The sequence below is a fragment of the Campylobacter sp. CNRCH_2013_0898h genome, assembly GCF_025772965.1.
Taxonomy (GTDB): Bacteria; Campylobacterota; Campylobacteria; order Campylobacterales; family Campylobacteraceae; genus Campylobacter_D; species Campylobacter_D lari_D.
Genome location: NZ_JAKMTD010000004.1, coordinates 57,330 through 112,742, shown reverse-complemented (window position 1 = coordinate 112,742; position 55,413 = coordinate 57,330). Strand labels below are relative to the sequence as shown.

The following is a 55,413-nucleotide window of genomic DNA, read 5'->3' as shown; positions in this document are numbered from 1 at the left end:
TCGCATCAAGTCTATATAAAGTAAGATTTATTCTATGATCACTAATTCTATTTTGAGGGAAATTATAAGTGCGTATGCGTTCGCTTCTATCGCCACTTCCAACTTGTGATTTTCTTGCTTGGCTTTCTTTAGCTAAGCGTTCTTGTTCTTGCATTTCAAAAAGTCTTGCCTTTAAGACTTTCATGGCACTTTCTTTGTTTTTATGTTGGCTTTTACCATCTTGATTTACTACAACTATACCTGTTGGAATGTGAGTGATTCTTACAGCACTATCTGTGGTATTTACGCTTTGACCACCATGACCGCTACTACGCATTACATCGATTTTTAAATCATTTGGATTGATTTGAATTTCAACATCATCAACTTCAGGCATAATAGCCACTGTAATAGCTGAAGTATGAACTCTACCTTGAGATTCTGTTTCAGGTACTCTTTGAACTCTATGTGTGCCACCTTCGTATTTTAGCCTTGAATAAGCTCCATTTCCTTTGATAAGAATGATGATTTCTTTAAATCCACCTACGCTACCTTCACTTGAACTTACAATTTCATATTTGTAATCACGATTTTCAGCATAGCGTATATAAGCTTTTACTAAATCCCCAACAAATAAAGAAGCTTCATCACCACCTGTGCCTGCACGAATTTCTAAAAAGATATTCTTATCATCGTTTGGATCTTTAGGTAATAAGAGAATTTTTAATTTTTCTTCAAGTTGTGGCTTTAAAACTTCGAGATTTTTAAGTTCTTCTTTTGCAAGTTCACCTAGTTCAGGATCAGATAAAAGAAGTTTATTTTCTTCTATATCATCTAAGGTTTTGAGATATTCTTTTGCTTTTTCTACTATGGGTTCTAAATTTTTTTGCTCTTTAGATAGAGCTGTCATTTTAGAAATATCATTAGAGATATTAACATCACTAAGAAGAGTATTTAACTCATCAAAGCGTGCTAAAAAAGGTTTGAGTTTATCAGCTAACATTAATTATGCTAATTTGTTTACCAATAATGCTAATCTGCTAACACGGCGTGATGCAGTTTGTTTTTTCAAAAATCCGCGACTTACCATAGCGTGAATGCTTTTATTAGCTACTTTTAATGCATTTTGTGCAGCTTCTTTATCGTTATTTGCCGCTGCTTCACGAACCGCTTTTGTAATGTTTTTTAATCTTGTTCTATAAAATCTATTTCTTTCAGTTCTTTTGATAGTTTGTCTTGCTCTTTTTTCAGCAGATTTATGGTTTGCCATAATTTTCCTTTTTTATATAAATTAAATTGCTAATTATACAAAATTAAAATTAAATTTTAATTAATTTAAGTATTTTTAAAGTATTAATTTTAATACCTAATATCATTTATTTTTAAAAAATCGCGCAGTTTTTCATACTCGCCATTTTCCAAATAACGATATTTACCAGCTTTTAACATACCAAGATCTAATGCTCCAAATGCCACTCTTTTAAGATCCATCACTTCTAAATTAAAATGTCCAAAAAAGCGTCTTAGCTCCCTATTTTTACCTTCATTAATGATTACTTTTAGTTTCGTATAGCCTCCGCTTGAACCAAAAATTTCAAAGCCTAAAAATGGAGCAAAACTCATTGAGGTTATTTTAGTTTTGGCGTGAGCCCCTTTTTTTTCATTTTGAATTTCTAAGCCATTTTGCATAGCTTCGATGACATTTTTATCTATATTACCTTTTACTTTTAAGTAATATTCTCTTTCTAAATCACTATGCATAAGTGCATCTGCTATTACAGGTGAATCAGTTAGTAAAAGTAATCCCTCGCTTGCAAAGTCAAGTCTTCCTACGCTAAGCCAAGTGATAAATTGTTTTGGTAAAGTATGATAGATGGTTTTTCTGCCTCTATCATCTTTTTTACTAACTATTTCGCCTTTTTGTTTGTGATAAATGATGACTGAAAATTGTGTTTTTTTATGGAGTTTTTTACCATTGATAAAAACTTTATCCTCAGCATTTACACTATCATTTAGCAAGGCTGTTTTTTTATTGATTTTTACTAAGCCTTGCTTGATTAGCTCATCAGCCTCACGGCGAGAATATTTGCTATTGTGTGAGATGAATTTATTAATTCTCATAATTTTACTTTACATCACAAAAATAGTTGGTACTATGGTTGGATATTTTTTGATTTTTCTAAAAATATGCTTTCTTAGTACTTGTCTAATTTGAGCTTCTAAAACTTTTGGATTATCTAAAATTTCATCTTTTACATTTGGGAAAAATTGACTTAAAATATCACTCATTTCTTTTGAGAATGCTCCATCTTGTTTATCAGCTACCAAGCCATAACTAAATACTCTTGGTTTATTAATTAGTGTTTTACTTGCTTTATCAAGTTGAGCAATAATGACAACTATACCGCTATCTGCTAGTTTTTGTCTATCAATTACCACATCATCTGCGATTTGTTTGTTGATTTGATTATCCACAAAGACTTTTCCTGTTTTAACTGTTTTTACACGTTTGATGTATTTTTGACAAAGCTCTACTTGATCCCCATCACTCATTAAGTAGATGTTTCTTTCAGGTATACCACATTTTAGAGCAGTTTCTTTATGTTTATTGATATGATTATACTCTCCATGCACTGGTAAGAAAAATTTAGGTTTTACTAAAGTTAGCATGAGTTTTTGTTCTTCTATACTAGCATGTCCGCTTACATGAATTTCACTAAATTCTTGATAAGCTACTTTAGCTCCTGCTTTTAAAAGAAAATCAAGTACAGCAGAAACATTTGCTTCATTACCTGGTATTGCTTTAGCTGAAATGATAACTTGATCGCTAGGTTTGATTTTGATAAATTTATGCTCATCAGTTGCCATTCTATATAAAGCACTCATGGTCTCGCCTTGACTTCCTGTAGTGACAATTAGTACTTCGTTGTCTTTGTATTTGCTTACTTCATCAGCGTCAATGAAAATTTTCCTATCAAGTTTGATATAGCCAAGTTCCATAGTAGTATAGAGATTTCTTTCCATAGAACGCCCTATAACACACACTTTTCTGCCGTATTTTAAACCATAACTAATAGCTTGATATACGCGGTGGATATTAGAGCTAAAGGTGCTCATGATTACCCTGCCTTTAGTTTTGGCAAAAATTTGATCAAAAGTAGGTCCTACGGAGCTTTCACTTTTTGTATAACCTTCTTTATATGAGTTTGTACTATCACTTAAAAGACAAAGTACGCCTTCTTCGCCATATTGAGCTAAACGACTTAAATCCGTTGGATAGCCATCAATTGGTGTTTGATCTATTTTAAAATCGCCAGTGTGTATGATGGTTCCTGCTTTAGTTTTAATAGCCAAAGCACAAGCATCGATGATAGAGTGGGTTATGTGAATCCATTCTAAATTAAATTCACCTATTTCATAAATTTGTCTTTTTGTTATAGGTCTAAACCATTTACGCTCAGCCTTTAAACCATGCTCTTCAAATTTATTTGAAATCATACCTAGCGCTAAAGGTGTTGCGTAGATAGGAAATTGAAATTCTTTGAAAAAATATGGCACAGCACCGATGTGATCTTCATGAGCATGAGTGATGATGATAGCACGAATTTTGTTTTTAATCTTTCTTACATAGTCAAAATCAGGTATGATAATATCTACTCCATGCATAGTTCCATCTGGAAAACTCATACCTATATCAATGATAATCGCATCATTATTAGTTTCAAAAACAGTGATATTTCCACCGATTTCCCCAAGCCCGCCCAAAGGTGTAATACGAATTTTATGTTCGCTTGAGTTGTTGTGTTTTAAAGGGTGAAGTCTTAGCTCGTGCATGATTTTATTAGCTTCTATACTTTTGGCAAGTTCTATTTGCCATTCTTCATTACCACTTAATTTAGATGGTAAATTTCTATTTTTTTTCTTTTTCTTTTTTTCTTCGCTAGCTTCAGTTTGAGCATTTTCTACTTTTGTTTCATTTTTAATTTCGCTATTTTGCTCTTGATTTTGTGAATCTTTTTTTCTTTTGTTTCTAAATTTATTAAATCTTTTAGTTTTATTTTGTTCTTGAGTTTTGTTTTCTTCGCTCATAGTCATCCTTTAAATAGTCATAAATTTTAAGGTATGAATCAACGCTAATTTCATGAGCTCTTGAGGTAGAAGAGATGTCTAGTGCTTCAAATGCTTTTAGAATTTTTTCTTTTTTATTTTTAAAATTAGATAAGAGTTGTTTTCTAGGATTTTGAAAACAAGCTCTAAGAAATTCTTTAAAAGCTTCTATATTTTCACATTTTTGCTGATAATGAGTAGTTTTTATTAACTTCATTACAGCTGAAGTAACTTTTGGTGGAGGATTAAAGCTTTGTGGTTGTATATCAAAAAGCATTTGTCTTTGGCATATTAATGCACAAAGCACCCCTAAGGCCGAAAAATTACTTTCTTTTTCATTTGCACAAAATTTCTGTGCCACTTCTTTTTGCACCATTACTATAAGCCCAAGGCAATTTTGATCTTCTAGGGCTTTTAAAATCAAATTTGTAGCAATATAATATGGTAAATTTGCTACTAAAAAGTACTCTTTATCACTTAAACTTCCTTGATCAAAAGCATCACTTGCATTTTGGTGAATAAGCTCAAAATTTCCACCTTCAATCTCATTTTGAAATTTTTTATTTAAAATAGGAATCAAATCTTTATCAATCTCATAAGCTCTAATATGAGCTTGTGGAATTTTCAAAAGTTCTTGCGTTAAATCACCTAAGCCAGGCCCAATCTCAACTATATTTTTAGTATCTTTGGGTATGGCTTGGATGATTTTATCTACCACGCTTTTATCACATAAAAAATTTTGCCCAAAATGTTTTTTTGCTTTTATCATAAATTTATTTTATCTAAAAAATATTAATTATAGCATTATTTTAAGCGCTAATTAGATAAAATTTGAATTATTTTTTATAAAGGTTAATTTTTGAAAAATCTTATAGTGTGTGCAGGAGGAAATGAGGATTTTAAATTTGCACAAAGTATAGGCATAGGTTTAGTTAATTCTGCTTTTTATCTAGGTAAAATTTTAAGTCAAATAAAAGCAGATAGAGTGATTTTTATAGGTACATGTGGAATTTACCAAGAAGGAAAAATTTTAGACATTTATGAAAGTTCTAATGCTGCAAATTTAGAATACGCAGATTTATTTGATAGTTTTTATACACCTATAGCAAATGAGATTAGATTAAATGTTTCACATGAAACTATGATTAATTCTTCAAATTATATTTGCAAAGATGAAAATATTGCCCAAGAATTTTTTAAAAAAGGCGTACATATAGAAAATATGGAGGCATACGCTGTGCTTTCTTGTGCAAAAATGCAAGGAATAGAAGGAATTTGTTATTTATGTGCTACAAATTTTTGTAATGAATTTGCACATGAAGATTTTTTAAAAAATCATCAAGAAGCAAAAGAATTATTAAAAGATTTTTTGTTAGATAAGAAACTTATATAGGAAAAAAATTGAGTGAATTAAAAAATATATTAGATTTTACTAAAGAAGAATTAGAAAATTTAGTCCAGCCAAAATTTAGAGCAAAGCAAATTTTTGAATGGTTATATAAAAAATATGCAGACGATTTTTTACAAATGTCATCTTTACCAAAAGACTTTAGAGTGTATTTACAAGAAAATTTTCATTTTTCACCTTTAAAATGTGTGAAAGATGAAAAAAGCAAAGATGGTAGTATAAAATATCTTTTTGAACTTTTAGATAGTAAAAAAATCGAAGCTGTTTTGCTACCAATGAAAGAAGAGCTTGTAGATGAAAATGGAAAAATCATCAAACATGCAAGATATACTATTTGTGTTTCGTCTCAAGTGGGGTGTAAAAGTGGGTGCAGTTTTTGTCTGACTGCTAAAGGCGGTTTGAAAAGAAATTTGACTGCAGGAGAAATAGTAGGACAAATTTTATGGATTAAAAAACATAACAACATACCTTATGAAAGAAGGGTTAATATAGTCTATATGGGTATGGGAGAGCCTTTGGATAATCTTAAAAATGTTTCTAAGGCAGTTAAAATTTTAGCTGATAATGATGCTTTAGCGATAAGCCCTAGAAGACAAACTATAAGTACAAGTGGTTTAGCAAAGCAAATTAAAGAGCTTGGAGAAATGAATTTAGGTGTGCTTTTGGCTATTTCGCTCCATGCTGTAAATGATGAGCTTAGAAGTGAATTAATGCCTATTAATAAAGCTTATAATATAGCAAGCATTATGGAAGCGGTGAGAAATTTTCCTATAGATCAGCGTAAAAGAGTAATGTTTGAATACCTTTTAATTGATGGTATAAATGATAAAATAGAACATGCAAAAGAACTAGTCAAGCTCTTAAATGGTATAAAAGCCAAAGTGAATTTAATACTTTTTAATCCACACGAAGGAAGTTTATATAAAAGACCAAGTGTTGAAAATGCGGTTAAATTTCAAGATTATTTAAGTGCAAAAGGTGTTACTTGTACGATAAGAGAAAGCAAGGGACTTGATATTTCAGCTGCATGCGGACAGCTTAAAGAAAGGCAGAGTAAGCAATGACTTTTTTAGATATAGCCCAACTTATTTTTATAAGCATAGTAGTGATCATAGGACTTGGTGGGATTATTTATGTATTAAAAAATGAAAATAAAAATGATTAGTTTGGTTATTTTAGTTTTTTATATATTGTTCTATTTTAATTACAGTTTGATTTATTATCTCATTAAAGTTTTTTTCATTTAAATTATCTATAAAAACATAATTTTTATCGTAGGTATACCATAAAATGCTGTCTTTTTTTGTATATAATCCTATGGTTGGAATTTTTAGATTGCTTGCTATATGTATAGTACCTGTTGAAGGGTTTATTAGACATTCTGTTTTTGAAATAATTTCTACTAAATTTAAAAGGTTATCATCGTTTTTAAATATAAAAATTTTATTTAAAAGTTCTTTATCAAATTTTTGAATTTGAACTATGAAATTTTCATGAACTTTGTCATATGTTGGAACAACTATATTAATGTTTTTAGTATTTAAAATTTTTTTATCATCTTTAAATAAAAAATTATACTATTCTTATTAAATTGACTTATTGCAAAAGGATTTATTGTTATAAATTTTTTTATTTTATATTCTTTTAAAAAATTATTTACTAAATCTTTGTTTGATTGTTTTGTTGTTAAAGTTACATTAAATTGTAAGCTTTTTATTTTTTTGTCAAATATTTCTGGATTAATCTTTCTAGCGTAGTAGAGATTTATATTTTCTATATTTTCATTTTTGATTTTTTTTAATAAACTAATCCATACAACCTTGCATTTTAAGCAACAAAAAATAGTTTTAAATTTAGATTTAATTATAATATTTTTTACATTTGTCTTTTTTAGCATTTTGATCATATGTTTTGTTGAAATGTAACTTATAAGATAGTCTAATTTGTATTTGTTTATCATCTCTATAATGTTTTCTTCATTTATTATTTCTATTTTATCTACAAAATTAAATTCTAAAATATTTTTTAGATAAGGATTTGTAATAAATACTGTAATTTTGGCTTTATAAAGATGTTTTATAGCATAGAGCATTTTAAGAGATAATATATTATCTCCTATTTGAGTGGAACAAAAATATCCTACATTAAAATTTTTATTTTTCATGTTTTTCCTGCATTTTTAAAAATTCATCCTTTATGTTTTTTTGAGATTGTATCAAAAAATTTTGATTTTTATATGTAAATTCTAAGCTAAAAGAGTGTAAAAGCAGTCTTTTAGCACCTGTGATTTGAGCTCTTTCGATATCACTCATTTTTCCATCTAATATTTGCTCTATTTGTGTTTTTTCTAAACCATATAAAGGTTCACCTAAAATTTTATGTTTCACATGAAACAAATGTAGTCTTATTTGGTGTTGTCTGCCTGTTAGAGGTTTAGCTAAAACTAAACTAGCGTCTAAATTTTCAAAATATTCTAAAGTATAAAATTGTGTTAAAGCTTCTTTACCATTTTCACAAATATGCATTCTAGTTTTTACTGCATCGTAGTCTTTAGCTAAATCCATGCTTTTATCTACTATAAATTCTTTTTTAGTTTTTCCTTTTACTAGAACAAGATAGCTTTTTTGCACTAATCTTTTTTCAAACATGGTTTTTAACTCAATTTGTGCATTTTTATGTTTAGCTATGAGTAAAAGTCCGCTTGTTTCTTTATCTAATCTATGAGCCACGCAAGCTTTTTCACCCCATAAATGCCAAATTTCATCACAAAGACTATAAGTACAATTGCGTCCATTAGGATGAGTTAGCACCCCGCTTGGTTTTTCTACTACAGCAAAATCTTCATTTTCATAAACTATTTCTAATCCTTTGGGGTTGTTTTCATATACGATTAATTCTACTAAACCATTTAAAAATTTATTTTTTTCTTCTACCAAATTTCCATCACAAAATAATCTTTTTTTATCAATGAGTTTTTGTGCTTCACACATAGAAATTTTTAACTCTTCCATAAGTAGTCTAAATGCCTTTTTTCCATTATTTGCTAGTTTCTTTTTTATATATGCCATTTAATAACTTTCTTAGGTAATTTATAATAAAATTCAAGCTATTTTTTCATAAAAAATTATATAAAAAAAGGTCTTGAAAATGGTTGAAAGATATAGTAGAGAAATCATGGCTAAAAAATGGGACATGCAAGCAAAATATGAGGCGTGGTTAAAAGTGGAATTAGCTGCTGTGAAAGCATGGAATAAACTTGGTCTTATTAAAGACGATGATTGTGAAAAAATTATAAAAAATGCAAAATTTGATATAGCAAGAATAGATGAAATAGAAAAAACTACCAAACATGATGTTATCGCTTTTTTAACTAGTGTAAGTGAAAGCTTAGGTGAGGAAAGTCGTTTTGTACATTATGCAATGACAAGTTCAGATTGTATTGATACTGCAGTTGCTTTGCAGATTAAAGATAGTTTAGAACTAATCTTGCAAGATTTAGATCAAGTTTTAGCAGCGATTAAAACAAGAGCATATGAGCATAAAAATACCTTAATGGTAGGAAGAAGTCATGGAATTCATGGAGAGCCTATAACTTTTGGTTTAGTTTTGGCTATTTGGTATGATTCGCTAGTTCATGCAAAAGATTTAATTATTCATGCAAAAGAAGTGATTGGCTATGGAAAAATCAGCGGTGCTATGGGAAATTTTGCTCATGCTCCACTTGAATTTGAAGAAGAAGTTTGTAAAAATTTAGATCTTAAACCAGCACCAGTTTCAAACCAAGTTATACAAAGAGATCGTTACGCACAAGTTATCTCGGCTTTAGCTATTTTAGCTTCAAGTTGTGAGCAAATTGCTGTTGCTATCCGCCATTTTCAAAGAACAGAAGTATATGAAGCTGAAGAATATTTTTCTCAAGGACAAAAAGGAAGTTCAGCTATGCCTCATAAAAGAAATCCTGTTTTGAGTGAAAATATTACCGGTCTTTGCAGGATGATAAGAGCTTATGTAACACCTGCTTTAGAAAATGTAGCATTGTGGCATGAAAGAGATATATCACATTCTAGTGTAGAAAGATTTGTATTACCTGATGCTTTTATCACGACTGATTTTATGCTTTCAAGATTATGCGGTGTGATAGAAAAGCTTTTGGTATATCCAGAAAATATGATGAAAAATTTAAATTTAACCGGAGGGCTTGTATTTTCTCAAAGAGTGTTGCTTGAACTTCCATTTAAAGGTATAAGCAGAGAAGAAGCTTATAAAATCGTTCAAAGAAATGCTATGAAAGTTTGGGCTGATTTGCAAAATGGTAAGCCTGCTTTAAATGAAAAAGGCGAGAGTTTGTTTTTGATAGCTTTGTTAGCTGATGAGGATTTGAAAAAGTCTTTAAGTGAAGCAGATATTAGAAATTGCTTTGATTATAACTACTATACAAAAAATGTAGATAAAATTTTTGAAAGAACATTTAAATAATAAACTAGGGGTTGTGAGTGAAAGTATTAAAAAGAAATGGTAGAACTGAAGAGTTAGATGTTTCTAAGATTAAAAAATATACTACCGACGCGGTGGCAAATTTAGAAAATGTAAGTCAAAGTGAGCTTGAAGTAGATGCAAAAATTCAATTTCGTGATGGTATAACAACAGAAGAAATCCAACAAACTCTTATAAAAACAGCAGTAGATAAAATAGATATTGATAGACCTAATTGGACCTTTGTTGCCGCAAGATTATTTTTGTATGATTTATATAAAAAAGTAAGTGGTTATAATGGGTATAAGCATTTAAGAGAATACCTTGAAAAAGGCGAAAAAGAAGGTAGGATTTTAATCGGCCTAAAAGAAAAATATGATTTAGATGATCTTAATGCTTATATCAAGCCAGAGCGTGATTTGCAATTTACTTATCTTGGTATAAAAACTTTGTATGATAGGTATTTGATTAAAGATTCTAAAGGTATGCCTATAGAATTACCACAACAAATGTTTATGGCTATTGCGATGTTTTTAGCACAAAATGAATTAGATTCTCAAACTTGGGCTAAGAAATTTTATGATTTGATCTCAACTTTTGAAGTAATGCTTGCAACCCCAACCCTTTCAAATGCAAGAACTACAAGACACCAATTAAGCTCATGTTATATAGGAAGTACGCCTGATAATATAGAAGGAATTTTTGATTCTTATCAAGAAATGGCACTTTTATCTAAATTTGGTGGCGGTATAGGCTGGGATTGGTCTAAGGTGCGTGCTATGGGTGGAAGCATAGATGGGCATAAAAATGCAGCAGGCGGGATCATACCATTTTTAAAAATTACTAACGATATAGCCGTTGCTGTTGACCAACTTGGTACTAGAAAAGGGGCGATTGCAGTTTATATTGAACCTTGGCATATGGATATTAACGACTTTTTAGATTTGCGTAAAAACTCAGGTGAAGAAAGAAGAAGAGCACATGAACTTTTCCCTGCTTTGTGGATCAATGATTTATTCATGAAAAGAGTAAGAGCAAATGATAAATGGACGCTTTTTGATCCTGCTGATACGGCAAGTTTATGCGATTTATACGGTGAAGAATTTGAGAAAAAATACGAAGAATTTGAAAAAGATGAAAGCATAGCTAAAGAAATTATAGATGCAAAAGAGCTTTGGAAAAAAATACTTTTATCTTATTTTGAAACAGGTATGCCATTTTTATGTTTTAAAGATAGTGCAAACAAAACAAATCCAAATTCTCACGCAGGGATTATAAGAAGTTCAAATTTATGTACAGAAATTTTTCAAAATACAGATCCAAATTATTATCAAATCAAAATCGTATTTGATGATAAAACAGAGCTTCATTTAGATGAGGATGAAGAGCTTGCAATAGATGGAGGATATAAAAAGCTTGCTAAGAAAGTTTCTACTTTAGATAGTATCAATGGTAAAAAAGTCTATATAGTAGAAAAATACAAAAACGAAGGAAAAACCGCAGTTTGTAATCTTGCAAGTATAAATTTAAGTAAAATCAATACTAGAGAAGACATTCAAAGAGTAGTACCAACAGCCATAAGAATGCTTGATAATGTGATTGATTTAAATTTTTATCCTCATGTAAAGGTTAAAAATACCAATCTAAAATCACGCGCTATAGGGCTTGGCGTAATGGGTGAAGCGCAAATGCTAGCTGAAGCTCAAATTTATTGGGGTTCTAATGAGCATTTTGAAAAAATTGACCATATTATGGAGATGATTAGCTATGAGGCTATTTTAGCTAGCTCAAATTTAGCTTTAGAAAAAGGAAGTTATCCTGACTTTGAAGGATCAAACTGGAGTAAAGGTATAGTGCCAATTGATGTAGCAAACGAAAATGCTAAAAAACTTACCGCAAGTGAAGGTTTGTTTGATCAAAGCGAGTGTGATTGGGAAAAATTAAGAGAAAAACTAAAAAGAGATGGTATAAGAAATGGTTATTTAATGGCTATAGCACCAACTTCTTCTATTTCTATTTTAGTGGGTACTACTCAAACAATTGAGCCTGTATATAAAAGAAAATGGTTTGAGCAAAACTTAAGCGGTATGATACCAACTGTGGTGCCAAATCTAAGTGCTAATACTTGGCAGTATTACACTCCTGCTTATGAGCTTGATCAAAAAATCTTAGTAAAAGCAGCAGCGATTCGTGGTAAATGGATTGATCAAGGTCAATCATTAAATATCTTTGTTTCTTTAGATAAAGCAAGCGGTGGATATTTAAATGAAATTTATCAACTTGCTTGGGAATTAGGTGTTAAATCAACTTACTATCTAAGAAGTGAAAGTCCTGATAGTCAAAAAGTAAATGATGATGTGGTTGATAGAACTATAGAATGTGAAGGTTGTCAATAAAAATGGAGAAGCAAAATGCATACAAAAAACTCACTACCGGAGCTTACGCTTAGGGGTATAATACTAGGAAGTATTTTAACGATTATTTTTACCGCCTCAAATGTATATTTGGGGCTCAAAGTTGGTCTTACTTTTTCTACTTCTATTCCTGCTGTTGTGATCGCGATGGCTGTTTTAAAAATCTTTAAAGACTCTAATATTTTAGAAAATAACATGGTTCAAACTCAAGTTTCAGCTGCAGGTACGCTTTCGGCTGTGATTTTTGTTATACCAGGTCTTTTTATGTGTGGATATTGGTTTGAATTTCCACTTTGGCTTACTTTTATGCTCTGTCTTTGTGGGGGTGGATTGGGCGTGCTTTTTACTATACCTTTGCGTAGAGCTATGGTAGTAGAGAGCAAATTAGCTTATCCTGAAGGAAGAGCTGCTGCTGAAATTTTAAAAGTGGCCAATAAAGATCAAGCTGATAAAAAAGGAAAAGTAGGCTTAAAAGAAATCACACTTGGCGTGGCTTTTGCTTCTGTGATAAGTCTTTTTTCAAGCGGTTTTAAACTACTTTCAAGTGGAAGCAGTTTTGCATTCATTTGGCAAAAAATGACTTTTGGTTTTTCTATGGGTTATTCAGTGGCACTTTTGGGTGCTGGATACTTAGTAGGTATAGCCGGAGGTGTTGCATTGCTTGCGGGTATGGTGCTTGCTTGGATGGTTTTTGTGCCATATTTTTCTGCTAAAGAAAGTTTTGATGTGAGTTTAAGTGCGCTTGATATAGCTAATCAAATTTGGGCTCAAAAAGTACGCTTAATAGGTACAGGAGCTATTGCTATAGCAGCATTATGGACTTTAATAGAGCTTGCAAAGCCTGTATATGATGGCATGAAAAATATGCTTAAAAAAACCTCATTAAACCTCTCACAAGATCCTAAAGATATGGATTTATCTTTAAAAGCTATGCTAGGTTTATTTGTACTTATGTGTATAGGTTTGTTTATTTCATTTTATGCTTTTGTGGCTGATTCAAATTTAGCAAGTGGTTATCAAATTCTTTTTGCTTTAATGGGAACTTTAGTAGCTATTTTTATAGGCTTTTTTGTAGCTTCTGCTTGTGGATATATGGCAGGTTTGGTGGGTTCATCATCTTCTCCTATTTCTGGTATAGGACTTATTGGGATTATGATTTCTTCTTTGATTATTTTACTTTTGGGTTATCAAGTAGATTTATTTAGCGATCCTTTAATGTCTAAATTTGCTATTGCTTTTGCTATATTTACTACTAGTGTTATTTTGGCAACTGCTGCTATTTCTAATGATAATTTACAAGATTTAAAAACTGGCTATTTAGTGGGTGCAACTCCTTGGAAACAACAAATTTCTTTGATTATAGGTTGTGTATTTGGAGCTTTAGCTATTGCTCCTGTTTTAAATTTATTATACCAAGCTTATGGTTTTGTGGGTGCAATGCCAAGAGAAGGAATGGATGAGGCAAATGCGCTTGCTGCACCACAAGCAAATTTGATGAGTACTATAGCACAAGGCATTTTTAATGCTAATATCGATTGGAGTTATATTATAGCGGGAGCTTTTGTGGGCGTTGGTATAATCATCGTCGATCGTTTATTAAGAAAGAAAAATATGTCTTTACCACCTTTAGCCGTGGGTATAGGTATATATTTACCACCTGCTGTTAATATGCCTTTATTTGTAGGCGGATTATTAGCGTATTTAATCAAAAAGCGTTTGGAGCAAAGATATGCTAAAAATGCTCATAAAAAAGAACTTATTCAAGAGCATGAGCAAAAAGGAACCTTATTTGCCTCTGGTTTGATAGTGGGTGAGAGTTTATTTGGAGTATTAATAGCTGGTTTAACTGTGCTTTCTATTAGTAGAGGTGGAGCTGAAGATCCACTTGCTATTGCAACTTCATTTAAAGACGATGGGATTATAGGTTTTGTAGTGTTTGTAGCGATCATGCTAATTTTTGCAAGAAGAGTACTTAAAAAATGAATTTAGATTATTATTATGCTTTGATTTTAGGAATTATCGAGGGTTTGACAGAATTTTTACCTGTTTCATCTACAGGACATATGATTTTAGGTGCCGAAATTTTGGGTTTAAATATAGATGATTTTTGGAGAAGTTTTTTCATCATCATTCAGCTTGGTTCTATACTAGCGGTGATTTTTATTTTCAAAGAAAAACTAACTCAAAAACTTGATATTTGGTTAAAACTTGCTGTGGGCTTTTTGCCTGCAGGTGGGGTTGGTTTTATAGCATATAAGTTTTTAAAAGAGATATTTAATGGCTATACCGTGGCTACTATGTTAATCATTGGTGGGATTATTTTTATCATTATAGAACTTAAACATAGAAAAAAAGATTACACAATCCGCTCTTTAGATGAGGTAAGTTATAAACAAGCTTTTTTGATAGGTTTAACTCAAGCTCTTGCTATCATACCAGGTACTTCAAGAAGTGGAGCAAGTATCATAGGTGGCTTATTGCTTGGGCTTGATCGCAAAGTGGCTTCTGAATTTTCATTTTTACTTGCAATTCCTACCATGATTATAGCAACAGCTTATAGCATTTATAAAGAACCACAGGTTCTAAGCAATATGAATAATTTCATTCCTTTAGCCATAGGTTTTATAACAGCTTTTGTAGTGGCTTTTATAGTAATAAAAATATTTTTAAAATTAATCAGCAAGATAAACTTTATACCTTTTGGAATTTATAGGATAATTTTAGGTTTTGTATTTTTATACCTTTTTATGAGTGGTGCTTTAGATATATCAAGAACGGGTGTTTGAAATATAAAAATATCCTTTATTTAAAAAAAGTTTAAGTTTTTCATAGCTAAAATTAGTCTTATATTTTAATTTAAGCTCACAAGGTTAGTGAGTGTTAAGGGTAGAAATGACAAAAGATATAATTGCATATGCAAATAATGAAACTTTGGTAGATACTCAAAGTTTTAACAATGACACAAATTTAACTCCGATTTATTTTGATAACTCTAAAGAAAGTTTAGAAGTTATCCGCCACTCTTGTGCGCATTTAATGGCTCAAGCGATTAAAAGTTTATATCCAGAGGCTAAATTTTTCGTAGGGCCTGTGATAGAAGATGGGTTTTATTATGATTTTAGAGTTGATAGTAAGATTTCAGAAGAAGACTTAAGCAAAATCGAAAAGAAAATGAAAGAACTAGCTGAAGCAAAGCTAGACATTACAAAATATGAACTCTCAAAGACTGAGGTTAAAGAAAAATTTGCTAATGATGATTTAAAACAAGAAGTTTTACTAAGAATTCCTGATGGAAAAGTAAGTATTTATAAGCAAGGCGAATTTGAAGATTTATGCCGTGGACCTCATGTACCAAACACTAGATATTTAAGATTTTTCAAGCTTACTCGTGTAGCTGGTGCGTATTTGGGTGGTGATGAAAAAAGAGAAATGCTTACAAGAATTTATGGTACTGCTTTTGCAGATAAAGAAAGTTTAAATGAATACTTAAAAATCATTGAAGAAGCTAAAAAAAGAGATCATAGAAAACTTGGTAATGAAATGAAGCTTTTTGCCTTTGATGATGAAATAGGCGGTGGGCTTCCTATATGGCTTAGCAATGGTGCAAAATTAAGAAGTAAATTAGAGCATTTGCTATATAAAGCACATAGATTAAGAGGCTATGAGCCTGTGCGTGGGCCTGAGCTTTTAAAAGCTGATGCATGGAAAATTAGTGGGCATTATGCAAACTATAAAGAAAATATGTATTTTACGCAAATTGATGAGCAAGAATATGGCATTAAGCCGATGAATTGTGTAGGACATATTAAAATTTATCAAAGTGATGTTAGAAGCTATCGTGATTTACCTTTGAAATTTTTTGAATATGGCGTGGTACACCGCCATGAAAAAAGTGGAGTTTTGCACGGGCTTTTTAGGGTAAGAGAATTCACTCAAGATGATGCGCATATTTTTTGTATGCCAAGTCAGATAAAAGAACAAGTTTTAGAAATTTTAAGTTTTGTTGATACTTTGATGAAGGCTTTTGAGTTTGATTATGAAATGGAAATTTCAACGCGCCCAGCAAAAGCAATAGGCGATGATGAAATTTGGGATATAGCTACAAAGGCTTTAAAAGAAGCTTTAGATGAGCAAGGTTTAAAATATGGCATTGATGAGGGTGGTGGAGCTTTCTATGGTCCAAAAATCGATATTAAAATCACTGATGCGCTAAAAAGAAAATGGCAGTGCGGAACTATACAAGTGGATTTTAACTTACCAAGCCGTTTTAAACTCGAATACACAGACGCAGATAATGAGAAAAAACAACCTGTAATGCTTCACCGTGCTATTTTAGGTTCTTTTGAAAGATTTATAGGAATTTTAGTAGAGCATTGTGCGGGTGAGTTGCCATTTTTCATAGCACCAACTCAAGTAGCTATAGTGCCTATTTCGCAAAATCATCATGAGTATGCAAAAGAAATAGCAAGAAAACTTTTAGAACTTGGCATTGATAGTGAAGTGTATAATAAAAATGAAAGCTTAAATAAAAAAATCCGCACCGCTGAAAAAGCACATGTACCTATGATACTTGTTTTAGGTGATGAAGAAGTAGCAAATAAAAGTGTGGCTTTAAGAGATAGAAGAGCAAAAGAACAAAAAACAATGACTTTAGATGAATTTATAACCCTAACAAAGGAGAAATTAAGTGAGGTACGCTTTTGAGTAAAGAAAAAGAAGTATTGCTAAATGAAGAAATTCAAGCAGATGAGATCAGATGTATAGGTGATGATGGCAAGGTTTATGGCATTATTAGTAGTGATGAAGCACTAGATATAGCAAATAGACTAGGGCTTGATTTGGTGATGATAGCCCCTGAAGCCAAACCACCTGTATGTAAGATAATGGATTATGGAAAATTCCGTTATCAACAAGAAAAGAAACAAAAAGAAGCAAAGAAAAAACAAAAAGTTATTGATATAAAAGAAATCAAACTTTCTGTGAAAATTGCTCAAAATGACATTAATTATAAAGTCAAACATGCAAGCGAGTTTTTAGAGCAAGGCAAGCATGTGAAATTTAGAGTGTTTTTAAAAGGTCGTGAGATGGGCTCTCCTGAAGCAGGGGTAGCTTTGCTTGAAAAAATTTGGCGAATGGTTGAAGATATAGCAGATAGAGACAAAGAGCCTTTACTCGAAGGACGCTATGTAAATATGCTAGTAACTCCTAAAAAGAAAAAATAATCACAAGCCTTTTTAAGGCTTGTATTTTAAACTTATGCTAGAAGAAAATCCGCAATTTTTAAAAGAACAAATCATAACTTATCTTGGCAATAAAAGATCTTTGCTCGAGTTTTTAAATCAAGGCTTTAAATTCGCACAAAATGAGCTTAAAAAAGACAAATTTAGTTTTTGTGATGTATTTAGTGGCTCTGGGGTAGTTTCGCGTTTTGTGAAGCCTTATACGAGTTTTATCATGGCAAATGATTTGGAAGATTATTCTAAAATCATCAATGAGTGTTATTTAAGCAATCAAAACGCGAAATTTTTACAAGAATTACAAAAACATTATGCTTTTTTAACTTCTGATTTAAAACTCAAAAAAGGCTTTATAAGCAAGCTTTATGCACCAAATGATGATGAGTATATCCAAAAGAATGAAAGAGTTTTTTACACGCTTAAAAACGCTATGTATTTAGACTCTATGCGAGAAAAAATTTCAAGCCTGCCAAAAGAAATTCAAAAATATTTCATTGCACCACTTATTTATGAAGCAAGTGTGCATGCAAATACAAGCGGGGTTTTTAAAGGTTTTTATAAAGATAAAAATGGAGTGGGAAAATTTGGAGGAAATGGAGCAAACGCACTTAGTCGTATAAAAGGCGATATAGCTTTAAAAATGCCTATTTTTTCAAATTTTACTTGTGAGTATGAGGTTTTTCAAAAAGACGCAAATATTTTAGCTAAAGAGCTTGATAGCTTTGATGTAGCGTATTTAGACCCACCTTATAATCAACACCCTTATGGATCAAATTATTTTATGTTAAATTTAATCGCTAATTATAAAAAGCCAAAGGAAATTTCAAAGGTTTCTGGCATACCAAAAGACTGGAACCGCAGTGCTTTTAACAAAGAAAAAAAAGCTGAAGATGCTTTGTTTGATTTGATAAATGATTTAAAAGCTAAGATTGTATTGCTTTCTTATAATTGCGAGGGTTTTGTAAAAAAAGAAAATTTCACAAAAAGACTTCAAAGTCTTGGAGAATGCTTTGTGCTTGAGCAAAAATACAATGCCTTTAGAGCCAGTAGAAACCTTTCTAAACGCTCTACGCATATACAAGAACAACTCTATGTATTAAAAAAACGCTAATCTTGCATATATGCGTTTAATTGCTTAAAAAGCTTTTCTTTTAAAACAATAGGTTTGTTTATTTTAATATATGGTATCCAATATCTTATTAAATTTAAAAGCTCATCATCATAGGTATAAAATGCCTTGATGTAAATAAAATTCTCATCCTCATTTATAAATTCGTATTTAGTAAGGGCATTTTTTCTTAAGAAATATTCTTTAGCTTTTTTATCAAGTTTTAAAATAGCTTCTTTGTTTTCTTTACTAATCCAATTACTTTGATCTTTTTGAATTTGTTTTAAAAACTCTTCTTTTGGGGTAAAAATTTCTTTTTTTTCTACTTTTAGTTTTGCGATTTTAGAAAAAGTAAAGGTTTTTAAAGTATCGTTTTCATCTGCTAAAAGATACCATATGTGGTCAATATTGATGAGTTTGTATGGATTAGCTTTTCTGTGTTTTTCTTTGTAGTGAAAGTTAATGGAGTGTTTTGCTATGATAGCTGCGCTTAGTTCTTCAAAAATTTCTCTATCAAGTGTTTCATAGCTTTGAGTTTTGACTAAAAAGGCTTTATTGATTTTTTCATTAAGCAAGTCGTTTAAAAACTCTTTATCTAAACTAGGATAAAGCCTATCTATACCGCTTAAAATAGCAAAATTTTGTATATCTTTAAAGCTTAATTTTCCTAAAACATAGCCTTCTAAAAAGTATTTTCCATTTTCTTTTTTTATAGGGATAAAAGCAAGGCGTTCATGCAAGTCTCTTTGTATAGTGCGAATGCTGACATTAAATTCTTGCGCAAGCTCTTCTAAGCTAAAACGCTCGCCATTGTTTAAACACTGCAGTATAGAAACTAAACGCGTAGAAAGCTTGTCTTTTTCCATATACAACCTTTTTTATTTTTGTTTATTTTAGCAAATCTTTGATGTTTTGTTTGATTGTTTTTGGATCGTTTTCATAGGTAGTTAAAAGCTCTTGAATAAGCTTTAAAAAATCATTAAAATCATCAGGATTTTCTTTTTTAAATTTAAGTACTCTATCTAGGATGATAAAAGCAGCTTCGGTTTTGTCGTTTTCTTTTTCATAAAGCTCTTTTAGCTCTAAAGCAAACTTGGTGTAAGTATAAGCTTGCTTTGGCTTTGAGATGATGTTAAAGATGTTTAATTTATAACTAAAAAGCAATGAAAAAAGTTGGGGTAGTTTGTTTAGCATGGTTTATTGTATATATTGCAATAAAATTGCTATTATTGCAATCCCCAAAGATGTAATAGAAACTATTTTTAATATATTATTATCTAATAGATTTTCGTGTTTTTTTATTACAGTTTTTATATTTTCCAATTCCTGCATAATATCTTTCGATAAATTTGCTATTTGGTTTTCATATTTTTGCATAAATTCATTTTGTTGCATTGATAAATTGTCGATTTTTTTTGAAGATAATAGTAAATCTTTATTAAGTGAGTTTATTTTATTTTCTTGTAACTCAATAGTTTCGGTGAAGTTTTTTTGTTGTTGTTTAATTAGATTTACTTCATCTTCATTTTTTTCTATTTTTATTTGAATTTCTTGAAAATGTTTTGTATGATCTTGCATTTGATTTATTACAATATCTGTAAGTTCATTATATATTTCTAAAATTTCATTTGTATCATAAGATAATTCTGTAATGCTAGTCCTATAATTTTCATTTGTTTTGGAAATTATTAATTGTAGATCGTTGATTGTGTCATTTATAAATTCTATGCTATAACATGTGAGTTTTATAACTTCTTGAATTAAATCATTTTGTGCTTCAATAGCCTCTATATTCATCATGTTTAATTCTATTAGAATATTTATTTTTTTAATCTCTTCACTATCAATAAAAATTCCAGCAAAAGGTATATTTTTTGCCATATTTTCCAAAAAAGTATTTTTAGTATTTTTAGCTAATTTTGCAACTTTTTTTGCCTCTATGATTTTTTTAGAAGCTTTGTGAATTTTATTATTAAGTATGTTAGCTACTTCTTGCGAATTTGCATTTTTATTAGGTGTATTTGTTTTTGTTAAACATTCATGTGAATTTATTATACTAATTTTATGTTTACTTTTACTATAACTAATCATGCAATTCCTTTAGATCAAGAATCTTTTTCTTCAGATTAGATATTTTAGTTTTTCTTTCCTCGTCCATCTTTTTATAAGTATTTAGCTCTTGAGTGAGATTGTTTTGTAGTATTAAATTCTTTTCTTTTATAGAATTTATTGCATGTGTTAAAAAAATATATGCATCATCTAGCATAAGCCATGTTTGAGCTATTTTACAATTTAAAATAACACCACTTTGAGTAACAAGCTGTAATCGTAAATTTCCTATTTTGGAGTTGTTTTTCCATTTATCCATATAAAAAACAACAATAGTGCTAACAATAGCTCCAAAAGCAGCACTTATACTTAATGAAATTGCATCACCTATAGTTTCACTCGTAAATGGTATAGGTAAAGATAATAAAACATTAAGCCCAGGTATAGTTATAAGCCATTTATTTATCGCCTCACTTCCTAGCATTGTGAGTGAGGCGATAATACCTGCTGTAAAAATTTTAGCGGCCTCAAAATATATATCTTCTTTAGGCATATCTTTTGGAGGATTTATAATAATTTTTATCGCATTATATAAAGAAGTAAAGCCAGCACGAATAACTTGAACTATTCTTTTTAAAGTTGTAAATATAGTATTTATAGCAAATACAACTAAATTAGATAAAAATGCTTGAATTCCTGCCTCTAAAGAACTTGCAAAAATATTTTTCCATTTCTTTTTGATATCATCCCAAATGTAATGGATTCTATCTTTAAATCTTTTGAATATATCACTAAAACTCTCGTTTCCAAATTCTTTAAATGTTTTTCTAATTTCTATCATTAAGCTTTTGAAAAAGTCTCTTAAAATCATTCCAAGTGCTGAATATACAATCATTTTTGTAGAGTCTTTAGCTCCGGTTATCAAAGCTTCTTTGTAAGGTTTTAGGCTTGTATAGTAAATTTTATCAATTTCACTATCAATATATTTTTTTTGATGATTATATTCTTCTATAAATTTTTCACCATCAATTTTACATTGCATATCCAATAATCTTTCTATATTTTTTTGATCTTTTAAGGATAGTTTTCCATTTTTTATTTCTTTTTCGGTTAATATTTGTATCTGTCCTTCTAATTTCTCTAAAGTTTTTGTTGCGCTATTATCTCTTTTAAAATTATTTATCTTAGCATCTGTTTTTTTTAGATTTTGAGGTGTATTAGCTAAAGATACACCATCAGCATTAGCTAAAATTCTTGCACGATCTTCATGAATTTCTTTGGCTGAAACAACATGATCTAGCTGAGTATTGTCTTTTGGCTTAATCATCTTTCCAGTTGCATAATCATATAATCTTCCCTCTTCTATTTCTTTTTTTAGTTTATTATTTATTTTATTGTATTCCCCATTATGATATTTTTTTGAACAGTATTTTTCACGTTTTTCATATTGTTGCTTATCGTTTTCGTTGGCATATATATCTTTCCTGGCATTATGTGTGGTGCTTACATTACCACCGTCTTGAGAATCTAGAACAATAGCAGCCAATCCAAAATGACTTGTTATAGCATCAAGTGCGTTTTGGGTGCATTGCTCAAAAAGTTTTTTACTTTGCTCTTTTGGTAGTTGTGTTTCTATGTTTTTTAGTTCTTGCAAGGCTTCTTCTAAGTTTTGATTTATATTAATTTTAAGTTGTTCTCTTTGTGATATCTCTTTCAAATCATTTTCTAAAAGTTCATAATCGTTTATAAGTTCTTTATTATCTATCATAGTGGTCTCTTTTATAATAGTTTTTGGTTGTTTTGTTTCATATTATAACTTTGTCGTAGATATGCTATTTGAATAACAGCTGGTATAGTTACTCTATAAGCAGGTCCTGCTATATCTATTGCAGTCCACATCCCTGTTATTGCCCATCCAATAGGACCAACAAAAATACTCATCGCTTTTGTTAAACTCACATTAACTACAGCTGACAATCCTCTGCCTAAAATTAATTTTGATATGGCATTTGCAACAATAACTATTAATTGATAGCTTTTGAAACCACCTTGTTTTATTAAAAATTGCATTGCTGCCATTGTAGATTGTTTTGTAAAAGTTGATAAATTTAAATTTAATTCTTGAGAAATTTCCTTGATTTGCTCTTTGCTCATTTGGTCTAAAGAATTTTCTAAAATTTTCATAAAAAGATTTATTTCTATTATCTCTGTATCGGAATTTTTATTATAATTAACTTTAAGTTTATCGGCTACATCGCATAAAATTTCTTTATAAAGTACACCTTTTCCCATTCTTAAGATATTTGCAAAGGTGTTTCCCCCAAAACACTGAAACTCATCTAAAATTAAATCTAAATACTGTTTGTGATCAGGATAGAATTTTTTATACAACTCATTTACTGTTATTAATTCCGTAAATCTTGTAGTATTATCTTTATCATATGTAAGAATACTAACAAAATCATTTAATTCTTCGCTACTTAAGTTTCTCAAAAATTCCAAATCTTTGTCATATCTATATGCCATCTTTTTCCTTTCAATTTAAATTTTTATTATATCAATACCCCCCCCCCCGTATTGTCAAGGTTTTTAGTATTGTTTACTTTTAATTATCCTTGCAAGTACTACTACGCCTGCTAAAATTAGTGTATAAGAAACTACTACATTTATAATTCCGTATTTTTCTATTAAAAATAAACTTGGTAATATAACGCACCACACTACAAACAAAAATAAAGCCCAAAAAGTACCACAAACTATAGCCCATATAGCAGTAGCTATCATAACTATAATACCAATTACTATTGCCATTTGACTCCTTTATTGGATTTTATAAAATTAATAAAATCATATTAAATCCTTGTGACAGGTTGTGTCATAAAAATTTAATTTTTCTAAAGCATAGTTATAGTAAAATGATAGCTTTCTTTTATGAAAAAATTTATCCAAAGGATACACATGCCAAAAATGAAAAGCGTTAAAAGTGCTGTTAAACGCTTCAAAGTAGGTAAAAATAAAATCAAAAGAGGTGCTGCTTATAGAAGCCACATTTTGACTAAAAAACCTGCTAAAAGAATGCGTGATCTTCGCACTTCTAAGTATGTTCACTCAACCAATGTTAAAGCGGTTGAAAAAATGTTAGGAATTTAAGCTCGCTTAAATTTAGTTTTTGACGAAAGTCATTCAAACTCCCCTTATTTTAAAGGGCAAGATTCGTTTAACGAACGCCAATTTGTGAAAGGATAAATATGGCAAGAGTAAAAACAGGTGTTGTAAGACGCCGCAGACATAAAAAAGTTTTAAAACTTGCGCGTGGTTTTTATAGTGGTCGCCGCAAACACTTTAGAAAAGCTAAAGAACAATTAGAAAGAAGTTTGGTTTATGCGTATCGTGATAGACGCCGCAAAAAACGCGATTTCCGTCGTCTTTGGATAGTGCGTATCAATGCAGCTTGCAGACTAAATGATATTAGTTATTCAAGATTTATAAATGGTCTTAAAAAAGCAGGCATTGAGCTTGATAGAAAAATCTTAGCTGATTTAGCGATGAATGACGCAGCTGCTTTTGCCAAAATCGCAGATGCTGCTAAAAAAGCACTTTAATCTTACTGCAAGGCTTTTTATAAGCCTTGTTTTTCTCTTTACTTTCTTTTTAAATTCTCTTTTTGCTAAAGATATTTTGCTTTTTAAAGTTTATGATGAAAAAGCATTTAAAGATGTAGATTTAAGTCATTATCTCATGAGTGAAAAACTCGATGGTATAAGAGGTCTTTGGAATGGTAAGTCTATGCAAACAAGAGCAGGAAATACTATAAAACTTCCTTTATTTTTCACAAAAAACTTTCCTAAATTTGAATTAGATGGAGAACTTTGGATAAAAAGAGCTTCTTTTGAAGAAATTTCATCTTTAATACGCCAAGAAAATCCCGATGAAAAACTTTGGCAAAAAGTAAGTTATAATGTCTTTGATGTGCCAAATGCTTGTGAGGAATTTAAACTTGATTCTTGTACTTTAGAAGTAAGATTAGAAGTTTTGAAAAAGTATTTGGCTAAAAATTCAAATGATTATATAAAAATTATTCCACAAATTTCCATTAAAGATAAAAATCATTTAGAACAATTTTATCAAGATATCATTTCGCATAAAGGCGAGGGTGTGATCATAAGATTAAACAACGCACCTTATGAAAAGAAAAGATCAAACAATGCTTTTAAACTAAAACCTTTTGATGATACAGAATGTGTTGTGAAAAAGCATTTAGAAGGTAAAGGAAAATTTGAAGGTAAAATGGGATCTTTACTTTGTGAAGCAGTGATTGAGGGTAAAAAAGTGAGTTTTAAAATAGGCTCAGGTTTTAAAGAAAGTGATCGTTTAAACCCTCCGCCAATTGGTGCTATAATTACTTTTAAATACAATGGTTTAACCAAAAATGGCAAACCAAAATTTGCTAGTTTTTTAAGAACGAGGGAAGTTTTTTAAAGCATTAATTCCTAAAAATATAGCAAAAGCAACACATGAGATCATAATGATACTAGCACCACTTGAGATATTAAAATAATAACTCACCATCAAACCACTTAAGCAAAAACATAAACTCAAAATACTTGAATAAATCATCATCCAACCAAGTTTTTTACTAATACCTTCTGCTATAAAGCTTGGTATGCTTAATAAAGCCATGGCTAAAATTAATCCCACAAGTCTAATACCAATAACTACGCACAAGCTTATCATAAAAATCAAAAGATAATAAAATAAATTAGTGTTAATCCCTCTAGTTTGAGCAAATTCGCTATCAAAGCTTATGATTTCAAATTGTCTATAAAAGCATAATAAAATAATGATAAAAATGATATCTGCGCCAAGCATAAGCCAAATGTCTTCATTAGAAACTGTTAATATATTGCCAAATAAATATGCCATTAAGTCGTTATTGTATTTTGGGCTTAAGTCTATAAGTATGATTCCTATAGCCATACCAAACGCCCATATGACAGCTATAATGCTATCGCTTCTGTTTGGATAGTGTTTGCTTAAATAAGCCACTATAAAGGCTAAAATCAAAGTAAATAAACTTGTGCTAAGTAAAACGGGTAAAGAAAAGTAAAATGCTACTCCAATGCCACCAAATGCCCCATGTGTAATGCCACCAGCCATAGACATAAGCCTATTTACCATTACCAAACTTCCTATACAACCACATGCAATGCTTACTAGCACACAAGAAAATAAAGCATTTTGAAAAAAGTTAAAATTTAAAATTTCAAGCATTACATTCCTTACATAGGCAAGAATTTAAACTCATTTCAACATCGCAAAAATGAGAATGGTTTTGGTATAAGTGTTTTATATAGTTGATTTTATTTGGATCTTTAATGTTTTTGTGTATAAAAATTTCTTTGTTTAAATATGCGATTTTATCACTATATGCTAAAGTTATGTTAATGTCGTGACTAATGCATATAATACCTATGCCATTTTGATGAAGTTGTTTTAAAAGCTCAAAAATTTGTATAGCATTTTTAGTATCTACACTTGCTGTAGGCTCATCTAATATAAGCAATTTACACTCTCCTACTAAAGCTCTTGCTATGAGCACTCTTTGTCTTTGGCCGCCGCTTAAAGAATGGATAGTTTTATCCCAAAAATCTTGCATAGATACTTTTTTTAGAGCATCTAGAGCTAACTCTTTGTCTTTTTTGGTGTAAAAACCAAAAGTTTTATGATTTATCCTTCCCATAAGCACGACTTCTAAGACTCTAGTTGGAAAATTGGTATTAGTTAGAGTGTTTTGTGGGACATAGCCTATTTGACTTAAATTTATATTTTTAAATTCAATTATATTTTTACTTTTTAAAAGTCCAAATATGAGTTTTATAAGGGTTGATTTTCCACCACCATTTGGTCCTATGATAGATAAAAAATCATTATTATCATAGCTTAGATTGATATTTTTTAACACAAGTTCTTCATTATAAGAAAAATTTAAATTAGATATTCGAAATAATTCCACTAAAATACACCTTCTTTGGTATTGATGAATAAAAATAATCCAAATGATATCATAAATATCAAAGCTAGATACTCTAGTAAGGTTCTTATTTTTATAGTTTTGACATTTTGGTGAATTTTATTTGCCCCTATAGCAAATAAAAATAATACAAAACACATTCCCAATGTCACAAACACAGCAGAGCTTAAAGCATAAAAAAAGTTGAATTTATACGCAAAAATAAAAAGTAATATAACACCAGGACAAGGCACCAAAGAAGCTCCTAGTATGACTACCCATTCACTTGTTTTATGTGAGTGGCAAGAGCATGAGCAAGAGTTTTTATGAAGTATTTTTTTGCTTAGCATAAAAAGAGCTATAAAAACTATAAGTAAACTTGTAAATTTTGTAAGAATAAATCCAGCCATATTGATATCTTTGAGTAATTTCTCAAGGATAATTATACCAATGCTTACAAGTAAAAATGCACTCATTATATGCACTATGCCTATTTTTAATACAAAATAAAATATTTTAGAAAATGAGCTTTTGTGTGTTAAAAAATACGAACTTGTAAGCATTTTAGAATGACCTGGTGCACTAGCATGAAAAACGCCATATCCAAAAGATATGATTAATAATATTAAAAATGTTTGTATATTAAATTCTTGTTGAAGAAGTTGCTTGATATACAATAAAATATTTTCGTTAAAAATTTGCAATTTATTTAAAAGATCATCTATAAAATTTGGACTTTGCTTGATTTGAATTTCTGCAAAGGTTGTATTTGGTGTTTTGCCTTTTTGTGCTTGTAAAAATATGAGATTTAAATTGGGATTTGCACTTAGATAATAGTTTGAATTCAAAGTGATAAAATCTTGCGGTATAAATTTAAAACTAAAAAATCCTTCCTTATCTTCAAATCTTATGCTAAATGTGTTATTTTCTTTTATGGGGATGTTAAGATTTACTTCAAAAGTGAAAAATAGTTTCGTTTTATCTAAGATTAATTTGGCATTTAAAAATTTTTCTATGTAAATTTTTTCATCTAAATTGTAAAATTGAAATTGCATTAAAAATTGTCTTGGCTCTATATAATCTAAAAGAGTATATTTAATATCAGTAAGTTCGTCTTTGTCTAAAGTATTATTATAATTTATATCATAGTTTTGAAGCAGTATTTTTATAAAATCTTGCGAAAATTCCCAAGTTACATAAATTTTATTGATGTTATCATCACTTGCGTTAAAGTCTAATTTTACATTTGCCGTTGGAGTATAAGCTGCACACAAAGCACAGCTTAATACTTTTTGAAAGCATATAAAAGCTAGTATTAAAATGATTTTCATTCTAAAGCCATTTTTAATGCTTGTATGGTTTTTAAAAGTTCTTTATCCCAATCTTTAGCCAAATGATCGATAAAAACAATTTTTGCGTTTAATTCTTTAGATAATACTTTAGCCGAATTTTCACTAAAACCAGGTTGGACAAAAATAACCTTTATGTTTTTTTCTTTGGCTATTTTTATTAGTTTTTGCAAATCTTGAATTTTTGGCTCTTTTCCATCAATTTCCACAGGAATTTGGATGAGGTTGTATCTTTTTGCAAGATAATTCCAGCTAGGATGATAGACTATAAATTCTCGGTGTTTGATATCTTGTAAATTTGTTTTGATTACTGAATTTAAGTCATCCAATTCTTTAAGAAAATTTTCTAAATTTTTTGCATAAAAGTCTTTATTTTGTGGAAAAGTTTGACTTAAAGCTTTATAGATATTTTGTGCTTGTATTTTTACTAAAATAGGATCTAGCCAAGTATGAGGATCGTTTTTACCATGCTCATGTTCATCGTGGTCATGTTCATCAGTCTCATCATTTTCTAGTAATGATATGCCATCATTAATATTAACAATTTTGACATTTTTGAGTGTATTTTTAAATTTGTTTTCTAGGATTTTTTCAAGTTCTAAATCGGCAAGAAAATAAATTTTGCTTTTTTCAAGATTTTTAATCATCATAGGTTTAAATTCTACATTATGTTCATTGGAATTAGGTGAAATCAAGATATTAATTTCAACACTATCTTTAGCAATCTTTTCTACAAAAAATGCCTGAGGTGGTATGCTAACACTCACAATAGGTTTTGAAAAAGCAAGTGCGCATGATAATAACAATAACAATATTTTTAACATTATTTCCTCCTGATTATCTAAAATTTATGTAATTATATATAATGCAACTTAGTTGCAACTTAAAAATTAAGTTGCATTTATAAAACTTTTTTTGTGGTAAAATACATTTATTTTCTAAGGTAGAATTATGGAAGCTATTGATTTATTAAAAAAACATGATATTTCTATGACAACTTTACGAGTGGAAATCTTGCAAATTTTATCTCTTGCTAAAACCCCATTAAGTTATGATCAATTTAATCTCAAAGCAAATAAAACTAGCTTTTATAGAAATATGGAGCTTTTTGAAAAAAAGGGTATTGTTAATAAAAGTCAACTTGATCGCAAAAGTTTTTATGAATTAGCAGATCATGCTAAAGCACATTTTATATGCGATGTATGTCATGAGATTAGTGATGTAAAAATGCCTGAAATTAAAGGGATTATAAAAAGTGTTGTGATTAAAGGAATTTGCCAAAAATGTGAGAATGAATAATGAATTTATGGAATAAAAAAGCAAAAAGCTATGCAAGATATAGTTCTAGCTTAAACGAAATTCAAAAAGCTACTTTTGCAAAACTTGGATCTTTACAAGATAAAAGCGTGGTAGATATAGGCTGTGGGAGTGGTGTTTGGACTTTGCATTTAGCACAAAAAGCAAAAAGTATTTTGGGTGTAGATAGCTCTAGTGCTATGCTTGAAATTTTACAAGAAGATGCAAAAACTCATGCTATATCAAATATAAAAACTTTAAATTTAGACTTTGAAAACTTTTATAAAAACAATAACACGAAATTTGACTTAGCCTTTTTGAGTATGTCGCCTGCTTTACAAAATGAAAAAGACTATAAAGCTTTTTTAAGCTTAGCTTCTAAAAAAGTATATTTAGGCTGGGCGAGTAAGCGCAAAAGTAGCTTTTTAGATCCTATATTTGAGCATTTTAACACGCATTTTAAAGGTTTTTATGAAGAGGATTTGCAAAGTTTTTTAAATGCGCAAAATATTTCTTATGAGAGTGAAATTTTTAATGAAATTAGAGTAGTAAAAAGAGATAAAGATAGTGCGATAGAAAATGCTTTATGGCATTTGAGTATGAATGGCATTAATGCAAACAAACAAGAGTTAGAAAGCTTTGTAAAAGATGAGGTAGAAGAGATTATAGAAGCTAAGATAAAACTTTTGATTATTGATTAAATTTCAAGGCTAAATAACCTTGAAATTTAAAGTTTTTCCCGCCATAAATGGCACTACATCGCCGTATTTTTGCGCTATTTGCCATTTTTGTTTTTCTAAAGTGATGATTTTATCTTTTTCAAATTTAAGATTATGGATTTTACAAGCATTATCTGAAATAAATTTTTGTAAATTTGCTTCATTTGAGTGTTTTTCAAAAAGTTCAGCTAATACAGGTAAAATCACCGGTGCGCTAAATACGCCAGCCGCACAACCACAGCATTCTTTAGTATGCAAAGGATGAGGTGCGCTATCACTTCCAAGCATAGTCTTTTCATAGCCACTAAAAGCAAGCTCACATAAAGCGTCTTTATCTTCATAGCGTTTTGCAATAGGTTTGCAAAACAAATGTGGGTCCATCTTAGCACCTACTACATCATCAAGCGTTATCATTAAATGATGTAAAGTGATAGTTGCGTATAAATTTTCATAATCTTTTAATAAATCACACAAAACCTTAGTGGTAATATGTTCCATTACAATTTTTAATTTTGGAAAATTTTTAGTTAATTTTTCATAGATTTTAGCAAAATTTGCCTCTCTATCCATTACAAAATCATTTGTTTCTCCATGTACAAGTAAAGGCAGGCCAAGCTCACTCATAGCATTTAGTGTAGGTTTTAACTTTTCTATATCAAAGCTTGAAATTCCATTATCTGAATTTGTAGTTATGCCTGCAGGATAAAGTTTGATAGCAAAAATTTCATCTTTAGCTTTTTCTAAAAATTTCTCATCATAGTCTTTAAAAAATAAAGTCATCAAAGGCGTAAAATCTTCATTTTTGCATGCTTTTAAAATGCGTTCTTTGTAGGCTTTTAGTGTATTTATTTCAGTAAGCGGAGCGATTAAATTTGGCATGATAACTCCTGCTTTAAAGTCTTTTGCGCTAAATGGAGCTACAAGTTCAAGCATGCTTTCATCGCGTAAATGTAAATGCATATCCAAAGGGTTTTTAAGTGTCATTTTATCTCCTATTTGAGTTTATATAAGCCGTTTTTGAGCTTTTCAAGCAAAGCTTTCTCTTCTAAAAATTTAAAAGTAGAAATGATGGTTGGTTTGCTGATGTTTAACTTTTTAGAAAGTTCTTCGATATTTGCAAAGACAAAGCCATCTTCATTAGCATGAATGGCTAAAAATTCTAAAATTTCAAAGCGTTTTTTACCAAAGATTTTCACGCATAGTGTTTTTACTTTATCATCCATTCTCTAGCCATATTAAAAAGAATAAAACTCCAAGTAATTATAGCCAAAACAACGCTAAAAAACACCCCAGCGCTCGCACAATCTTTTGCTTTTTTAGCTAAGATGTGAAATTCACTCGTGTAAAGATCCACGCAAGCTTCTATAGCAGAATTTAATGCTTCTATAATTAAAATCAAAACTAATACTAAAATAAGCACAAAATGTTCTAAAAAACTCACAGGTAAAAAAAAGCTTACAAAAATCAAAGGTAAGATAATGGCAAATTCTATTCTAAAAGCCATTTCATCTTTAAGCAAGAATTTAATGCCACTAAAGGCATAACTTGCATTTTTAAATAAAGAATACTTTGGCTTCATTAAGGATTTTCCTTTAAATTTTTACTATATAAGTCATAGTTTTCTTCATATTCTTTAGTTTGGACATTAAAATATCCTAATAAACTTGAAAAAATATTATCTTGAGATAATTTATAATCTTTCTTTTTTTGTAATTCTTGGATTAAATTATTATCTTTGCTCCAAAGAATCATAGGAACATGAGTTTGTTCTTTTGGTGCTATGAAATAGGGCATTCCATGAAGGTAAATTCCATTTTCCCCTAAACTTTCTCCATGGTCTGATACATACAACAATGAAGCATTTTGTGAAGGACTTTGCTTTAGTAAGTCAATAAGACTTTTGATGATAAAATCTGTATAAAGTAAAGTATTGTCATAGGTATTAGTTAATTCTTCTTGCGAGCATTGTTGTAATTCATTTGTATCGCAAGTTGGCGTAAATTTTTTAAACTCATTTGGATAGCGCTTAAAATAAGCTGGTCCATGAGAACCTTGCAAATGAATGACTATGATTTTACTTGAAGATGGATTTTGTAATTGTTCTTTTACAAGCTCAAGTAAGCTCTCATCATAATCTTTTGAAATCAATTTATGTGCTATACGATCGCAGTTTCCTTTGCAACCTCCAGAATTATTTCCAAGCCAAACACTTTGAACTCCAACTCTTTGTAAAATATCTAAAGCATTTTCTTCATAAAGACTATTGTCAAAAGTAGCTCTTTTGTGTCTTGAAAATATACAAGGTAAACTTCTAGCAGTTGCTGTCCCACAAGAGCTTACATTGTCAAAATATATTAAATTAGGTTCGTTTTTGGTATAAAAATTAGTATCATTTTTGGTATAACCACCCAAAGAATAGTTATTTGCTCTAGCGGTTTCCCCTATGACTAAAATCATAGTTTTGTTTAAGTCTTTTTCCATTTTCGCATCTAAAGCTATCTTTTGAAGTTCTTTTTCTGGAATAACTTCTAATTTTATATATTTAATTGCTGAATAAATTTGATAAAAAGGAGTGTTATAAACTCTTACTTCATTATAAGTTCTTAAAAATGGTACAATACTTTTTGAAAAAATTCCAAGCAATCCAAAAGCAACAAATAAAGCAACAAATAAAGTACTAAATTTGATGATTAAATGTTTTTTGATATTGTGATATTCTATTTTAGTTTTTATAACTAAAAATGCTGGAATCACAAAAGTAAAAAATATATAAACAAAAATATTAAAATTAATCAGATCGCGTACTTCTTTTTGATCAGTTTGCATAGCATTTCTAATCATATCATGATCTATAATAACACCATAATTGATCATAAAATAACTACTAATTGAACTCACACCTATTAAAAAAATCATTAAAATCTTGCTAAGATAAGGCAAAAATAATAAAGCGAAAATTCCAACTAATAGTGCAAAATATATAATTATATATAAAATAATGGAAATATCATTATTATGAGGATGTAAATTTTCGTGAATATAAGAAAACAATTTCAGATTGATACTAGTTATATAAAAAGCACTCAAAATAATAAATTTAAGCCACGATATGTTAAAAAATTTCATGAAATCCTTTCAAAATTAAAGATTTAATTATAAATAAAAATGGTTAACTTAATATCTTTATGGTATGATTTTGCTTTTTGTAAGTTTAAGGATTAAATTATGAAATTATTATCATGGAATGTAAATGGCCTAAGGGCAATTTGTGATAAAAATGCACTTGATTGGATTGAAAAAGAAGAAATTGATTTTATAGGTTTTCAAGAAATCAAAGCACACGAGGATAAATTTCCAAAAAGAATTTATGAGTATCCTTTTAAACATATGTATTCAAATAGTGCCAAAAGAGCAGGGTATTCAGGTGTAATGAGCTTGTGTAATTTTGATTGTGAAGTCAAAAAATGTGAGTTTTTTGATGATGATGAGGGTAGAGTTTTAGAGCATAGCTTTAAAAATGTAGTTTTGTTTAATATTTACTTTCCAAATGGTCAAAAAGATGAAGAGCGTTTGAATTTTAAAATGAAATTTTATAATGACTTTTTAGTATATTTAGATAAACTTTTAAAAGAAGGTAAAGAAATTATCATCTGTGGAGATGTTAATACCGCACATCGTGAGATAGACTTAACCCACCCAAAAGCTAATGAAAAAACTTCAGGTTTTCTACCGATTGAGCGTGCTTGGATAGATGATTTATTAAAATTAGGTTTTATAGATACTTTTAGACATATAAATGGCGATGTTAAAGAAAAGTATTCGTGGTGGAGTTATAGAATGAAAGCAAGAGAAAGAAATGTAGGCTGGAGGATTGATTATTTTTTCATTTCTAATGGCTTAAAAGATAAACTTAAAAATGCTTTTATAAGAGATGATATTTTTGGCTCAGATCATGCTCCTGTAGGGATAGAAATCGATATTTAAGGTATTTTTTAATGCCTTAAATAATTATTAAGTAAAAATTGTTATAATTTCATCTTAAAACTGCAAAATGGCCCATTCGTCTAGCGGTTAGGACATCGCCCTTTCACGGCGGTAACACGAGTTCGAGTCTCGTATGGGTCACCACTTACTATTTTATATCCGCTTTTTTTGATAATCATTGTCATATTTTACAAAAAGTTACATTGTTCGATTTAAATATTTTTTATTTGTTTTATCTTATTTAAATTAAGTTTATTTTAAAATACTTATTATTAATATATTGAAAGTTATTATTAATAATTTGTAAATTTTTTACATTGACTTCACACTTGTTTTTTAAAATATACAAAAAGGAGGACAAAATGTATAGACCTAAAAGCAAAAATGAGTTAATGAATTTGGTGCATAATGAAAGAATTTCTCTAAGGGATATTGAAGTATCTTTGATTGATGATTTTTCTTATGTATTTTATTATTCTAAAAGATTGGATTTTTTAGGTATTGAACATTGGGATGTATCAAATGCTAAAGATATGTCTTATATGTTTTTTAATTGTGTTAATTTCAATCATTCTTTATTGCATTGGAAAACTTCAAATACTACCAGAATGGCACATTGTTTTGAAAACTGTCATGCGTATGAGCATAGTGTTGTGAATTGGGATGTGCAAAATGTAATTACTATGGCATATCTTTTTCACAATTGCAAAAATTTCCATCATGAGCTAGATGAGTGGAATATCCAAAAGGATTGTAATACTGAAAAAATGTTTGGAAATCGTGGTATTGATAAACTTTATGCAGTAAAAGGTATAGAGTTAGAATAAACAAAATTCACACAATTTTTGTGTGAATTTTTCTTTTGTCTTTTTAAGTTTTTCATCAAGTTTTTGTACTAAACTTATCTTCATAAAGCGTTATTTTTTAGCTTCTAGAGATTATTTTTTAGGAAAATTTACATGAAAATAAAATTTATTACAAAAAGAGATAAAAGTCAAGTTGCATTTGATATTTTTAAAATTAAAAATGCTATTTTTAGAGCCAATATAAACTCTACTGATAAAAAATTAGAAAATGATGAATTAGGTAGGCTTTGTGATGAGGTTGTAGCTTTGCTTGATGAAAATCATGCACAGGTAGAACAAATTCAAGATAAAGTTGAAGAGGTTTTAATAAAAAATGCTTTAATCAATACTGCAAAATCTTATATATTATACCGCCAAAAAAGAACACAAATCCGCAATGGTAGCTATGATTTGCTAAATTTGTATGATGATTTAACCTTCAAAGATTCCAAAGAAGCTGATTTAAAAAGAGAAAATGCCAATATCAACTCAGATAGTGCTATGGGTATGATGTTAAAATATGGTTCAGAAGGAGCAAAATACTATGTAGATGAGTGTATTTTACCAAAACATATCGCAAATGCACATAAAAATGGCGATATACATATACACGATAAAGACTTTTATATGCTAACACAAACTTGTTGTCAAATAGACTTGTTAAAGCTTTTTGAAAATGGTTTTAGCACTGGACATGGAAGTTTGCGTGAGCCAAATGATATCAGATCTTATGCTTCTTTAGCTTGCATTGCTTTACAGGCTAATCAAAATGAAATGCATGGGGGTCAATCTATACCAAATTTTGATTTTGCTATGGCAAAGGGTGTGGCAAAGACTTTTCAAAAAGAGTATAAAAAGGCTATAAATGCTTTTTTTGAAATAAAATTAGAACAAAACCTAGACGAGCAATGCTTTAAAAATGCTAATTTTCAAGTTTCAAGCGAAAAAGAATGCTTTAAAGAGCTTTTAAAGCTTGATTTAAATAGTGATGAGAATTTTTTAAAACAAGCAAATGCTTATGCTTACAAAAGAGCATTAAAGCAAACCCAAGATGCGACTTTTCAAGCTATGGAAGCTTTGGTGCATAATCTTAATACTATGAACTCAAGAGCAGGAGCTCAAGTGCCTTTTAGCACGCTAAATTATGGCACCGATACTTCTTTTGAAGGGCAAATGGTAATAGAAAATTTACTCAAAGCCACGATGAAAGGCTTAGGAAATGGTGAAACACCAATTTTTCCTGTGCAAATTTTTAAAGTAAAAGAAGGTATTAATTATAATGAAAAAGATCCAAACTACAAGCTTTTTAAACTCGCTATAGAATGTGCTTCTAAAAGACTTTTTCCAAATTTTAGCTTTTTAGATGCAAGCTTTAATGCAAAATACTATAAAAAAAATGATTATAATAGTGAAGTAGCTTATATGGGTTGTAGAACTAGGGTTATGGCAAATGTTTATGATGAGAGCAAAGAAATCACAAGTGGCAGGGGAAATTTAAGCTTTACAAGTATAAACCTTGTGCGTTTAGCCATAGAAGCCAAAGGAAATTTAGAGCTTTTTTACTCACTTTTAAAAGAAAAATTAGAGCTTGTGTATGAGCAATTACTTCATAGATATAAAATTCAAAGTCTAAAAAAGGTTAAAAATTTCCCATTTTTAATGGGCGAGGGAATTTGGATAGATTCAGATTCTTTAAAAGAAAATGATAGCGTAGAAAAAATCATAGCACACGGGACTTTAGCTATAGGTTATATAGGACTTTGTGAGAGTTTAATAGCTTTAGTAGGTTCTCATCATGGACAAAGTCAAGAAGCAAGGGATTTAGGTTTGCAAATCGTGCGTTTTATGCGTGAATTTGTCGATGAAAAAGCACTCAAAGATAAGCTTAATTTTTCACTCATAGCTACCCCGGCTGAAGGCTTAAGTGGAAGGTTTTTAAAGCTAGATCAAAAAAAATACGGCATTTTAAAAGGCATAACCGATAAAGATTTTTATACTAATTCTTTTCATATTCCTGTGGATTTTCCTATTAGTATATATGAAAAAATTCAAATAGAAGCCCCATATCATGAACTAAATAATGGTGGGCATATTACTTATGTAGAATTAAACGGCGATGTGAGTAAGAATTTAGAAAGTTTTGAACGCATTATAAAATGTATGAAAGAAAGCAATATAGGCTATGGCTCGATTAATTTCCCACTAGATAGAGATCCGGTATGTGGTTATAGTGGTGTGATAGATGAGTTTTGTCCAAAGTGCCATAGAAAAGAAGATGATATTAAATTTGAACGCATAAGAAGAATCACAGGTTATTTAGTAGGAACGCTTGATCGTTTTAATGACGCTAAAAAAGCTGAAGTTCATGCAAGAATTAAACACGATTTTTCTTAGATTAGCCGGTGTCATAAAAGAATCCATAGTCGATGGCTATGGTTTGCGTTATGTGATTTTTACTCAAGGCTGCCCTCATCATTGCAAAGGTTGTCATAATCCACAAACACATGATTTTAACAAAGGATATTTGCAAGATTTAGCAAGTTTGTATGATGATATTTGTAAAAATCCTTTGCTCCAAGGTGTTACTTTTAGTGGCGGGGAGCCTTTTATGCAAGCAAAAAATTTAAGTATTCTAGCAAAACACATTAAGGCTTTAGGGCTTGATCTTACTATATATACAGGTTTTACTTATGAAGAGCTATTACAAGAGCAAGCTATGAAAGAATTACTTATCTTAGCTGATGTTTTGATAGATGGGAAGTTTATTTTAGAGCAAAAAGACTTATCTTTAAAATTTAAAGGTAGTAAAAACCAACGCATTATTGATGTAGCAAAAAGCTTAGAGCAAGGCAAAGTAATACTTTTTGAAAAATAAAGACTCATTTAGTCTTTTTTAACTTAACTATGTTAGAATGCTATAAAATTTAAAAAAGGAGAACAATATGTTTGAATTAAGAAAACTACCTTATGAAGCAGACGCTTTTGGAGACTTTTTGAGTGCAGAAACTTTTGCATTTCATCATGGCAAACACCATCAAACTTATGTAAATAACCTAAACAATCTTATTAAAGATACTGAATTTGCAGGAAAAGATTTAGTTTATATCATACAAAACTCAAATGGCGGAGTTTTTAACAACGCTGCTCAAGTGTATAACCATGACTTTTATTTTGACTGCATTAAGCCAAAAGCATGCTGTGGCTGTGGCTGTTCTTTAAGTGATGAGTTTAAAGCAGCGGTTGAAAAAGACTTTGGTTCTATGGAAAATTTAAAAGAAGAATTCATCAAAGGAGCTACAGGAGTATTTGGTTCTGGTTGGTTTTGGCTAGTTTATAACACTCAAAATCAAAAATTAGAATTAGTAGCTACAAGCAATGCTGCTACACCTATCACTGAAGGTAAGGTTCCACTTTTAGTAGTTGATGTGTGGGAGCATGCTTACTATGTAGATCACCGTAATGCGCGCCCTGCGTATTTAGATAAATTCTACGCACACATTAACTGGGAATTTGTAGTAAAAGCTTATGAATGGGCTATCAAAGAAGGTATGAATTCAGTAAGCTTTTATGCAAATGAACTTCATCCTATAAAATAAGAAAAAAGTCTCTTATTTTTAAGAGGCTTTTTTTAATCAAAGCTAAATTATCTTAAGAATAACAACAATAAAAATATCCTAATTTACACAAATAATTAACAAAAGCACTATCATATTTAAAAAATATTAATAATTATTTTTTATCATTACAAAAAATTTTAATAAATCAAGGAGTTTTAATGTCTTATTCTATGGGGGGGGGTATGCGAAAATAATCCCACTTTAAAATCATCTTATTCAAACAATAATCTTTCTTTTGTTAAAAAAACTTTCTTATCTTTAGCGACTATATCTTTTTTGGCAACCTGTGCTAATGCTAGTATAGTAACTATAAATGATCAAAATTCTAATAGTAGTGTTAAAAACACTAAAACCAAACAAGTAAAAAATTCAAAAAATATTAGCGGTGGTGGCTGTACTGATAGTACTTGTACTATTAATAGTAGTCAAAATGGTCCGGTTACCATAGGTTCTGGTGGAACCTTGGTGATTGAAGAAGGTGGTAGTATTACATCTGATTCTAGTAACTTTGGTGTACAAATTAACAACAATGCTTCTACTAGTGCAACCATAGATAACAAAGGTACTATTAGTGGTGGCAATGGTATTAATATTGGACAAAATTCTAGTATTGATAGTATAAAAAACTCTGGTAGTATAACAGGTACTGCTTGGAATGGTATTGATCTTCAAACTGGCTCTAGTGTCGGTACAATAGAAAATACTGGAACTATAATTGGTGGCAATCAAGATGGTATACAATTAAAAGATAACTCCAAAGTAGACGCTATTATTAATAAAGGGTATATTAATAAAATTGGCGTAAGCGGGACTATTACTCATTTAGATAATCAAGGAAAAATTGAAGGTATAGGTAGTTATGGCGCAATAACTTTAAGTTCAAGTGCAAAAATAGAAACTTTAACTAATTCCGGAACTATTAGTGGAGCTAGAGGTGTATTTTTATGGAAAGGAGATATTGGAACTATAAACAATTCTGGTAATATAATTTCTACGGAGACTGATATTGGGGGTGCAGGAATTAAGCTAGAAGGTGGTGGTAAAATAGAAAATATCACCAATACTGGCACCATAAAAGCAGAAAACGATGGAATTTCTGTATCTTATGGTTCTTTTGGAACCTTAAATATTAAAGATGGTGGTGTAATAGATGCTAGAAATTATGGCATATTTGTAAATCAATGGCAAAAATTAGGAGATTTATATGTTGATAATGCTAGCATTTATGGAGGAGAAAGTGGTGTTTTCTTAGGTACAGGTTCTACTACAAGTGATATATCTATAAAAAATGGTGGCATGATATATGGTGGTAGTTATGGGATGTATTTTGATCACGCATATTTAAATCAAAACACAACTATAGCTGGAGAAAATTCTGCAATACATGGTGGAATTGCTGGAATTTATTTAAGCAGAGGATCTGCTTTAAAAGGAACTATAGAGGTTAAAGAGAAAGGTATGATCTCAGGTGGTGAGAATGGATTTGGTATTATAAATGCTGATAGTGCTAATATAGGCGGATCTATTTTAATCAGTAGTGGCGGTGTGGTTACTGGTATTTTAAATAAAGATAATGCTAAGATTACCGGAACTATAAAAGTGGATGGAGAAGGCTCTTCTATAGTAGGTGGTATAATAAATCAAGATAATGGTAAAATAGAGGGGTTTATAGAGGTTAATAATAAAGGACAGATAGATAGCATCATCAATGCTGGAAGTGGAGAGATTAGTGGTAGTGTAAAAGTAGATAATCACTCTAAAGTTGAGAATATTATCAATGGTGCTTTGGCAAGTTCTTTTTATAATAATGGAGTTTCTACTGGTAAAATTTCAGGAGATGTTAGCGTTGATAATGAGAGTATAGTTGGAAGCATCATCAATGCTGGGCAAGGAGAGATTACTGGTGGTATTAAAGTTGATAATAGTAGTGAAGTTACTAATATTTCTAATTCTGGTAATGGGCTTATTAGCAGTGATGTTAGCGTTGATAATGGCTCAAAAGTAGGTAATATCATTAATGATGATTATGGAAAAATAACAGGGGATGTATCTATAGGTAAAGATTCTTCTGTAGATAAGATTATCAATAGCGGTCATGGTAGTATAGGTGGAAATATTATAAACAATGGTAATTTAGGCTCAATTAACAATAGTGGTTCTATCAGCGGTTCTATTGAGAATAACAACGGTGATTTAGAAATCAAAAATGATGGAGATTTGGGAGGTTCTATCACTGTAGGTAGTGGCGGTGGTAATACTTCTATTTCAAATGGTTCCAATGGTAATATCGGCGGTGGTATAGTTAATAATGGTAATAATGATGTTAATATAGATAACCAAGGTACAGTTAAACCTGATAGCAATGGTAATCACATTACTAATAATGGTAATGGTAATGTAAATGTAGGAGATTGGATAGTAAAACCAAATGAAGATGGTAGCTTTGATGGAGCTATTAATGTAGGTGGAAATGGAAGTGGCTCTACAAATATAGACAATATCACAGTAGATACTTCAGATCCAAATTTTGATGCAAGTAAACCTATTAATCCTGACAATATAGTTAATAATACTGGTAGTGGTGGTAACATAGGAGTAGGTAATGTTGGTTCAAACAATGATTTATTAAATCTAGTATATGATCCTATAACAGGACAATATAAAACCTTAGCAGATGTAAGTGCTGGTGTGGGTTCTGTTATGGCTCAAACAATAATTAACACTTATATGATGAGATCATTCTTTCTTGATACTGTTTTAGATGATGCATCAAGAATGGCTTACAAACATGCAAGAATACACAATAATCATAAAACAAATAAAAACTTAGTAGGCTTTGATGCAGATGAGCATTATCACGGCTTTGTATTGCCTTATTTTTCATCTAATAGCATTAAGCTTTTAGGAACAAATGATTATTCTAAAGGAAATACTAAAGGTGTAGTAGCAGGTTTTCATACCTTAAAAGATATAGGTATGCTAGGAGCTTATGTAGGAACCGAAGAAGCTAATATGGATACTAAAGATTACTTTTCTTTAAAAATGCAAACAGTGTATGCTGGTTTGAAGTATTCTAATATTTTATTAGAAGATGAGATAAAAGAAGCCTTTTTTAAATTCCATACCAAAGCAGCATATACCAAAAATGATGTGCAAAAATTTGTTGATAAAGGAAAAAGAGAGGCTAATGGTAATACAGATACCTATGGTTATGGAGCAAGTATTGGAACTGGTATGAATTTTTATTTAGATGGGGCAGATAATATAATTACTCCTGAGGTGTCTTTAAACTATGAAGGTGGTTTCACAAAAGCTTTCAGCATGCATGGAGATGGAGCATTAAATCATGAAAGATATTATAAGAGTGAATTAAATCTCTTTTCAAGTACAGCATCTCTTAAATGGCTTAATAAATGGCATCCACAAATTAGCACTTCATTTGAAGCAGGTGCAAGAATTAATTTTAATCCTGAAGTAGAATCAAGAGTAAATTTTGCAAACTTAAAAGCAAGCGAAACCTTAGATTTGCCAAGAACTTATCAATATGCAAGTGCGTCTTTGATTTTTTCTTTGGCAGAAGATTTAGAAATGTCATTTAATTATAATGGAACTTTTGCAAATAATTCTCATTCGCATACGGGATTTTTACAGTTTGACTTTATATTTTAATAATGATTAACTAAGCCTTTTAAGGCTTAGTGTTTAATTAATTGCCCAGAGTTTGCTTAAAACAGATTATAAAATGACAAAATAAAAATTTAAAAAAGCACAATTGGTACAATAAAGTTAAGAATGTGCCAATGTTGAATATAAAAACTATAAAAGTTTTTAGTATTATAAATAATTTAAAAACAATAAACTCCTTATTAAATACACTCTATCACATTAAGCTTATTTTTAAGCTCAATGTGATTTATTAGCAAACTCTAGGGAGTTAATTACTCTAAAACAACCCCTTCATTTAGCACAACTTCGCCTATTACATAAGCATCTGAGTTCTCTAAAACTTTTCCTACATTAGATGGATCTACCACCATAACTAAGCCCACACCCATGTTAAAGCTTCTATACATTTCAGCTTCTTCTACGCTTTGGCCTATTTGATAAAAAATTTCAGGAGTTTTTAGATGATGTTTTCTAATAATAGCACCTATTCCTCTTGGGAAAACTCTAGGTAAATTCTCTACCAAACCACCACCTGTTATATGAGCTAGTGCATTGATGAAGGGTTTTAATTTTAAAAAGTCTTTTACATAAATTCTTGTAGGTTCAAGTAAAATATCGATTAAATTTTTACCATCTATTTTATCATCAAATTTAAGCTTTTGTGCTTCAAATAATACTTTTCTAGCTAAAGAATATCCATTAGAATGAAGCCCACTACTAGGCAAAGCTAGTAAAATATCTCCATTTTTTACAAAATTTCTTCTATCTATTTCATCTTTTTCAGCCATGCCCACTGAAAAACCTGCTAAGTCAAAGTCATTGTTATGATACATTCCAGGCATTTCAGCAGTTTCTCCGCCTATTAAGGCACAATTTGCTTTTTTACAACCATTAGTAATCCCTGCTACAACCTTTTTAGCTACTTCTACATCTAGCTTTGCACTTGCATAATAGTCTAGAAAAAACAAAGGCGTAGCAAAATTGCAAATTAAATCATTCACGCACATTGCTACTAAATCTTCGCCTATTGTGTCAAATTTTTGACTATCAATAGCAAGACGCAACTTTGTGCCTACCCCATCTGTTGCTGCTAGCATAACAGGATTTTTAAAACCACTTGGCATGGCAAAAGCACCTGAAAAAGAACCTATGCCACCTAAAACATTTTCATTAAAAGTTTCTTTTACTAAAGGCTTGATTGCTTCTACAAAAGTATTACCATTATCTATACTTACGCCCGCATCTTCATAGCTTATATTCATTTATCTTCCTTTAAGAATTTAAAAGGTATTTTAACTAAAAATATTTTAAGGTTAAATTATGCAAAATGCTTATTTTGTGACTTCAAGTATAGCAGGTGGAAAGTCAAGCTTTATAAAAATAGTTCAAAATTTGGGTTTTGATACTTTAAGTGCAGATGTGATAGCTCATGAGCTTTTAAATGAAAATGCTAATTCCATAGCTAAACTTTTTGATAATAATGATTTAATCATAGCAGGAAAAATAGATAGAAAAAAGCTTGGTGTTATTGTATTTAATGATTTAAACGCCAAAAAAAAGTTAGAAGGTTTTTTACATCCTAAAATCAAAGAAGAAATTTTACAAAAAGCACTAATTTTAGATAAAAAAAATAAGGCTTTTTTTATAGAATTACCTTTATTTTTTGAAAATAATCATTATCAAGATCTAGGAAAAAGTATATTGATTTATGCTCCAAAAGAAATTTTATTAAAAAGATTAATACAAAGAGATAATTTAGATGAAAATGAAGCCTTAAAAAGAATTAATTTGCAACTTGATATAGAAGAAAAACTAAAAAAAGCAGATTTTGTGATAAAAAATATTTCAAGTTATGAAAAATTTGAAGAAAATGTGCTAAATTTTTTAAAACATACTTTAAAGGTTAAAAATGAAATTTTATAAATATTGTGCAAGCGGAAATGATTTTGTAGTATTTGCAGATGGTGAAAAAAAAGATCGTAGCGAGTTAGCTAGAATTCTTTGTAATCGTTATGAAGGCATAGGTGCTGATGGGCTTATAGTAGTTGTGCCTCATGATAGATATGATTTTGAATGGGAATTTTATAATTGCGATGGTAGTAAAGCAAATATGTGTGGTAATGGATCGCGTGCAGCAGCTCATTTTGCTCATCATTATCTAAAAAAATCACAATATTTAAATTTTTTAACCGGAGCAGGACTTATAAAATCATTTGTTGATGATGACATGGTAGAGATTAAATTAAGTGGAGTGAAGGATATTAAAGAAGCTTTTAAACATAAAGATAGAATTTGGCAAGGATGTAATACAGGTGTGCCACATATGGTGACTTTTGTTGATGATTTAAATGAATTTGATGTAAATTTATGCAAAGAAGTGCGTAAAAAATATAATGCAAATGTTAATTTTGCTAAAATAGAAAATGAAGAATTTATAAGAGTTAGAACCTATGAACGCGGGGTAGAAGATGAGACTTTAGCTTGTGGTACAGGTATGGGAGCTTGTTTTTATCTTGCTTATTTAAATCAAAAAGTTAAAGATGATATTTTAGTAAAGCCAAAAAGCAAAGAAAATTTATATTTTAGATTAGAGGATGATCAAATATTTTTCAGAGGAAAGGTAAAGTGCTGTTTTGAAGCTGATTATAATTTTACTTAGTAGTTTTTTATTTTTAAAAGCTGAATTTATAGCAGGTTTTGATAAATATTATTATGCTTTAAGTATAAAAGAAAAGCGTGAAATTTTTATCAAAAAAATCAATGCTTTGTTAGATGTTTCTTTCAAAGAAATTGAAAATGAAAAAGAATTTATAGATATTTTTTTTGAGGAAGCTTTAAAGAGTAATTTTAGAAAACTAAATTCTAATGCTGTGCAAAAACTATGGTTTTTAAAAGAAAAATATCGCGTTAAAAATTTATACGATCACAAGGAATACCAACTGCGTATCCAAAAAGTTCCAAAATCTTTAGCCATAGCTCAAGCAATTATTGAAAGCGCAACTGGTACAAGTCGTTTTGCTAAAGAAGCAAATAATTTATTTGGAGAATGGACTTGGGGCGAGAAAGGTTTGATTCCAAAAGAAAGAAGTGAAGGTAAAACTCATAAAATTCGTATATTTGATACCTTGCAAGAAAGTGTGGATTCATACTTGCTAAATTTAAATCGTCATGATGCTTATAAGGAATTTAGAGCTTGGCGGTGGGATGCTATAAGTGAAAATAAAAAACTTGATGGTAAAGAAGCGGCAAGTCATTTGGAAAAATATTCAGAGATTAAAAGTAATTATACCAAGCTTATTATTTCTATCATAAATCAACATAAGCTTGATGAGTTAGATTAATTTCCTAAAGCCCACTCATCAAAAGGTAAAATCATCACACGCACCCCTTCTATGAAAAACTCATCTCTTTGTGAAAGCGTGATGATATAAATAGTTGAAAGTGCGAGTTGGTTTTTACTAAGTATTTTTTTGACTTTTAAACTAAGTAAATCTTTATCTTTAAAGGGCGAGCATAAAAATGCATTTTTAAGACTTGGTAAGTAAAAATCAAAATGCTTAGTATAAAAAATTTCTTGTTTAAATTTAAATAACTCGCTTAAAATCAAATTTTCAAACAAAGCACTAAAGTCTTTTTGTATACTTAGAGAATTTTTTAGTGAAAAGTCCCAAAAATATACTTTTTTTAAATTTTTTTCAAGATTTTTTACAAAATACAAAGTGTAGTTTGATTCTAGTTTTTCTATGCTTTTATATAAGGTATCTTTGGAAATTTTTATACTATTTTTTAGAGTTTTTAATAGTTCATTAACGCTAAATTCATTCCCAAGTTCTAAGGCGATTTGTTTGAGTATGGTAAGCTCTAATGGGGTATAAAAGCTTTTTAGGTATGATGAGTTTGTGTTAAAGTTGTGATTTAAAATCACATTGCGCCCTGTGTGTAAAAAATAACTTACCATGGTTTTGGTATCAGCATATTTTTTATTTAGGCTTAAAAATTCTTCAAAATCTAAATAGTCTAAATGAAGTTCTTCAAACTGATCTAAGCAAAAATTACTATCACAAACGCTTAGTATGATTTGCAAGTTAAGATGTTTTAAACTAGCAAAGTCAAAATCATGAGCAAAGTTGCAAAGTGCTAAAAATTTAATTTGTGGATTATAAGTTAAAAACGAATTTAGATTTATTAAAGCACTTGCTTGAAATTTTAAATCATCACAATCAATAAAAAGTATATTTTCACTTTTGTACAAAGATAAAAAATTTAAAATTAAATTTTTCTTACCACTTGCAAAACCACCTTTTATAATGATGTTTTTATGGGTTTGAATTTGAATTTTTCTTTCATCAAATTTTTGAAATTTTGGGTAATTATCGTAAAAAAATTGTAGTGATTTCATAAATTTCTTTGTAATTAATGGTGGAGCATAGCGGGTTCGAACCGCTGACCCCAACGCTGCCAGCGTTGTGCTCTCCCAGCTGAGCTAATGCCCCTTTAGATGTTTGAAATCATACTATATTTTTTCTTAGATTTTCTTAATGTATAAAAAATCTTGTAAATTTTATAAAATTTAATTTTTATCCTTTTTAAAAGGAAAATAATTAAAAAAAATGTATAAATTTCTTGACATAGCAAAGGCTCTTTTTATATAATCTCAACATCATTTTATATGGTGGTTAGATTCTTATGGGTCTAACGAGTTCTTTACAAAGGAAAAAATATGGAAAGAATCAGGCTTAAGCTAAAAGCTTATGACCACAGAGTTCTAGATCGCACAGTTGCAGCAATTGTAGAAGCTGTTAAAAGAACAGGTGCTGACATCAGAGGTCCAGTGCCAATGCCTACAAAAATCAAAAGATACACAGTTTTGAAATCTCCACACATCAATAAAGATTCACGCGAACAATTTGAGATGAGAATTCATGCTCGTATGCTTGATATTGTAGCAGCTACTCCAGATACAGTAGATTCACTCACTAAGCTTGACTTGGCTCCAGAGGTCAATGTTGAAGTAAGAGCTATGGGTAAATAAGGATAGAATATGGAATACATTGTAGAAAAAATTGGTATGAGTAGAACAATCAGCACACCAAGCATTCCTGTAACCTTACTTAAACTTGTTCAAACTAAAGTATGTGAAGTAGAAAATGGAAAAGCTTTGGTTGCTTATGTAAAAGGCAAAGCAAATAATAAATGCATTGCGGGTCAGCAAAAAAAATACAATCTTTCAGCTGAATATAATAGATTTGCTTCTTTAGAAGTAGCAAACACAGAAGCAGGTGATATTGATCTTAATCCTTTAAAAGAAGCTTCTATCTTAAAAGTAAGCTTTAATTCTAAAGGTAGAGGTTATAGTGGGGTTGTTAAAAGACACGGATTTGCCGGAGGTCCTGCAAGTCACGGTTCAAGATTCCACAGACGCCACGGATCAATCGGTAACCGCGAATGGCCAGGTCGTGTTCAACCAGGTATGAAAATGGCAGGTCATTATGGTAATGTAAAAGTTACTGTTAAAAATGAAGTAGTTTCATTTGATGAAGAAAATGGCATCTTAGTAGTAAAAGGTGCGGTACCAGGATTTAATGGTGCTATGGGTAAAATAAGGATTGCAAAATGAGTAAAGTAACTGTTTTAAATGATAAATTTGAAAAAGCTAGTGAACTCGATCTTCCAGCAAAATATGCAGAAGTTAATCCTCACAACCTTTATTTATATGTAAAATCTTATCTTGCTAGCCTTAGAGCAAACACAGCTCATACTAAAGGTAGAAGCGATGTAAGCGGTGGTGGTAAAAAACCATGGAGACAAAAAGGTCGTGGTGGTGCAAGAGCAGGTTCAACAAGAACGAATGTTTGGGTTGGTGGTGCTGTAGCATTTGGCCCTACAAACAATCGTAATTATTTCCAAAAAGTTAATAAAAAACAAAAACGCTTAGCGCTTGAAAGAGCATTGGCTGATAAAGCACAAAACAATGCATTATTCTCAGTAGATAGTTTAAGCATTGAAAGCGGTAAAACAAAAGATGCAAATGCAGTTATTAAAAAGCTTGGTTTAAAAGATGCTTTAATTGTAAAAGATTTACTAGATGAAAAAACACTTCTTGCTTTTAGAAACTTAGCAAATTGCTATGTAGTTGATATTAGCGAAGTAAATGCTTATTTAGTATCTGTATTTAATGCTGTTATCATTGAAAAAGCAGCGCTTGAATCTATCGTAAAAGAGGGTTAAAATGGCAGATATTACTGATATAAAAACAATACTTTACACTGAAAAAAGCTTAAACCTTCAAGAGCAAGGTGTTGTAGTTATTCAAACTTCTCCAAAAATGACTAAAAATGGTTTAAAAGAAGTTTTAAGAGAATATTTTGGTGTAACTCCAGTAAGAATTAATTCTTTAAAAATGGATGGAAAAGTAAAGCGTTTTAGAGGTCGTGAAGGTCAAAGAAATAGCTTTAAAAAATTCTATGTTAAGCTACCAGAAGGTGTGAGCTTAGAAAGTTCGGAGGGATAAGATGGCAATTAAAACTTATAAACCATATACTCCAAGTAGAAGATACATCACAGGTGTAAGCTCTGATGATATCACAGCAAAAGCTAGTGTGCGTTCATTACTTGTAAAACTTCCAGCTCATGCAGGTCGTAACAATAATGGTAGAATCACAAGCCGTCATAAAGAAGCAGGTGCTAAAAAACTTTACAGAATTATAGATTTTAAAAGAAGAAAATTTGGTATTGAAGGTAAAGTTGAAGCAATCGAGTATGATCCATACAGAAATTGTCGTATTGCATTAATCTCTTATAGAGATGGTGAAAAAAGATATATCTTACAACCAAAAGGTTTAAGCGTTGGTGATGTTATTTGCGCTGCTGAAAGTGGACTTGACATTAAACCAGGTAATGCTATGAAATTAAGAAACATCCCAGTGGGTACTATCGTACACAATATCGAGTTAAAACCGGGCAAAGGCGGACAAATGATCCGTTCAGCGGGTGCTTATGCTCAATTAATGGGTAAAGAAGAAAAATATGTTATCTTAAGACTTGCAAGCGGTGAAATGAGACAAGTTTTAGCTGAATGTATGGCAAGTATCGGTGAAGTTGGTAATGAAGAATGGTCAAATGTGACTATCGGTAAAGCAGGAAGAAACCGCCATAGAGGTATTCGTCCTCAAACAAGAGGTTCTGCGATGAACCCAGTTGATCACCCGCACGGTGGGGGTGAAGGTAAGAAAAATTCAGGCCGTCATCCAGTTACTCCATGGGGTAAACCAACTAAAGGTGCTAAAACTCGCCGTAAAAAAGCTAGCGATAAGCTAATAATTTCAAGAAGAAAAGGAAAGTAAGATGGCTAGGTCACTAAAAAAAGGTCCTTTTGTTGATGACCATGTAATGAAAAAAGTCATCGCTGCTAAAAAAGCTAACGATGGTAAGCCAATTAAAACTTGGTCAAGACGCAGCACTATTATACCTGATATGATAGGTTTAACTTTTAATGTTCATAATGGAAAAAGCTTTATCCCAGTATATATTACTGAAAATCATATCGGTTACAAATTAGGTGAATTTGCACCTACTAGAACATTTAAGGGTCATAAAGGCTCTGTTCAGAAAAAAATAGGTAAGTAAGGGAGATTTATGAGTAGAGCGTTAATTAAATTCATAAGATTATCTCCAACTAAAGCGAGATTGATTGCTAGAGAAGTTCAAGGTATGAATGCAGAGCTTGCATTAGCTAGTTTGAAATTTATGCCAAATAAAGGTGCTAAATTTATAGCAAATGCTATTTCAAGTGCTGTAGCAAATAGCGGATTTGAAGCAAATGAAGTTGTTGTTTCAAGTTGTCGTGTTGATGCTGGTGCGGTTTTAAAAAGATTTAGACCAAGAGCTAGAGGAAGTGCTAGTCGTATTAGAAAGCCAACTTCACACATTTTGGTAGAAGTTAGTAAAGTAGAAGCAAGTGCTGAAAAAACTACAAAAGCTAAAAAAGCATCAGTGAAAAAGGAAAGCTAATATGGGACAAAAAGTAAATCCGATTGGTTTAAGACTAGGAATTAATAGAAATTGGGAATCAAGATGGTTTCCTACAAAAGCTAATTTAGCAGAAAATATTGGTGAAGATTATAAAATCAGAACATTTTTAAAAAGAAAACTTTATTATGCAGGAATTAGCCAAATTCTTGTAGAAAGAACAGCGAAAAAATTAAGAGTAACTGTTGTAGCTGCAAGACCAGGGATTATTATTGGTAAAAAAGGTAGTGATGTTGATATTTTAAGAAAAGAACTTCAAGATTTAATCAAAAAAGAAGTTAATATCAATATCAAAGAAGAAAGAAAAGCAGGTGCTTCAGCTCAGCTTGCAGCTGAAAGTGTTGCTACTCAACTTGAAAAAAGAATTGCTTTTAGAAGAGCAATGAAAAAAGTAATTCAAGGAGCGCAAAAAGCAGGTGCTAAAGGGATTAAAGTTTCAGTTTCAGGCCGTTTAGGTGGTGCTGAAATGGCAAGAACTGAATGGTACCTAGAAGGTCGTGTTCCACTTCACACTTTAAGAGCAAAAATCGATTACGGTTTTGCAGAAGCACATACTACTTATGGAAATATAGGTATTAAAGTATGGATCTTCAAAGGTGAAGTTTTACAAAAGGGTGTTCAACCTGAAAAAACCGAAGAAAACGCTCCAGCTAAAAAAACTAGAAGAGCAAGAAGAGGTAAATAATCATGTTAATGCCAAAAAGAACAAAATATCGTAAAATGATGAAAGGGCGTAACAGAGGTTATGCCAACAGAGGGACTGAATTTACTTTTGGTGATTTTGCCCTAAAAGCAACTGAAGCTGGCCGTATCAATTCACGCCAAATCGAAGCAGCTCGTATTGCTTTAACTCGTTTTGTAAAAAGACAAGGTAAAACTTGGATTAGAGTTTTCCCAGATAAACCTCTAACTAAAAAACCTTTAGAAACTCGTATGGGTAAAGGTAAAGGTGCAGTTGAGGAATGGGTAATGAACATTAAACCAGGTCGTATTATTTATGAAATGGCAGGGGTTAATGAAGAAATGGCAAGACAAGCTTTAACTTTAGCGATGCATAAATTGCCATTTAAAACTAAGTTTGTTACAAGAGAGAGCCAAAATGAAATATACTGAGATTAAAGATAAAACAGCAGGTGAGCTTGCAACAATGCTAAAAGAAAAAAAGGTGCTTTTATTTACTTTAAGACAAAAGCTAAAAACAATGCAGCTAACTAATCCTAAAGAGATTAGCGAAGTTAAAAAAGACATCGCTAGAATCAATACTGCAATTAGCGCTTTAAAATAAGGATAGAAAATGGCATTTAAAAGAGAAATTCAAGGCGTTGTTGTTCAAATTGCTGGAGATAAAACAGCAACAATTTTGGTTGAAAGAAAAGTGGTTCACCCAAAATACAGAAAAATCGTAAAACGCTTTAAAAAATATTTAATTCATGATGAAAGAAATGAACTTAAAGTGGGAAATACTGTAGTTGCTATTGAATGTAGACCACTTTCTAAGAGAAAATCATTTCGCTTAAAAACTATAGTATCAGCAGGAGTTGAGTAATGATTCAAAGTTTTACTAGGCTTGCAGTTGCTGATAATAGCGGTGCAAAAGAATTAATGTGTATTAAGGTTTTAGGTGGTAGCAAAAGAAGATACGCTACTGTTGGTGATGTAATCGTTGCATCTGTAAAAAAAGCTCTACCAAATGGTAAAGTTAAAAAAGGTCAAGTAGTAAAAGCAGTTATCGTTAGAACTAAAAAAGAAATTCATAGAGACAATGGTTCTTTAATTCGTTTTGATGAAAATGCAGCAGTTATTCTTGATGCTAAAAGAGAGCCTATCGGAACGCGTATTTTTGGACCAGTAGGTCGTGAAGTAAGATATGGTGGCTTTATGAAAATTGTTTCACTAGCACCGGAGGTGTTGTAATGAAATTAAAAATTAAAAAGAATGATATGGTAAAAGTTATCGCAGGCGATGACAAAGGCAAAACAGGCAAAGTTTTAGCAGTATTTCCTAAAACAAATAAAGTAATTGTTGAGGGTTGTAAAATCGCTAAAAAAGCTGTTAAGCCAAGTGATAAAAATCCAAATGGCGGTTTTATCAATAAAGAAATGCCAATGGATATTTCAAATGTAGCAAAGGCAGGAGAATAAGATGATGAGATTGAAAGAAAAATACACTCAAAATATCAAACCTGCTTTAGTTAAAGAATTTGATATTAAAAATCCTATGCTTGTTCCTTTTATTGAAAAAGTTGTAATCAGTGTAGGTGCTGGGGAATTAGCAAAAGATCAAAAAGTATTACAAAATGTTGCAGATACTATTTCATTGATCGCTGGGCAAAAAGCAGTTATCACAAAAGCTAAAAAATCAGTTGCTGGTTTTAAAGTAAGAGAAGGCTTCCCAGTAGGTGTAATGGTAACATTAAGAAAAGACAATATGTATGCTTTCTTAGATAAGCTTATTACTATAGCTCTTCCTCGTGTTAAAGACTTTAGAGGTCTTCCAAGAGATGGTTTTGATGGAAGAGGAAACTATAACTTTGGTTTAGATGAGCAGTTAATGTTCCCAGAAGTTGAATATGATAAAATCTTAAGAACTCATGGTATGAACATTTCTATCGTTACAACAGCAAAATCAGATAAAGAGGCACAAAAATTATTAGAATTATTTGGCGTGCCATTTGCAAAAGGAAAGTAATATGGCTAAAAAATCAATGATTGCAAAAGCTGCCCGCAAACCTAAATTTAGTGTTAGAGGGTATACTAGATGCCAAATTTGTGGAAGACCACATTCAGTTTATAGAGATTTTGGAATTTGTAGAGTTTGCTTAAGAAAAATGGCAAATGAAGGTTTAATTCCTGGTCTTAAAAAAGCAAGTTGGTAAGAGGAAAGAACCATGATAAATGATTTAATTTCAGATTCACTAACAAGAATTAGAAATGCAGGGATGAGAAGATTAGAGACTACTCAACTTTTGCATTCTAAAGTTATCGAAGCTTTACTTGGAATTTTCCAAGCTAAAGGCTATATTGAAAGCTTTAATGTTATTGAAGAGGATAAAAAGAAATTCATCAATGTAGTTTTAAAATACGATGAAAAAGGTAAAAGCGTAATTAACGAAGTTAAGCGTATTTCTAAACCTGGTCGTCGTGTTTATAAAGGTAAAGATGAGATCAAAAGATTTAAAAACGGTTATGGTACTATCGTAGTAAGCACTTCAAAAGGTGTTTTAGCTAACGACGAAGCTTATAAAGCAGGCGTTGGCGGCGAAGTTTTATGTACTATTTGGTAAGAGTTTCTACTTTTTATGGTATTCGGTATCCATTCTTATAAAGTAGTCATATCGTAGACAAGTAAAAAGGAAAAATGAATGTCTCGTATAGGTAAACAACCAGTTGCTATTCCAAGTGGAGTAGAAGTAAAATTAGAAGGTAACTTGCTAAAATTCAAAAAAGGAAATTTAGCAAAAGAGCTTGATACAAAAGCAAATGTTAATGTTGAGATTAAAGAAGGACAAATTCTTTTCTCTCCTAAAGGTGAAGATAGACAAAGTAGAGCTTATTGGGGAACTTATAGAGCTTTAGCTCAAAACATCATCATCGGTTTAACTGATGGTTTTAGCAAAACTTTAGAAATCAACGGTGTTGGTTATAAAGCTGCGTTAAAAGGTAAAGTTCTTGAACTTGCTTTAGGTTTTTCTCATCCTATCAACTATGCTATTCCAGAAGGCATAGAAATTACCGTTGATAAAAACAATGTTATTATCAAAGGTAGCGATAAACAAGTGGTAGGTCAAGTTGCTGCTCAAATTCGTGAATTTAGACCACCTGAGCCTTACAAAGGAAAAGGTGTTAAATATTCAGATGAGCGTATTATCCGCAAAGCTGGTAAGACATCTAAGAAGTAAGGATAGAATATGAGAGCAAATGTATTAAAAAGAAAAATATCTTTAAGAATTAAAAGAAAAAAAAGAATTAGAGCAAAAATTTCAGGAACACAAGCTCTTCCAAGAGTTTCTGTTTTTAAATCAAACAGAACTTTATATATCCAAGCTATCGATGATGTTAAAGCAGTAACTTTAGCAGCAGTAGATGGAAGAAAAATTGGTGTTAAAGCAAATAAAGAAGGTGCTAAAAAAATAGCAGCTGAATTTGCAAAAGTTTTAAAAGCTAAAAACATAGAAGAAGCAGTGTTTGATAGAAATGGTTATTTATACCATGGTGTGATTGCAGCATTAGCTGAAGCACTAAGAGAAAACGGAATCAAACTATAACCCAAAAGGAAGATCGATGGAAAAATATAATAGAGAAGAATTTGAAGAAGTAATCGTCGATATCGGCAGGGTTACTAAGGTTGTTAAAGGTGGTAGAAGATTTAGATTTACTGCTTTAGTTATCGTTGGAAATAGAAAAGGTTTAGTTGGTGTGGGCTATGGAAAAGCTAAAGAAGTTCCAGATGCTATCAGAAAAGCAGTTGATGATGCTTTTAAAAACATTGTTGAAGTTAAAACAAAAGGTTCAACTATCCCTCATGATGTAGAAGTAAAATACAACGCAAGTAGAATTTTACTTAAACCAGCAAGTGAAGGTACAGGGGTTATTGCAGGTGGTTCAACACGTCCTATCGTGGAACTTGCAGGTATTAAAGACATTTTAACTAAGTCTTTAGGTTCAAATAATTCAGCAAATGTTGTGCGTGCTACTATCAAAGCACTTACAATGCTTAAAGGATAATCAATGAATTTAACAAAAGCACCAGGTTCAACACATAAAACCAAAAGAATAGGCCGTGGTCAAGGTAGTGGTATGGGAAAAACTTCTACTAAAGGTGGAAAAGGCCAAACTGCTAGAAAAGGTTATAACGAAAAAAGAGGTTTTGAAGGGGGTCAACAACCACTTCAAAGACGCTTACCAAAAGTAGGCTTTACTTCTAAATTTGAAAAACCTTATGTGATTAATGTTGAAAAAATCACAGCAATCAAAGAGCTTAGCGAAATTACATTTGAAACAATCAATAGTATTCATAAGCTTTCAAAAAATGTAAATAAAGTTAAGCTTATTGGAGCAAGTGCTAAAGATCTTGCTAGTAAAATTAAAGACGAGAAGATCACTTTTAGCGGACAAAAATAATGAA

The 55,413-nt window shown here is 30.6% G+C and carries 69 protein-coding genes and 2 tRNA genes (2 of these 71 running past the window's edge); 46 read left to right on the top strand and 25 right to left on the bottom strand.

Annotated features, from left to right (window positions below; all coding sequences use genetic code 11):
- The 5 genes from prfA to rsmA form a co-directional block, all read right to left on the bottom strand.
- Positions 1-982: the 5' portion of a peptide chain release factor 1 gene (gene prfA, locus L8X50_RS03530; protein ID WP_133319093.1), read on the bottom strand. 86 nt of this gene lie to the left of the window's left edge; only the first 982 of its 1,068 coding nucleotides appear in the window; the start codon lies at positions 980-982; its stop codon lies off the left edge, out of view.
- Positions 983-985: 3 nt separating this feature from the next.
- A complete protein-coding gene (gene rpsT, locus L8X50_RS03525) occupies positions 986-1,249 on the bottom strand; it encodes a 30S ribosomal protein S20 (RefSeq protein WP_039617063.1) in 264 nt (87 codons plus the stop codon).
- A gap of 89 nt (positions 1,250-1,338) precedes the next feature.
- Positions 1,339-2,100 (bottom strand): pseudouridine synthase, encoded by a 762-nt coding sequence (locus L8X50_RS03520; protein WP_263660413.1) that lies wholly within the window; start codon positions 2,098-2,100, stop codon positions 1,339-1,341.
- Between the two features lie 9 nt (positions 2,101-2,109).
- Complete coding sequence (locus L8X50_RS03515; protein WP_412175482.1) at positions 2,110-4,068, bottom strand: ribonuclease J; 1,959 nt, start codon at positions 4,066-4,068, stop codon at positions 2,110-2,112.
- Positions 4,034-4,855: a 16S rRNA (adenine(1518)-N(6)/adenine(1519)-N(6))-dimethyltransferase RsmA gene (gene rsmA, locus L8X50_RS03510; RefSeq protein ID WP_012660773.1), complete on the bottom strand. Its 822-nt coding sequence runs from the start codon at positions 4,853-4,855 to the stop codon at positions 4,034-4,036. The genes L8X50_RS03515 and rsmA overlap by 35 nt, the downstream gene beginning before the upstream one ends.
- A gap of 90 nt (positions 4,856-4,945) precedes the next feature.
- On the opposite strand from rsmA, the gene L8X50_RS03505 reads away from it, so the two are divergent.
- From L8X50_RS03505 to L8X50_RS03495, 3 genes are read left to right on the top strand one after another with little or no spacing between them, the layout of a single operon-like run.
- On the top strand, positions 4,946-5,479 hold the full coding sequence (locus L8X50_RS03505; RefSeq protein WP_263660411.1) for a purine-nucleoside phosphorylase: 534 nt from the start codon (positions 4,946-4,948) through the stop codon (positions 5,477-5,479).
- 8 nt (positions 5,480-5,487) lie between these two features.
- Positions 5,488-6,558: a 23S rRNA (adenine(2503)-C(2))-methyltransferase RlmN gene (rlmN, locus tag L8X50_RS03500; protein WP_263660410.1), complete on the top strand. Its 1,071-nt coding sequence runs from the start codon at positions 5,488-5,490 to the stop codon at positions 6,556-6,558.
- Positions 6,555-6,659 (top strand): hypothetical protein, encoded by a 105-nt coding sequence (locus tag L8X50_RS03495; RefSeq protein WP_263660408.1) that lies wholly within the window; start codon positions 6,555-6,557, stop codon positions 6,657-6,659. The genes rlmN and L8X50_RS03495 overlap by 4 nt, the downstream gene beginning before the upstream one ends.
- 10 nt (positions 6,660-6,669) lie before the next feature.
- Here L8X50_RS03495 and L8X50_RS08315 read toward each other — a convergent pair whose 3' ends face one another.
- The 3 genes from L8X50_RS08315 to L8X50_RS03485 are packed head-to-tail and all read right to left on the bottom strand — an operon-like array spanning position 6,670 to position 8,562.
- A complete protein-coding gene (locus L8X50_RS08315; protein ID WP_412175483.1) occupies positions 6,670-7,017 on the bottom strand; it encodes a glycosyltransferase family 9 protein in 348 nt (115 codons plus the stop codon).
- A 17-nt stretch (positions 7,018-7,034) separates the two neighbouring features.
- Positions 7,035-7,658, bottom strand: a complete 624-nt coding sequence (locus L8X50_RS03490; RefSeq protein ID WP_263660407.1) for a hypothetical protein — start codon at positions 7,656-7,658, stop codon at positions 7,035-7,037.
- Positions 7,648-8,562, bottom strand: coding sequence for an RluA family pseudouridine synthase (locus tag L8X50_RS03485; RefSeq protein ID WP_263660406.1), 915 nt, complete (start codon positions 8,560-8,562; stop codon positions 7,648-7,650). The genes L8X50_RS03490 and L8X50_RS03485 overlap by 11 nt, the downstream gene beginning before the upstream one ends.
- Before the next feature lie 79 nt (positions 8,563-8,641).
- On the opposite strand from L8X50_RS03485, the gene purB reads away from it, so the two are divergent.
- The 7 genes from purB (at position 8,642) to L8X50_RS03450 (ending at position 18,729) form a co-directional block, all read left to right on the top strand.
- Positions 8,642-9,970 carry an adenylosuccinate lyase gene (gene purB, locus L8X50_RS03480; RefSeq protein WP_263660405.1) on the top strand — a complete coding sequence of 443 codons (1,329 nt, stop codon included), beginning with the start codon at positions 8,642-8,644 and terminating at the stop codon, positions 9,968-9,970.
- A 17-nt stretch (positions 9,971-9,987) separates the two neighbouring features.
- Positions 9,988-12,363, top strand: a complete 2,376-nt coding sequence (locus L8X50_RS03475) for a ribonucleoside-diphosphate reductase subunit alpha (RefSeq protein WP_263660404.1) — start codon at positions 9,988-9,990, stop codon at positions 12,361-12,363.
- A gap of 15 nt (positions 12,364-12,378) precedes the next feature.
- Positions 12,379-14,364 carry an OPT family oligopeptide transporter gene (locus L8X50_RS03470; RefSeq protein ID WP_133319103.1) on the top strand — a complete coding sequence of 662 codons (1,986 nt, stop codon included), beginning with the start codon at positions 12,379-12,381 and terminating at the stop codon, positions 14,362-14,364.
- Positions 14,361-15,167 (top strand): undecaprenyl-diphosphate phosphatase, encoded by an 807-nt coding sequence (locus L8X50_RS03465; RefSeq protein ID WP_263660403.1) that lies wholly within the window; start codon positions 14,361-14,363, stop codon positions 15,165-15,167. Before L8X50_RS03470 ends, L8X50_RS03465 begins: the two co-directional genes overlap by 4 nt.
- A gap of 106 nt (positions 15,168-15,273) precedes the next feature.
- Positions 15,274-17,085, top strand: coding sequence for a threonine--tRNA ligase (thrS, locus tag L8X50_RS03460; protein WP_214126685.1), 1,812 nt, complete (start codon positions 15,274-15,276; stop codon positions 17,083-17,085).
- The gene (gene infC, locus L8X50_RS03455) at positions 17,082-17,603 is read left to right on the top strand and encodes a translation initiation factor IF-3 (protein WP_263660402.1); all 522 of its coding nucleotides are present in this window, start codon (positions 17,082-17,084) and stop codon (positions 17,601-17,603) included. The genes thrS and infC overlap by 4 nt, the downstream gene beginning before the upstream one ends.
- A gap of 34 nt (positions 17,604-17,637) precedes the next feature.
- Positions 17,638-18,729 (top strand): DNA adenine methylase, encoded by a 1,092-nt coding sequence (locus tag L8X50_RS03450; protein ID WP_263659204.1) that lies wholly within the window; start codon positions 17,638-17,640, stop codon positions 18,727-18,729.
- Here the strand turns inward: L8X50_RS03450 and L8X50_RS03445 are convergent.
- The 6 genes from L8X50_RS03445 to L8X50_RS03420 all read right to left on the bottom strand — a co-directional run bounded on the left by L8X50_RS03445 (position 18,726) and on the right by L8X50_RS03420 (position 23,586).
- Positions 18,726-19,592, bottom strand: a complete 867-nt coding sequence (locus L8X50_RS03445) for a helix-turn-helix transcriptional regulator (protein WP_263659203.1) — start codon at positions 19,590-19,592, stop codon at positions 18,726-18,728. The two genes, L8X50_RS03450 and L8X50_RS03445, sit on opposite strands and share 4 nt — an antisense overlap.
- A gap of 22 nt (positions 19,593-19,614) precedes the next feature.
- Positions 19,615-19,920, bottom strand: coding sequence for a hypothetical protein (locus tag L8X50_RS03440; protein WP_263659202.1), 306 nt, complete (start codon positions 19,918-19,920; stop codon positions 19,615-19,617).
- Between the two features lie 3 nt (positions 19,921-19,923).
- Positions 19,924-20,817, bottom strand: a complete 894-nt coding sequence (locus L8X50_RS03435; protein WP_263659201.1) for a hypothetical protein — start codon at positions 20,815-20,817, stop codon at positions 19,924-19,926.
- The gene (locus tag L8X50_RS03430) at positions 20,810-22,543 is read right to left on the bottom strand and encodes a hypothetical protein (RefSeq protein ID WP_263659200.1); all 1,734 of its coding nucleotides are present in this window, start codon (positions 22,541-22,543) and stop codon (positions 20,810-20,812) included. Before L8X50_RS03430 ends, L8X50_RS03435 begins: the two co-directional genes overlap by 8 nt.
- Positions 22,544-22,554: 11 nt before the next feature.
- Entirely contained in the window at positions 22,555-23,301 is a 747-nt protein-coding gene (locus tag L8X50_RS03425) for a DUF3944 domain-containing protein (protein WP_263660401.1), read from the bottom strand.
- Between the two features lie 63 nt (positions 23,302-23,364).
- Positions 23,365-23,586 carry a hypothetical protein gene (locus L8X50_RS03420; RefSeq protein ID WP_263660400.1) on the bottom strand — a complete coding sequence of 74 codons (222 nt, stop codon included), beginning with the start codon at positions 23,584-23,586 and terminating at the stop codon, positions 23,365-23,367.
- Between the two features lie 147 nt (positions 23,587-23,733).
- Here L8X50_RS03420 and rpmI point away from each other — a divergent pair, with 147 nt between their 5' ends.
- From rpmI to L8X50_RS03405, 3 genes are all read left to right on the top strand, one after another.
- A complete protein-coding gene (rpmI, locus tag L8X50_RS03415) occupies positions 23,734-23,925 on the top strand; it encodes a 50S ribosomal protein L35 (RefSeq protein ID WP_039617094.1) in 192 nt (63 codons plus the stop codon).
- Between the two features lie 98 nt (positions 23,926-24,023).
- Positions 24,024-24,377 carry a 50S ribosomal protein L20 gene (rplT, locus tag L8X50_RS03410; RefSeq protein WP_039617097.1) on the top strand — a complete coding sequence of 118 codons (354 nt, stop codon included), beginning with the start codon at positions 24,024-24,026 and terminating at the stop codon, positions 24,375-24,377.
- Complete coding sequence (locus tag L8X50_RS03405; protein ID WP_263660399.1) at positions 24,355-25,254, top strand: DNA ligase; 900 nt, start codon at positions 24,355-24,357, stop codon at positions 25,252-25,254. Before rplT ends, L8X50_RS03405 begins: the two co-directional genes overlap by 23 nt.
- On the opposite strand, the gene L8X50_RS03400 is transcribed toward L8X50_RS03405, so the two are convergent.
- The 4 genes from L8X50_RS03400 to L8X50_RS03385 are packed head-to-tail and all read right to left on the bottom strand — an operon-like array spanning position 25,231 to position 28,958.
- Positions 25,231-26,046 (bottom strand): metal ABC transporter permease, encoded by an 816-nt coding sequence (locus L8X50_RS03400; RefSeq protein ID WP_263659196.1) that lies wholly within the window; start codon positions 26,044-26,046, stop codon positions 25,231-25,233. The genes L8X50_RS03405 and L8X50_RS03400 overlap by 24 nt on opposite strands.
- Positions 26,039-26,788, bottom strand: a complete 750-nt coding sequence (locus tag L8X50_RS03395) for a metal ABC transporter ATP-binding protein (RefSeq protein WP_263660398.1) — start codon at positions 26,786-26,788, stop codon at positions 26,039-26,041. Before L8X50_RS03395 ends, L8X50_RS03400 begins: the two co-directional genes overlap by 8 nt.
- Entirely contained in the window at positions 26,788-28,116 is a 1,329-nt protein-coding gene (locus L8X50_RS03390; protein WP_263660397.1) for a DUF1007 family protein, read from the bottom strand. Before L8X50_RS03390 ends, L8X50_RS03395 begins: the two co-directional genes overlap by 1 nt.
- On the bottom strand, positions 28,113-28,958 hold the full coding sequence (locus L8X50_RS03385; RefSeq protein ID WP_263659193.1) for a metal ABC transporter solute-binding protein, Zn/Mn family: 846 nt from the start codon (positions 28,956-28,958) through the stop codon (positions 28,113-28,115). Before L8X50_RS03385 ends, L8X50_RS03390 begins: the two co-directional genes overlap by 4 nt.
- 127 nt (positions 28,959-29,085) lie before the next feature.
- Between L8X50_RS03385 and L8X50_RS03380 the strand changes: the two genes are divergently transcribed.
- Both L8X50_RS03380 and L8X50_RS03375 read left to right on the top strand, forming a co-directional pair.
- Positions 29,086-29,433 (top strand): Fur family transcriptional regulator, encoded by a 348-nt coding sequence (locus tag L8X50_RS03380; RefSeq protein ID WP_220566989.1) that lies wholly within the window; start codon positions 29,086-29,088, stop codon positions 29,431-29,433.
- Positions 29,433-30,131 carry a class I SAM-dependent methyltransferase gene (locus tag L8X50_RS03375; RefSeq protein ID WP_263660396.1) on the top strand — a complete coding sequence of 233 codons (699 nt, stop codon included), beginning with the start codon at positions 29,433-29,435 and terminating at the stop codon, positions 30,129-30,131. The genes L8X50_RS03380 and L8X50_RS03375 overlap by 1 nt, the downstream gene beginning before the upstream one ends.
- A 9-nt stretch (positions 30,132-30,140) precedes the next feature.
- Here the strand turns inward: L8X50_RS03375 and pyrC are convergent, their stop codons facing one another.
- From pyrC to L8X50_RS03355, 4 genes are read right to left on the bottom strand one after another with little or no spacing between them, the layout of a single operon-like run.
- Positions 30,141-31,133, bottom strand: a complete 993-nt coding sequence (gene pyrC, locus L8X50_RS03370) for a dihydroorotase (RefSeq protein WP_263660395.1) — start codon at positions 31,131-31,133, stop codon at positions 30,141-30,143.
- Between the two features lie 8 nt (positions 31,134-31,141).
- Positions 31,142-31,372: a helix-turn-helix domain-containing protein gene (locus tag L8X50_RS03365; RefSeq protein WP_263660394.1), complete on the bottom strand. Its 231-nt coding sequence runs from the start codon at positions 31,370-31,372 to the stop codon at positions 31,142-31,144.
- A complete protein-coding gene (locus L8X50_RS03360) occupies positions 31,357-31,728 on the bottom strand; it encodes a diacylglycerol kinase (RefSeq protein ID WP_263660393.1) in 372 nt (123 codons plus the stop codon). The genes L8X50_RS03365 and L8X50_RS03360 overlap by 16 nt, the downstream gene beginning before the upstream one ends.
- On the bottom strand, positions 31,728-33,275 hold the full coding sequence (locus L8X50_RS03355) for a phosphoethanolamine transferase (protein ID WP_263660392.1): 1,548 nt from the start codon (positions 33,273-33,275) through the stop codon (positions 31,728-31,730). Before L8X50_RS03355 ends, L8X50_RS03360 begins: the two co-directional genes overlap by 1 nt.
- A 99-nt stretch (positions 33,276-33,374) precedes the next feature.
- On the opposite strand from L8X50_RS03355, the gene L8X50_RS03350 reads away from it, so the two are divergent.
- The 7 genes from L8X50_RS03350 to L8X50_RS03320 all read left to right on the top strand — a co-directional run bounded on the left by L8X50_RS03350 (position 33,375) and on the right by L8X50_RS03320 (position 42,264).
- The gene (locus L8X50_RS03350) at positions 33,375-34,133 is read left to right on the top strand and encodes an exodeoxyribonuclease III (protein WP_039617114.1); all 759 of its coding nucleotides are present in this window, start codon (positions 33,375-33,377) and stop codon (positions 34,131-34,133) included.
- A gap of 69 nt (positions 34,134-34,202) precedes the next feature.
- Positions 34,203-34,277, top strand: a tRNA-Glu gene (locus tag L8X50_RS03345).
- A gap of 218 nt (positions 34,278-34,495) precedes the next feature.
- The gene (locus L8X50_RS03340; RefSeq protein ID WP_263660391.1) at positions 34,496-34,960 is read left to right on the top strand and encodes a BspA family leucine-rich repeat surface protein; all 465 of its coding nucleotides are present in this window, start codon (positions 34,496-34,498) and stop codon (positions 34,958-34,960) included.
- A gap of 132 nt (positions 34,961-35,092) precedes the next feature.
- A complete protein-coding gene (locus L8X50_RS03335; RefSeq protein WP_263660390.1) occupies positions 35,093-37,372 on the top strand; it encodes an anaerobic ribonucleoside triphosphate reductase in 2,280 nt (759 codons plus the stop codon).
- Complete coding sequence (nrdG, locus tag L8X50_RS03330; RefSeq protein WP_165955263.1) at positions 37,344-37,853, top strand: anaerobic ribonucleoside-triphosphate reductase activating protein; 510 nt, start codon at positions 37,344-37,346, stop codon at positions 37,851-37,853. Before L8X50_RS03335 ends, nrdG begins: the two co-directional genes overlap by 29 nt.
- A 67-nt stretch (positions 37,854-37,920) precedes the next feature.
- Positions 37,921-38,574 (top strand): superoxide dismutase [Fe], encoded by a 654-nt coding sequence (gene sodB, locus L8X50_RS03325; protein WP_263660389.1) that lies wholly within the window; start codon positions 37,921-37,923, stop codon positions 38,572-38,574.
- A gap of 297 nt (positions 38,575-38,871) precedes the next feature.
- Positions 38,872-42,264, top strand: a complete 3,393-nt coding sequence (locus L8X50_RS03320) for an autotransporter outer membrane beta-barrel domain-containing protein (protein ID WP_263660388.1) — start codon at positions 38,872-38,874, stop codon at positions 42,262-42,264.
- Positions 42,265-42,533: 269 nt separating this feature from the next.
- On the opposite strand, the gene purM is transcribed toward L8X50_RS03320, so the two are convergent.
- A complete protein-coding gene (gene purM / locus L8X50_RS03315) occupies positions 42,534-43,523 on the bottom strand; it encodes a phosphoribosylformylglycinamidine cyclo-ligase (RefSeq protein WP_263660387.1) in 990 nt (329 codons plus the stop codon).
- Positions 43,524-43,581: 58 nt separating this feature from the next.
- Here purM and coaE point away from each other — a divergent pair, with 58 nt between their 5' ends.
- The 3 genes from coaE to L8X50_RS03300 are packed head-to-tail and all read left to right on the top strand — an operon-like array spanning position 43,582 to position 45,602.
- Positions 43,582-44,184, top strand: a complete 603-nt coding sequence (coaE, locus tag L8X50_RS03310) for a dephospho-CoA kinase (protein ID WP_263660386.1) — start codon at positions 43,582-43,584, stop codon at positions 44,182-44,184.
- Positions 44,171-44,920, top strand: a complete 750-nt coding sequence (dapF, locus tag L8X50_RS03305; protein ID WP_133319131.1) for a diaminopimelate epimerase — start codon at positions 44,171-44,173, stop codon at positions 44,918-44,920. Before coaE ends, dapF begins: the two co-directional genes overlap by 14 nt.
- Positions 44,895-45,602, top strand: coding sequence for a glucosaminidase domain-containing protein (locus tag L8X50_RS03300; protein WP_263660385.1), 708 nt, complete (start codon positions 44,895-44,897; stop codon positions 45,600-45,602). Before dapF ends, L8X50_RS03300 begins: the two co-directional genes overlap by 26 nt.
- On the opposite strand, the gene L8X50_RS03295 is transcribed toward L8X50_RS03300, so the two are convergent.
- Positions 45,599-46,660 (bottom strand): ATP-binding protein, encoded by a 1,062-nt coding sequence (locus tag L8X50_RS03295; protein ID WP_263660384.1) that lies wholly within the window; start codon positions 46,658-46,660, stop codon positions 45,599-45,601. The genes L8X50_RS03300 and L8X50_RS03295 overlap by 4 nt on opposite strands.
- Positions 46,661-46,678: 18 nt before the next feature.
- Positions 46,679-46,754, bottom strand: a tRNA-Ala gene (locus L8X50_RS03290).
- 227 nt (positions 46,755-46,981) lie between these two features.
- On the opposite strand from L8X50_RS03290, the gene rpsJ reads away from it, so the two are divergent.
- The 21 genes from rpsJ to secY form a co-directional block, all read left to right on the top strand.
- Entirely contained in the window at positions 46,982-47,293 is a 312-nt protein-coding gene (gene rpsJ, locus L8X50_RS03285) for a 30S ribosomal protein S10 (RefSeq protein ID WP_012660810.1), read from the top strand.
- Positions 47,294-47,302: 9 nt separating this feature from the next.
- On the top strand, positions 47,303-47,878 hold the full coding sequence (rplC, locus tag L8X50_RS03280) for a 50S ribosomal protein L3 (protein WP_012660811.1): 576 nt from the start codon (positions 47,303-47,305) through the stop codon (positions 47,876-47,878).
- A complete protein-coding gene (gene rplD, locus L8X50_RS03275) occupies positions 47,875-48,489 on the top strand; it encodes a 50S ribosomal protein L4 (protein ID WP_039617137.1) in 615 nt (204 codons plus the stop codon). Before rplC ends, rplD begins: the two co-directional genes overlap by 4 nt.
- A gap of 1 nt (position 48,490) precedes the next feature.
- On the top strand, positions 48,491-48,772 hold the full coding sequence (locus tag L8X50_RS03270; protein ID WP_263660383.1) for a 50S ribosomal protein L23: 282 nt from the start codon (positions 48,491-48,493) through the stop codon (positions 48,770-48,772).
- A 1-nt stretch (position 48,773) separates the two neighbouring features.
- On the top strand, positions 48,774-49,604 hold the full coding sequence (gene rplB, locus L8X50_RS03265; RefSeq protein ID WP_039625087.1) for a 50S ribosomal protein L2: 831 nt from the start codon (positions 48,774-48,776) through the stop codon (positions 49,602-49,604).
- A gap of 1 nt (position 49,605) precedes the next feature.
- Positions 49,606-49,887, top strand: coding sequence for a 30S ribosomal protein S19 (rpsS, locus tag L8X50_RS03260; protein ID WP_039664929.1), 282 nt, complete (start codon positions 49,606-49,608; stop codon positions 49,885-49,887).
- 9 nt (positions 49,888-49,896) lie between these two features.
- Positions 49,897-50,271, top strand: a complete 375-nt coding sequence (rplV, locus tag L8X50_RS03255; protein ID WP_263660382.1) for a 50S ribosomal protein L22 — start codon at positions 49,897-49,899, stop codon at positions 50,269-50,271.
- A gap of 1 nt (position 50,272) precedes the next feature.
- A complete protein-coding gene (gene rpsC / locus L8X50_RS03250) occupies positions 50,273-50,974 on the top strand; it encodes a 30S ribosomal protein S3 (RefSeq protein ID WP_039617145.1) in 702 nt (233 codons plus the stop codon).
- Between the two features lie 2 nt (positions 50,975-50,976).
- Positions 50,977-51,402, top strand: a complete 426-nt coding sequence (gene rplP, locus L8X50_RS03245; RefSeq protein ID WP_012660818.1) for a 50S ribosomal protein L16 — start codon at positions 50,977-50,979, stop codon at positions 51,400-51,402.
- Positions 51,389-51,574: a 50S ribosomal protein L29 gene (rpmC, locus tag L8X50_RS03240; RefSeq protein ID WP_012660819.1), complete on the top strand. Its 186-nt coding sequence runs from the start codon at positions 51,389-51,391 to the stop codon at positions 51,572-51,574. The genes rplP and rpmC overlap by 14 nt, the downstream gene beginning before the upstream one ends.
- Positions 51,575-51,583: 9 nt before the next feature.
- A complete protein-coding gene (gene rpsQ / locus L8X50_RS03235) occupies positions 51,584-51,835 on the top strand; it encodes a 30S ribosomal protein S17 (protein WP_039617148.1) in 252 nt (83 codons plus the stop codon).
- Positions 51,835-52,203: a 50S ribosomal protein L14 gene (rplN, locus tag L8X50_RS03230; protein WP_012660821.1), complete on the top strand. Its 369-nt coding sequence runs from the start codon at positions 51,835-51,837 to the stop codon at positions 52,201-52,203. The genes rpsQ and rplN overlap by 1 nt, the downstream gene beginning before the upstream one ends.
- A complete protein-coding gene (gene rplX, locus L8X50_RS03225; RefSeq protein WP_012660822.1) occupies positions 52,203-52,430 on the top strand; it encodes a 50S ribosomal protein L24 in 228 nt (75 codons plus the stop codon). The genes rplN and rplX overlap by 1 nt, the downstream gene beginning before the upstream one ends.
- 1 nt (position 52,431) lies before the next feature.
- Positions 52,432-52,977 carry a 50S ribosomal protein L5 gene (gene rplE / locus L8X50_RS03220; protein ID WP_133319134.1) on the top strand — a complete coding sequence of 182 codons (546 nt, stop codon included), beginning with the start codon at positions 52,432-52,434 and terminating at the stop codon, positions 52,975-52,977.
- 1 nt (position 52,978) lies between these two features.
- On the top strand, positions 52,979-53,164 hold the full coding sequence (locus tag L8X50_RS03215; RefSeq protein ID WP_012660824.1) for a type Z 30S ribosomal protein S14: 186 nt from the start codon (positions 52,979-52,981) through the stop codon (positions 53,162-53,164).
- Positions 53,165-53,176: 12 nt separating this feature from the next.
- Positions 53,177-53,572 carry a 30S ribosomal protein S8 gene (rpsH, locus tag L8X50_RS03210; protein WP_039617152.1) on the top strand — a complete coding sequence of 132 codons (396 nt, stop codon included), beginning with the start codon at positions 53,177-53,179 and terminating at the stop codon, positions 53,570-53,572.
- Positions 53,573-53,650: 78 nt separating this feature from the next.
- A complete protein-coding gene (rplF, locus tag L8X50_RS03205; RefSeq protein WP_039617154.1) occupies positions 53,651-54,187 on the top strand; it encodes a 50S ribosomal protein L6 in 537 nt (178 codons plus the stop codon).
- Positions 54,188-54,196: 9 nt separating this feature from the next.
- Positions 54,197-54,553, top strand: coding sequence for a 50S ribosomal protein L18 (rplR, locus tag L8X50_RS03200; RefSeq protein WP_039617157.1), 357 nt, complete (start codon positions 54,197-54,199; stop codon positions 54,551-54,553).
- 16 nt (positions 54,554-54,569) lie between these two features.
- Positions 54,570-55,013, top strand: a complete 444-nt coding sequence (gene rpsE, locus L8X50_RS03195; protein ID WP_039617161.1) for a 30S ribosomal protein S5 — start codon at positions 54,570-54,572, stop codon at positions 55,011-55,013.
- Between the two features lie 3 nt (positions 55,014-55,016).
- The gene (rplO, locus tag L8X50_RS03190; protein WP_039617163.1) at positions 55,017-55,409 is read left to right on the top strand and encodes a 50S ribosomal protein L15; all 393 of its coding nucleotides are present in this window, start codon (positions 55,017-55,019) and stop codon (positions 55,407-55,409) included.
- Positions 55,409-55,413: the 5' portion of a preprotein translocase subunit SecY gene (gene secY, locus L8X50_RS03185; RefSeq protein ID WP_133319135.1), read on the top strand. The gene runs 1,258 nt beyond the window's last position; 5 of the gene's 1,263 nt are visible here — the first part of the coding sequence; its start codon is at positions 55,409-55,411; its stop codon lies off the right edge, out of view. The genes rplO and secY overlap by 1 nt, the downstream gene beginning before the upstream one ends.

Bases quoted from the DNA above. Each gene is read 5' to 3' on its own strand.
- rplD (WP_039617137.1), top strand. From the start codon at position 47,875: ATGAGTAAAGTAACTGTTTTAAATGATAAATTTGAAAAAGCTAGTGAA.
- rpsS (WP_039664929.1), top strand. From the start codon at position 49,606: ATGGCTAGGTCACTAAAAAAAGGTCCTTTTGTTGATGACCATGTAATG.
- L8X50_RS03405 (WP_263660399.1), top strand. From the start codon at position 24,355: ATGCTGCTAAAAAAGCACTTTAATCTTACTGCAAGGCTTTTTATAAGC.
- rpsQ (WP_039617148.1), top strand. From the start codon at position 51,584: ATGGCATTTAAAAGAGAAATTCAAGGCGTTGTTGTTCAAATTGCTGGA.
- rplX (WP_012660822.1), top strand. From the start codon at position 52,203: ATGAAATTAAAAATTAAAAAGAATGATATGGTAAAAGTTATCGCAGGC.
- pyrC (WP_263660395.1), bottom strand. From the start codon at position 31,133: ATGACACTTAAAAACCCTTTGGATATGCATTTACATTTACGCGATGAA.
- L8X50_RS03365 (WP_263660394.1), bottom strand. From the start codon at position 31,372: ATGGATGATAAAGTAAAAACACTATGCGTGAAAATCTTTGGTAAAAAA.
- L8X50_RS03340 (WP_263660391.1), top strand. From the start codon at position 34,496: ATGTATAGACCTAAAAGCAAAAATGAGTTAATGAATTTGGTGCATAAT.
- L8X50_RS03270 (WP_263660383.1), top strand. From the start codon at position 48,491: ATGGCAGATATTACTGATATAAAAACAATACTTTACACTGAAAAAAGC.
- rpsT (WP_039617063.1), bottom strand. From the start codon at position 1,249: ATGGCAAACCATAAATCTGCTGAAAAAAGAGCAAGACAAACTATCAAA.
- L8X50_RS03425 (WP_263660401.1), bottom strand. From the start codon at position 23,301: ATGGCATATAGATATGACAAAGATTTGGAATTTTTGAGAAACTTAAGT.
- L8X50_RS03390 (WP_263660397.1), bottom strand. From the start codon at position 28,116: ATGAAAATCATTTTAATACTAGCTTTTATATGCTTTCAAAAAGTATTA.
- L8X50_RS03450 (WP_263659204.1), top strand. From the start codon at position 17,638: ATGCTAGAAGAAAATCCGCAATTTTTAAAAGAACAAATCATAACTTAT.
- nrdG (WP_165955263.1), top strand. From the start codon at position 37,344: ATGCAAGAATTAAACACGATTTTTCTTAGATTAGCCGGTGTCATAAAA.
- rplT (WP_039617097.1), top strand. From the start codon at position 24,024: ATGGCAAGAGTAAAAACAGGTGTTGTAAGACGCCGCAGACATAAAAAA.
- rplE (WP_133319134.1), top strand. From the start codon at position 52,432: ATGATGAGATTGAAAGAAAAATACACTCAAAATATCAAACCTGCTTTA.
- L8X50_RS03440 (WP_263659202.1), bottom strand. From the start codon at position 19,920: ATGCTAAACAAACTACCCCAACTTTTTTCATTGCTTTTTAGTTATAAA.
- L8X50_RS03400 (WP_263659196.1), bottom strand. From the start codon at position 26,046: ATGCTTGAAATTTTAAATTTTAACTTTTTTCAAAATGCTTTATTTTCT.
- L8X50_RS03520 (WP_263660413.1), bottom strand. From the start codon at position 2,100: ATGAGAATTAATAAATTCATCTCACACAATAGCAAATATTCTCGCCGT.
- rpmC (WP_012660819.1), top strand. From the start codon at position 51,389: ATGAAATATACTGAGATTAAAGATAAAACAGCAGGTGAGCTTGCAACA.
- rplF (WP_039617154.1), top strand. From the start codon at position 53,651: ATGTCTCGTATAGGTAAACAACCAGTTGCTATTCCAAGTGGAGTAGAA.
- L8X50_RS03360 (WP_263660393.1), bottom strand. From the start codon at position 31,728: ATGAAGCCAAAGTATTCTTTATTTAAAAATGCAAGTTATGCCTTTAGT.
- rplC (WP_012660811.1), top strand. From the start codon at position 47,303: ATGGAATACATTGTAGAAAAAATTGGTATGAGTAGAACAATCAGCACA.
- L8X50_RS03385 (WP_263659193.1), bottom strand. From the start codon at position 28,958: ATGTTAAAAATATTGTTATTGTTATTATCATGCGCACTTGCTTTTTCA.
- L8X50_RS03380 (WP_220566989.1), top strand. From the start codon at position 29,086: ATGGAAGCTATTGATTTATTAAAAAAACATGATATTTCTATGACAACT.
- L8X50_RS03495 (WP_263660408.1), top strand. From the start codon at position 6,555: ATGACTTTTTTAGATATAGCCCAACTTATTTTTATAAGCATAGTAGTG.
- L8X50_RS03465 (WP_263660403.1), top strand. From the start codon at position 14,361: ATGAATTTAGATTATTATTATGCTTTGATTTTAGGAATTATCGAGGGT.
- L8X50_RS03490 (WP_263660407.1), bottom strand. From the start codon at position 7,658: ATGAAAAATAAAAATTTTAATGTAGGATATTTTTGTTCCACTCAAATA.
- L8X50_RS03420 (WP_263660400.1), bottom strand. From the start codon at position 23,586: ATGGCAATAGTAATTGGTATTATAGTTATGATAGCTACTGCTATATGG.
- rplP (WP_012660818.1), top strand. From the start codon at position 50,977: ATGTTAATGCCAAAAAGAACAAAATATCGTAAAATGATGAAAGGGCGT.
- L8X50_RS03355 (WP_263660392.1), bottom strand. From the start codon at position 33,275: ATGAAATTTTTTAACATATCGTGGCTTAAATTTATTATTTTGAGTGCT.
- rplN (WP_012660821.1), top strand. From the start codon at position 51,835: ATGATTCAAAGTTTTACTAGGCTTGCAGTTGCTGATAATAGCGGTGCA.
- thrS (WP_214126685.1), top strand. From the start codon at position 15,274: ATGACAAAAGATATAATTGCATATGCAAATAATGAAACTTTGGTAGAT.
- rsmA (WP_012660773.1), bottom strand. From the start codon at position 4,855: ATGATAAAAGCAAAAAAACATTTTGGGCAAAATTTTTTATGTGATAAA.
- L8X50_RS03375 (WP_263660396.1), top strand. From the start codon at position 29,433: ATGAATTTATGGAATAAAAAAGCAAAAAGCTATGCAAGATATAGTTCT.
- sodB (WP_263660389.1), top strand. From the start codon at position 37,921: ATGTTTGAATTAAGAAAACTACCTTATGAAGCAGACGCTTTTGGAGAC.
- L8X50_RS03470 (WP_133319103.1), top strand. From the start codon at position 12,379: ATGCATACAAAAAACTCACTACCGGAGCTTACGCTTAGGGGTATAATA.
- rpsJ (WP_012660810.1), top strand. From the start codon at position 46,982: ATGGAAAGAATCAGGCTTAAGCTAAAAGCTTATGACCACAGAGTTCTA.
- rpsE (WP_039617161.1), top strand. From the start codon at position 54,570: ATGGAAAAATATAATAGAGAAGAATTTGAAGAAGTAATCGTCGATATC.
- dapF (WP_133319131.1), top strand. From the start codon at position 44,171: ATGAAATTTTATAAATATTGTGCAAGCGGAAATGATTTTGTAGTATTT.
- L8X50_RS03335 (WP_263660390.1), top strand. From the start codon at position 35,093: ATGAAAATAAAATTTATTACAAAAAGAGATAAAAGTCAAGTTGCATTT.
- rplV (WP_263660382.1), top strand. From the start codon at position 49,897: ATGAGTAGAGCGTTAATTAAATTCATAAGATTATCTCCAACTAAAGCG.
- coaE (WP_263660386.1), top strand. From the start codon at position 43,582: ATGCAAAATGCTTATTTTGTGACTTCAAGTATAGCAGGTGGAAAGTCA.
- L8X50_RS03485 (WP_263660406.1), bottom strand. From the start codon at position 8,562: ATGGCATATATAAAAAAGAAACTAGCAAATAATGGAAAAAAGGCATTT.
- purB (WP_263660405.1), top strand. From the start codon at position 8,642: ATGGTTGAAAGATATAGTAGAGAAATCATGGCTAAAAAATGGGACATG.
- purM (WP_263660387.1), bottom strand. From the start codon at position 43,523: ATGAATATAAGCTATGAAGATGCGGGCGTAAGTATAGATAATGGTAAT.
- L8X50_RS03515 (WP_412175482.1), bottom strand. From the start codon at position 4,068: ATGAGCGAAGAAAACAAAACTCAAGAACAAAATAAAACTAAAAGATTT.
- rpsC (WP_039617145.1), top strand. From the start codon at position 50,273: ATGGGACAAAAAGTAAATCCGATTGGTTTAAGACTAGGAATTAATAGA.
- L8X50_RS03295 (WP_263660384.1), bottom strand. From the start codon at position 46,660: ATGAAATCACTACAATTTTTTTACGATAATTACCCAAAATTTCAAAAA.
- L8X50_RS03350 (WP_039617114.1), top strand. From the start codon at position 33,375: ATGAAATTATTATCATGGAATGTAAATGGCCTAAGGGCAATTTGTGAT.
- rpsH (WP_039617152.1), top strand. From the start codon at position 53,177: ATGATAAATGATTTAATTTCAGATTCACTAACAAGAATTAGAAATGCA.
- rplR (WP_039617157.1), top strand. From the start codon at position 54,197: ATGAGAGCAAATGTATTAAAAAGAAAAATATCTTTAAGAATTAAAAGA.
- L8X50_RS03445 (WP_263659203.1), bottom strand. From the start codon at position 19,592: ATGGAAAAAGACAAGCTTTCTACGCGTTTAGTTTCTATACTGCAGTGT.
- rplB (WP_039625087.1), top strand. From the start codon at position 48,774: ATGGCAATTAAAACTTATAAACCATATACTCCAAGTAGAAGATACATC.
- L8X50_RS03435 (WP_263659201.1), bottom strand. From the start codon at position 20,817: ATGATTAGTTATAGTAAAAGTAAACATAAAATTAGTATAATAAATTCA.
- L8X50_RS03430 (WP_263659200.1), bottom strand. From the start codon at position 22,543: ATGATAGATAATAAAGAACTTATAAACGATTATGAACTTTTAGAAAAT.
- rplO (WP_039617163.1), top strand. From the start codon at position 55,017: ATGAATTTAACAAAAGCACCAGGTTCAACACATAAAACCAAAAGAATA.
- rpmI (WP_039617094.1), top strand. From the start codon at position 23,734: ATGCCAAAAATGAAAAGCGTTAAAAGTGCTGTTAAACGCTTCAAAGTA.
- L8X50_RS03215 (WP_012660824.1), top strand. From the start codon at position 52,979: ATGGCTAAAAAATCAATGATTGCAAAAGCTGCCCGCAAACCTAAATTT.